This window comes from Butyrivibrio sp. INlla14 (assembly GCF_900102515.1).
Taxonomy (GTDB): Bacteria; Bacillota; Clostridia; order Lachnospirales; family Lachnospiraceae; genus Butyrivibrio.
In genome coordinates this window covers 1-57671 of record NZ_FMVS01000021.1, presented here as the reverse complement: position 1 = coordinate 57671, position 57671 = coordinate 1, and the positions used below count along the sequence as shown (strand labels likewise).

The 57671-nt window shown below is 41.1% G+C and carries 48 protein-coding genes and 1 other RNA gene (1 of these 49 running past the window's edge); 6 read left to right on the top strand and 43 right to left on the bottom strand.

Features of this window, described 5'->3' with window-relative positions:
* The 7 genes from BLO53_RS13490 to BLO53_RS13460 all read right to left on the bottom strand — a co-directional run.
* Window positions 1–177: the start of a hypothetical protein gene (locus BLO53_RS13490; RefSeq protein ID WP_092062677.1), read on the bottom strand. The gene continues 504 nt to the left of window position 1, outside the view; 177 of the gene's 681 nt are visible here — the first part of the coding sequence; its start codon is at window positions 175–177; the stop codon falls past the left edge of the window.
* Window positions 178–314: 137 nt separating this feature from the next.
* The gene (locus BLO53_RS13485; RefSeq protein WP_092062674.1) at window positions 315–1937 is read right to left on the bottom strand and encodes a DUF5722 domain-containing protein; all 1623 of its coding nucleotides are present in this window, start codon (window positions 1935–1937) and stop codon (window positions 315–317) included.
* A 26-nt stretch (window positions 1938–1963) separates the two neighbouring features.
* Window positions 1964–2710, bottom strand: coding sequence for a tRNA pseudouridine(38-40) synthase TruA (truA, locus tag BLO53_RS13480; RefSeq protein ID WP_092062671.1), 747 nt, complete (start codon window positions 2708–2710; stop codon window positions 1964–1966).
* 132 nt (window positions 2711–2842) lie between these two features.
* Window positions 2843–4027 (bottom strand): NAD(P)-dependent oxidoreductase, encoded by a 1185-nt coding sequence (locus BLO53_RS13475; RefSeq protein ID WP_092062668.1) that lies wholly within the window; start codon window positions 4025–4027, stop codon window positions 2843–2845.
* 96 nt (window positions 4028–4123) lie between these two features.
* The gene (locus tag BLO53_RS13470; protein ID WP_092062665.1) at window positions 4124–4696 is read right to left on the bottom strand and encodes an ECF transporter S component; all 573 of its coding nucleotides are present in this window, start codon (window positions 4694–4696) and stop codon (window positions 4124–4126) included.
* A gap of 755 nt (window positions 4697–5451) precedes the next feature.
* Window positions 5452–6849: a 23S rRNA (uracil(1939)-C(5))-methyltransferase RlmD gene (gene rlmD / locus BLO53_RS13465; RefSeq protein ID WP_092062662.1), complete on the bottom strand. Its 1398-nt coding sequence runs from the start codon at window positions 6847–6849 to the stop codon at window positions 5452–5454.
* 108 nt (window positions 6850–6957) lie between these two features.
* Window positions 6958–7350, bottom strand: a complete 393-nt coding sequence (locus BLO53_RS13460) for a hypothetical protein (RefSeq protein ID WP_092062660.1) — start codon at window positions 7348–7350, stop codon at window positions 6958–6960.
* Window positions 7351–7548: 198 nt separating this feature from the next.
* Between BLO53_RS13460 and BLO53_RS13455 the strand changes: the two genes are divergently transcribed.
* Together BLO53_RS13455 and BLO53_RS13450 are read left to right on the top strand one after the other, a co-directional pair.
* Window positions 7549–9192 carry a hypothetical protein gene (locus tag BLO53_RS13455; RefSeq protein WP_092062657.1) on the top strand — a complete coding sequence of 548 codons (1644 nt, stop codon included), beginning with the start codon at window positions 7549–7551 and terminating at the stop codon, window positions 9190–9192.
* A gap of 152 nt (window positions 9193–9344) precedes the next feature.
* A complete protein-coding gene (locus tag BLO53_RS13450; protein ID WP_092062654.1) occupies window positions 9345–10922 on the top strand; it encodes a serine hydrolase domain-containing protein in 1578 nt (525 codons plus the stop codon).
* A gap of 43 nt (window positions 10923–10965) precedes the next feature.
* On the opposite strand, the gene BLO53_RS13445 is transcribed toward BLO53_RS13450, so the two are convergent.
* The 3 genes from BLO53_RS13445 to BLO53_RS13435 form a co-directional block, all read right to left on the bottom strand.
* On the bottom strand, window positions 10966–12387 hold the full coding sequence (locus BLO53_RS13445) for a DUF4153 domain-containing protein (RefSeq protein ID WP_092062651.1): 1422 nt from the start codon (window positions 12385–12387) through the stop codon (window positions 10966–10968).
* Window positions 12388–12468: 81 nt separating this feature from the next.
* The gene (locus tag BLO53_RS13440; protein ID WP_026488275.1) at window positions 12469–12681 is read right to left on the bottom strand and encodes a helix-turn-helix domain-containing protein; all 213 of its coding nucleotides are present in this window, start codon (window positions 12679–12681) and stop codon (window positions 12469–12471) included.
* 10 nt (window positions 12682–12691) lie between these two features.
* A complete protein-coding gene (locus BLO53_RS13435; RefSeq protein ID WP_176757285.1) occupies window positions 12692–13174 on the bottom strand; it encodes a DUF2975 domain-containing protein in 483 nt (160 codons plus the stop codon).
* 264 nt (window positions 13175–13438) lie between these two features.
* On the opposite strand from BLO53_RS13435, the gene BLO53_RS19280 reads away from it, so the two are divergent.
* Window positions 13439–13606 (top strand): hypothetical protein, encoded by a 168-nt coding sequence (locus tag BLO53_RS19280; protein ID WP_176757284.1) that lies wholly within the window; start codon window positions 13439–13441, stop codon window positions 13604–13606.
* 31 nt (window positions 13607–13637) lie between these two features.
* Here BLO53_RS19280 and BLO53_RS13430 read toward each other — a convergent pair whose 3' ends face one another.
* The 13 genes from BLO53_RS13430 to rnpB all read right to left on the bottom strand — a co-directional run bounded on the left by BLO53_RS13430 (window position 13638) and on the right by rnpB (window position 30244).
* Window positions 13638–15584 (bottom strand): asparagine synthase-related protein, encoded by a 1947-nt coding sequence (locus BLO53_RS13430; RefSeq protein ID WP_092062646.1) that lies wholly within the window; start codon window positions 15582–15584, stop codon window positions 13638–13640.
* Between the two features lie 12 nt (window positions 15585–15596).
* Window positions 15597–16493, bottom strand: coding sequence for a hypothetical protein (locus BLO53_RS13425; protein WP_092062644.1), 897 nt, complete (start codon window positions 16491–16493; stop codon window positions 15597–15599).
* 178 nt (window positions 16494–16671) lie between these two features.
* On the bottom strand, window positions 16672–18540 hold the full coding sequence (locus BLO53_RS13420) for a glycoside hydrolase family 35 protein (RefSeq protein ID WP_092062641.1): 1869 nt from the start codon (window positions 18538–18540) through the stop codon (window positions 16672–16674).
* A gap of 234 nt (window positions 18541–18774) precedes the next feature.
* Entirely contained in the window at window positions 18775–20409 is a 1635-nt protein-coding gene (locus BLO53_RS13415; RefSeq protein WP_092062638.1) for an ABC transporter substrate-binding protein, read from the bottom strand.
* 91 nt (window positions 20410–20500) lie between these two features.
* Window positions 20501–21421 (bottom strand): carbohydrate ABC transporter permease, encoded by a 921-nt coding sequence (locus BLO53_RS13410; RefSeq protein ID WP_092062635.1) that lies wholly within the window; start codon window positions 21419–21421, stop codon window positions 20501–20503.
* 20 nt (window positions 21422–21441) lie between these two features.
* A complete protein-coding gene (locus tag BLO53_RS13405) occupies window positions 21442–22398 on the bottom strand; it encodes an ABC transporter permease (RefSeq protein WP_092062632.1) in 957 nt (318 codons plus the stop codon).
* Between the two features lie 256 nt (window positions 22399–22654).
* On the bottom strand, window positions 22655–23710 hold the full coding sequence (locus tag BLO53_RS13400) for a LacI family DNA-binding transcriptional regulator (RefSeq protein ID WP_092062629.1): 1056 nt from the start codon (window positions 23708–23710) through the stop codon (window positions 22655–22657).
* Between the two features lie 69 nt (window positions 23711–23779).
* Window positions 23780–25075 carry an HD-GYP domain-containing protein gene (locus BLO53_RS13395; protein ID WP_092062626.1) on the bottom strand — a complete coding sequence of 432 codons (1296 nt, stop codon included), beginning with the start codon at window positions 25073–25075 and terminating at the stop codon, window positions 23780–23782.
* A gap of 228 nt (window positions 25076–25303) precedes the next feature.
* Window positions 25304–26329, bottom strand: a complete 1026-nt coding sequence (locus tag BLO53_RS13390; RefSeq protein WP_026488266.1) for a sugar kinase — start codon at window positions 26327–26329, stop codon at window positions 25304–25306.
* 210 nt (window positions 26330–26539) lie between these two features.
* Window positions 26540–27499, bottom strand: coding sequence for a bifunctional 4-hydroxy-2-oxoglutarate aldolase/2-dehydro-3-deoxy-phosphogluconate aldolase (locus BLO53_RS13385; protein ID WP_026488265.1), 960 nt, complete (start codon window positions 27497–27499; stop codon window positions 26540–26542).
* Between the two features lie 72 nt (window positions 27500–27571).
* On the bottom strand, window positions 27572–28426 hold the full coding sequence (locus tag BLO53_RS13380) for a gluconate 5-dehydrogenase (protein WP_092062623.1): 855 nt from the start codon (window positions 28424–28426) through the stop codon (window positions 27572–27574).
* 358 nt (window positions 28427–28784) lie between these two features.
* The gene (gene kduI / locus BLO53_RS13375) at window positions 28785–29648 is read right to left on the bottom strand and encodes a 5-dehydro-4-deoxy-D-glucuronate isomerase (RefSeq protein ID WP_026488263.1); all 864 of its coding nucleotides are present in this window, start codon (window positions 29646–29648) and stop codon (window positions 28785–28787) included.
* 247 nt (window positions 29649–29895) lie between these two features.
* Window positions 29896–30244, bottom strand: an RNA gene (rnpB, locus tag BLO53_RS13370) — RNase P RNA component class A.
* A 181-nt stretch (window positions 30245–30425) separates the two neighbouring features.
* Here rnpB and BLO53_RS13365 point away from each other — a divergent pair.
* Both BLO53_RS13365 and BLO53_RS13360 read left to right on the top strand, forming a co-directional pair.
* On the top strand, window positions 30426–30977 hold the full coding sequence (locus tag BLO53_RS13365) for a QueT transporter family protein (protein ID WP_092062620.1): 552 nt from the start codon (window positions 30426–30428) through the stop codon (window positions 30975–30977).
* A 159-nt stretch (window positions 30978–31136) separates the two neighbouring features.
* On the top strand, window positions 31137–32588 hold the full coding sequence (locus BLO53_RS13360; protein ID WP_176757283.1) for a cell wall hydrolase: 1452 nt from the start codon (window positions 31137–31139) through the stop codon (window positions 32586–32588).
* A gap of 784 nt (window positions 32589–33372) precedes the next feature.
* Here BLO53_RS13360 and BLO53_RS13355 read toward each other — a convergent pair.
* The 20 genes from BLO53_RS13355 to BLO53_RS13260 form a co-directional block, all read right to left on the bottom strand.
* Complete coding sequence (locus BLO53_RS13355; protein WP_143003250.1) at window positions 33373–33717, bottom strand: hypothetical protein; 345 nt, start codon at window positions 33715–33717, stop codon at window positions 33373–33375.
* Between the two features lie 16 nt (window positions 33718–33733).
* Window positions 33734–34174 (bottom strand): hypothetical protein, encoded by a 441-nt coding sequence (locus BLO53_RS13350; RefSeq protein WP_092062610.1) that lies wholly within the window; start codon window positions 34172–34174, stop codon window positions 33734–33736.
* Between the two features lie 746 nt (window positions 34175–34920).
* On the bottom strand, window positions 34921–35847 hold the full coding sequence (locus tag BLO53_RS13345; protein ID WP_143003249.1) for a hypothetical protein: 927 nt from the start codon (window positions 35845–35847) through the stop codon (window positions 34921–34923).
* Window positions 35840–36337, bottom strand: a complete 498-nt coding sequence (locus tag BLO53_RS13340) for an RNA polymerase sigma factor (RefSeq protein ID WP_092062603.1) — start codon at window positions 36335–36337, stop codon at window positions 35840–35842. The genes BLO53_RS13345 and BLO53_RS13340 overlap by 8 nt, the downstream gene beginning before the upstream one ends.
* Before the next feature lie 138 nt (window positions 36338–36475).
* The gene (locus BLO53_RS13335) at window positions 36476–38146 is read right to left on the bottom strand and encodes a vWA domain-containing protein (RefSeq protein ID WP_242875378.1); all 1671 of its coding nucleotides are present in this window, start codon (window positions 38144–38146) and stop codon (window positions 36476–36478) included.
* 209 nt (window positions 38147–38355) lie between these two features.
* On the bottom strand, window positions 38356–40014 hold the full coding sequence (locus tag BLO53_RS13330) for a nucleoside kinase (RefSeq protein WP_092062596.1): 1659 nt from the start codon (window positions 40012–40014) through the stop codon (window positions 38356–38358).
* 66 nt (window positions 40015–40080) lie between these two features.
* Window positions 40081–40998 (bottom strand): class I SAM-dependent methyltransferase, encoded by a 918-nt coding sequence (locus tag BLO53_RS13325; RefSeq protein ID WP_092062593.1) that lies wholly within the window; start codon window positions 40996–40998, stop codon window positions 40081–40083.
* Between the two features lie 2 nt (window positions 40999–41000).
* Window positions 41001–42215 (bottom strand): RNA polymerase sigma factor RpoD, encoded by a 1215-nt coding sequence (rpoD, locus tag BLO53_RS13320; protein WP_176757286.1) that lies wholly within the window; start codon window positions 42213–42215, stop codon window positions 41001–41003.
* 439 nt (window positions 42216–42654) lie between these two features.
* Entirely contained in the window at window positions 42655–44433 is a 1779-nt protein-coding gene (gene dnaG, locus BLO53_RS13315; RefSeq protein ID WP_092062590.1) for a DNA primase, read from the bottom strand.
* Between the two features lie 3 nt (window positions 44434–44436).
* Window positions 44437–45444, bottom strand: coding sequence for a deoxyguanosinetriphosphate triphosphohydrolase (locus tag BLO53_RS13310; protein ID WP_092062586.1), 1008 nt, complete (start codon window positions 45442–45444; stop codon window positions 44437–44439).
* A 159-nt stretch (window positions 45445–45603) separates the two neighbouring features.
* Window positions 45604–45909 carry a hypothetical protein gene (locus BLO53_RS13305; RefSeq protein ID WP_092062583.1) on the bottom strand — a complete coding sequence of 102 codons (306 nt, stop codon included), beginning with the start codon at window positions 45907–45909 and terminating at the stop codon, window positions 45604–45606.
* Between the two features lie 2 nt (window positions 45910–45911).
* Entirely contained in the window at window positions 45912–46370 is a 459-nt protein-coding gene (locus BLO53_RS13300) for a DUF6465 family protein (RefSeq protein ID WP_092062580.1), read from the bottom strand.
* A 28-nt stretch (window positions 46371–46398) separates the two neighbouring features.
* On the bottom strand, window positions 46399–50262 hold the full coding sequence (locus tag BLO53_RS13295; RefSeq protein WP_092062577.1) for a SpaA isopeptide-forming pilin-related protein: 3864 nt from the start codon (window positions 50260–50262) through the stop codon (window positions 46399–46401).
* Window positions 50263–50291: 29 nt separating this feature from the next.
* Window positions 50292–50735 carry a hypothetical protein gene (locus BLO53_RS13290; RefSeq protein ID WP_092062574.1) on the bottom strand — a complete coding sequence of 148 codons (444 nt, stop codon included), beginning with the start codon at window positions 50733–50735 and terminating at the stop codon, window positions 50292–50294.
* A 226-nt stretch (window positions 50736–50961) separates the two neighbouring features.
* Window positions 50962–52659 (bottom strand): RsiV family protein, encoded by a 1698-nt coding sequence (locus BLO53_RS13285; RefSeq protein ID WP_092062571.1) that lies wholly within the window; start codon window positions 52657–52659, stop codon window positions 50962–50964.
* Window positions 52660–52777: 118 nt separating this feature from the next.
* Complete coding sequence (locus BLO53_RS13280) at window positions 52778–53437, bottom strand: flavin reductase family protein (protein ID WP_092062568.1); 660 nt, start codon at window positions 53435–53437, stop codon at window positions 52778–52780.
* A gap of 9 nt (window positions 53438–53446) precedes the next feature.
* Entirely contained in the window at window positions 53447–53662 is a 216-nt protein-coding gene (locus BLO53_RS19670) for a hypothetical protein (RefSeq protein WP_242875377.1), read from the bottom strand.
* A complete protein-coding gene (locus BLO53_RS13270) occupies window positions 53649–54533 on the bottom strand; it encodes a S66 family peptidase (protein ID WP_092062565.1) in 885 nt (294 codons plus the stop codon). Before BLO53_RS13270 ends, BLO53_RS19670 begins: the two co-directional genes overlap by 14 nt.
* Before the next feature lie 29 nt (window positions 54534–54562).
* Window positions 54563–55438, bottom strand: coding sequence for an NAD-dependent epimerase/dehydratase family protein (locus BLO53_RS13265; protein WP_176757282.1), 876 nt, complete (start codon window positions 55436–55438; stop codon window positions 54563–54565).
* A gap of 48 nt (window positions 55439–55486) precedes the next feature.
* On the bottom strand, window positions 55487–55954 hold the full coding sequence (locus tag BLO53_RS13260) for a hypothetical protein (RefSeq protein ID WP_092062559.1): 468 nt from the start codon (window positions 55952–55954) through the stop codon (window positions 55487–55489).
* A gap of 244 nt (window positions 55955–56198) precedes the next feature.
* Between BLO53_RS13260 and BLO53_RS13255 the strand changes: the two genes are divergently transcribed.
* Window positions 56199–57638, top strand: coding sequence for an IS5 family transposase (locus BLO53_RS13255; RefSeq protein WP_092062556.1), 1440 nt, complete (start codon window positions 56199–56201; stop codon window positions 57636–57638).
* The last annotated feature ends 33 nt before the right edge of the window (window positions 57639–57671 follow it).

The following is a 57671-nucleotide window of genomic DNA, read 5'->3' as shown; positions in this document are numbered from 1 at the left end:
ATAAGTACACCATCCAAGATCATCCGGAATCACATATTCGCTATCGATAAGAATCTGGCCGCCAGATTGCTCACTTGCGTATACTGTGAGCTGTCCTATTTCCAGTATGCAGTTTAAAAAAAGGAAAATAACTGACATTCCCACAGAAATTAAGCAAGAAAAAGCGCGTTTTTTCATGTATCAAGATCCTCCAACCAGATTTTTTTGATAATTCAATTATGCGTTTTTCAAGTAAATTAATCGATGGTAGCAATAGTTATTTAATCCTTTTTTTAGCTTTATAAAAAAACTATAAATCCCGCACCAGTACTGGCTTAGCGGGCATTCATCGCAGCATTCCAATCAGCTATTCCCATGTACCCGGCCGCCTGATTTATATACGCTCCAGAATTACCTCCATTCATCTGCTTAAAGTATTCGTAAGCTAGTTTCCTCCTGCCATCAAGGGCTGTGAGCCCAACAGAAAGCCCATCTCTGACTTCAATAGGATAATCCGTCTGGCGATTGAATATGATCATTCTGATATATCTGTTGGTCATTACCCTCTGATAGGCATAAACCATAGCAAAAGCCTGAGCCTCATCACCCTGAGTTGAGGAATATCCTATTTCCGTCAAAAGAATTGGTCTCACCTGCCACTTGGTTCCTAGCATATGTGGCAGGCACATATAGTCTGTAAGCTGTTCAATATTCTCCATTGAAAGATAAGGCGTATCAATCGAATGCTGGATCATAGAGGCGCTGAAAGGATTCTTGGGTGTCCAAAAGCTTGTCCAGGTCATAGGATAATTATAGGGGTGTTCAGCAAGTCCCCAGTCAAAGTTGCCCTGAGCACAAACCACTGCATTTATAGCCTCAAGCATACTCCTTGCAGAATAGTAAGAAGCCGGATTATGCACCTTTGTCCAGTTCTGATCAAGGCTGATGCATACTGTGGCATTTGCATTTCTACTTTTTATAGCGTTATAGCAGACTCTAAGAGAATCTGCATACAACTGGGCATAGGTAAGTTCATCAGAAACATTTGAATAGTTCCATACGTTTTTGGCATTCACCTCATTGCCAATAACCCAGTTATCCACCTGTCCCAAACCATTACGTCCGTTATATCTAAAGGCCAGGAAGGAAACTGTAGCTTCAAGCCACTCAAGGCCCGCCTGCTCTGAGGTGTTCATCATGTAGTAGTTAGATCTACCTGCTCCTCCTCTGGATGTGGGAGAAATCATAAATTCCTCTCCAGGCACATAGGGATTTAAAAGAACCATGGTAAGCCCAATCCCCTGGCTAGAGGTGGTCCTGACGCAGTGATCGTACTGACTTACGTATCCAGAATCAAAAGCATAAACCTTGCCATTATATTCATACTGGATAACGCCATTTCCACCAATGACATCTTCAAGGTTTATATTATAAGCGCCCTGCTGGACTCCAAGGTCTATAACCTCAGTATTTCCATTGCCAATCTTGGCTCCATCAAGTATAAGACCTTTTTTACCATTATTTTTTGGTGAAAGAGATACAGACGCCAGCACTTCAGGATTTGTTATATAGTGAGCGTTGGATACAGGAACTACAACGCCGCCCTGAAGCACCGCAACTTGAAACTTGTCGTATAAATGGCATTCTGTAGTGTTTAAGTTAAGTGGAATCTGATAAGAAACAGATGCCCCCATAGGCTTTGCCGCAACTGGTGCGCCTTCTGGGCCATTTTGATATACCTTTTCGGCATAAAGATAAAATACGCCATCATCACTATCAGGCAAGTCCTGCGCTGATACAGTGATATTCACATTTCCTCCATGTATTCTGGCAGAAGAAATGGACACTGCCCCTATTCCAGCTGCCTTTGCGCATATTGGAGCAGATAAAAAAACGAATGTTACTACAAAAAGACTGACAAATGCTAGCAATAGGTTTCTAGTAATTTTTTTGTTCATATACCCCCCGTACATAAGAAAAATTATTAGTAATCTACTTTCATCATGCAAAGCCCTTCTGGTCTGGCTGTAGGGCCTGCCTTACTTCTATCGCACGCTTCCAATATATCTTTTACGCTATCTGGTGATATTGTCCCGAAGCCGACCTCTAAAAGAGTGCCAGTCAGGATTCTCACCATGTTCTGTAAAAAGCCATTACCATGAAAATAAAACCTTATATAATTTCCACTCTTTTCAATGTTGATAGTATCAAGTGTACGCACCGTGGACTTTTTAAATTTCTTATTGCCACAAAAGCTCTTGAAATCATGAGTCCCGACTAAATGCATCGCAGCAAGCTTCATCTTATCTATGTCTGGCTCCTTGTCCAATACTGCAACATACTTTCTGTCAAAAACCGGCTTGGAAGTCCCATACCAGCAGGTATATCTATAAGTCTTGCCTATAGCATTGTACCTGGCATGGAATCTGTCAGAACAGGCCTTTACCTCGTTAACGCTTATATCTTCTGGAAGATACGCATTCATATATTCCTGTATTTGATTTTCATTAAGATCAGTATTTAGTATAACATTTGCTGTCATAGCTCTTGCATGGACCCCGGCATCAGTACGGCCTGCACCTATAAGCTCTACAGGGTCAGAAGAATCACCTGTCATTTTATTAAGCACATTCTCCAGTTTTCCTTGGATAGTGTCAACTCCCTGCTTCTTCTCCCAGCCATGATACCTTGTTCCATCGTAGCTGATCACAAATTTATAGTTCTGTTTCATCGAGCCCAAGTTCTCCAGTCTTTATCAGAATTTAGCATCTGTATCTATACTACCATAATATCAATCATCTTTTCACTAAAGAAAAAATGTAGGTGACAAATATATTTTGTACACCTACATCCTATTTTAACTTCAACACTGCTGCATGAACTTGTGCATATCCTCTGCAATCTGCTTGGATACTGCAACTGCTGCAACAACAGTCTTTGCTCCTGTAACCACATCTCCTGATGCAAAAACACCTGGTATTGATGTCTCCCCTAGTTCATTAGTGAATAAATTACCCTTTTCATTAAGCTTTAGGTCTTTTTCCTTACTGATTATCCTATCCTGAGGGATCTGTGAAATAGCGATTATCACGCTATCAGCCGGGATAAGCTTTTCTCCATTCTCTTCTTTAAAGACAGGGCCTTCGTCCTCAATCCTGACAATCGATCTTTGGTATTCAAACTTGACGCCGTCTACTTTAGCATACTCAAACTCAGTCTTAGAAGCTGATACCTCCTGACCTCTAACGTATACAGTCACTTCTCTTGAGCCATGTCTGATAGCCGTTCTTGCTACATCCATAGCTGCATTACCAGCTCCAATTATGGCAACCTTATCGCCAAGCTCGTACACATCAGGATTATTGAGGTAGTTTATTGCATAAAAAACATTTCCAAAGGTCTCACCTGGAATACCAAGTTTTCTGGGTCTCCAGGCTCCGGTCCCGATAAACACGCTCTTGTAGCCATCATTTAAAAGATCCTGAATGTTAGTAGAACCACCAATTGAGAAATTGGGTCTGAACTTAATGCCAAGTTCTCTCATCTTCTTGTAATACCTGTCCAGAATAGACTTGGGCAGACGAAACTCAGGAATACCATAACGCAGAATACCGCCAATCTTGTCATGAGTTTCAAACACAGTTATTGAATAGCCCTTAAGAGCCAATATAATTGCAATTGTTATTCCCGCAGGTCCAGCGCCTATAACAGCTGCTTTTATCCCATTTGATGGTGCCTTTTTTAGCTCAAGTCTCTCAAAGCAGGAGTCAGAAATATAGTTCTCGATTGAGGAAATATGCACAGGTTCTCCCTTTATTCCCCTGACACAGTTTCCCTCGCACTGATTCTCATGATTGCAGACAAGTGAACAGATCATGGAAAGCGGGTTATTATCAAACAGCATCTGTGCTGCTTCCATCATCTTATTTGCCTTAAAAAGCCTTATCATCTCTGGAATATTAGTGTGAATAGGGCAACCATTTTCCCTACATCTTGGATTAGGGCACCCAAGACAACGATTTGCTTCATCAATGACGTGTACAGACATAGAATAATCCTCCCTTAGTTTTAGGATTATTCTATATGAAAGCGCTTACAAAAAATACCTAAAATCGTGCAAAAATTCTTGATAAAACTGAAATGATCACATTTCTTTTTTCAAAAATTTCCTGAGTGCAGCCCAGATAATAAAGGCATAAGCAAAACCTATTGCTGCTGTTATAGCCTGATAAATTGAAAAATTAGTCTGAAATACAGAGAGCTTACCATATAATTTACTATCTGCCGGGATGAATGTAGGCAGTAACCACAAAGATATGGTAAGTCCCATAAAAGTTCCCTTTAATACTGCACAAATAACAGCTTTTATATAATTGAGTGGAGATTTAAGGCCATTTGCTGTAGACATACTCTTTTTTAGCAAAAGAGCTGTAGATATTGCAAGGACAATATTTCCAAGCATTATAAATGGAATTATAAGTGGAACCATGTTCATAACAGGAGATGCTGCAATAAGATATGCAGTAACAGGTGTTATAATGCACAAAAGAATGGCACATGGAAGATTAACTGACAACACAGCAATGATAATACAAGTGTTTATGATTGGACCGGTTATAAAAATGCTAACATTTTTAAATATCTGACTTATCACGCAGATAGCCAGAAGTGCCGCTGTAATCGCTATTTCTTTTACCCCAAAATACTTCTTGTTCATGATTTTCCCCCTATTATGCGTAAAATTATGACTTATTGCGGGTAAAAGCAGAATATCCCCACAAGAATTCATCTCTTATTGTACCATTTTTCGTTTAACAATTCATTACTATGATAATTCTTAGTTTCTGCTTTATTTTTCCTGAGTATTATTCGTCACCTCGTATTTGACTCATTACTTTCTTACTTCTTTTCTTGCTTCTTTTCTTGCTTCTTTTTCTTGCTTCTTTTTCTTGCGTTTTTGGGGCTCATTACATCTTTTTCTTGATTATGTCAAATACGGACACGTTAATTTTTTATCAATACGTTCAATTTTTCAAATTACATTTTCTAGTTGTAACAATTGACTTCAAAAACAGAATATCCCTTTTTACCTACTAGTCTCTTTACTGCCATTATCATATTTATTTCATAATAGCCGTAAATCCGACCAATATAATTGATAGCAATTTAATAAAACAGCCTGCTTCATACATCTTTTTATTCAATTGTGCCCTTACAGATGTAATCGAAAATTTTGCATTCATCCTTTTCTACAAATATCATTTTATAGATGTAAACTCATCAATTAGAATAACTTCCTCAGGCCAAAAGAGAAAATGCCCACAAGAATCTATCACTTCCTGTGAGCAAAATCGGTATATGCCCACAAGAATCTATCACTTCTTGTGAGCAAAATAGGTATCATTGATAATAGACCGGTCTCCTGTTGCCTGTTTTGGCCATCAGTGTTTGGACAGGCACATCATTTTACTATCAGTGTTTGGACAGGCACACCACAGTCTCTATAGATCTGGTGAATGGGAACATGTCCACAGGCACAGCCTTTTTAACCTTGTAACCGTCCTTGGTTATAAGCTCAAGATCTCTTGCAAGGGAATCTGGACTGCAGGAAATGTACACTACCTTCTCAGGGTTAAGGGCAATCATAGATGAGATAAACTCTGGTGTTGAGCCGGCTCTTGGTGGATCCATGAACACAAGATCAACCTTATCACCTGAATCAGCCATCTGCTGCATGAATCTTGTGGCGTCATTCTCGTAGAATGTAATGTTTTCCACATTGTTGATCTTGGCATTAAGCTTGGCATCCTTAACTGCATCTGGATTTAGCTCAACAGAAATCACCTCTTTAACATGAGGACTTGCAATAATACCAATAGTACCTACGCCTGAGTAGCAGTCAAGAGCTACCTCAGTGCCCTTAAGATCTGCAAGTTCAATAGCTTTATTGTACAGAACCTCCTGCTGGATAGGATTTACCTGGTAGAAGGACTTTGGACTAATCTTGAATCTCATGCCGCAGCACTCATCATAGATAAAGCCAGGTCCATACATAGGCTTTTCCTTGTCTCCCAGTATCATGCTGGTCTGCTTGTCATTAACATTAAGTACAATAGTTGTGATCTCAGGGTGTTCCTTCAAAAGAGCTTTCACAAAGTTATTCTTGGACGGGAAAATAGGTGATACTGTCACAAGAACCACCATGATCTCGCCAGTTTTTTTACCGATTCTAATAAGAACATGACGAAGAAGCCCATAACCATTGTCCTCGTCATAGGTCTTTATCTTAAAGGATTTGAGCATTCCACGGATTGAAGCGATGATAGCATCTGCCTTCTGGTCCTCCAATAGACATGAATCAATAGGAACTACGTCGTGGGTGCCTTCTCTATAGATTCCAGACACAGGATTTCCCTTTTTGTCATGGGTAAAGACTGCGTGGACCTTACAGCGGTAGTGCTCAGGCTCTTCCATGCCAACAAAGGCTGCAACCCTTGTATATGGCTCAAGTAGTTCGGCAACATGAGCATGCTTCTGGCGAAGCTGCTTGTCATATGGAGTATCTATCATCTGGCAGGCGCCGCACTTTTTAAAGTAAGGGCAACGGCTTTTCTTTTTATCAACTGCCATTTCCATATCTTTCTGTGTATTTCTGTCGCCAGGCCTGCCTACAGTATTTCTGCCAGCAGGCTTTTTCCCAAATGCCCCTGTTTCTTCATATTGAAAATCATGGCTCTTTATCTGTTTTTTCGCTTTAGCCTTATCCTGTGCCTTATCATCTGCCTTGCCTAAAGCCTTGGCTTTATCCTTGCCACCGCTCATCTTCTGATTTATCTTTTCAAATTTTCTCATTCTCTCGTTGTATGACATATTAATCTCCTAAACCCGGAAAATGCCTAGCTATCCTACATCAACCTGCATTTCCCATAAAAAACTTTGTAAAACAAAAGTAGGGGCGTTTAATCCCCTACTCTATTATCATTCCTCTTCGTAATCATCAGGACTATTCTCAAATTTCAGCTCTGGCATTTCCATTCCGTCACTTGTTTCCTTGACTGCCTCGCTCCTCCTGCGGATGCGCTCGGTGTTCTTGATCTCTCCGTAGTCTTTAAACTTGATTCCCTCAATGCCTGTAGCAAGTTCTCTTGCCCTCTGGAGCTCGCCCTTGTTGATTCTGAAGGTGCAAACAATCTTGCTGCCCTTTCTGTCAAACAAGCGCTGTATAAAATTCTTGTCCTGCCATTCTATAAAATATGAAATCCTGTGCGCAAGGAATCTCTCTTCGAGCTGCTTCTTGCTCTCTACGCTGTAGACCCTGCAGAATGGGACCTCATTATTAAATACCTGGTTGTTCTGGATAATTGAAGACATAACTACCTCTCATAACTACTTATTAAAAATCCAAAAATGATTATAGCATACTGAAAAAAAATTTTAAAAATTTTTAATCGACCTGCAACATCATTTTAAAAGATATTGTTATTAGTATTGTAACACGAACTTCACTAAGAGACCACATATGATGGGGAGAAAAACAAACGGAAGTTCAAAATATGGAGGAATGAAAAAATGTACAAAAAGACACTAATCAACTTAACAGCAATCACAATGGCTATGTCAATTGCCTTTGCGCCAACAGTAACAGCATTTGCTGCAGAACCAGCTACAGAAACTGAGATTCAATCTGTAATCGAGCCTAACGTTCCAGCAAGTGGCGGCCAGGAAGGTGAGGACGTTGGAGAAGTGATTGAAATTGGTGAAGGTGAAAGAGTTGAAGTAAACGAAGGAACAGTCACAGTAAAAGGAAACCCTGTTGGTTCAGAAAGCGAAAGTGCTGTTGAAGCTTCAAATGGTTCAATTGTTTTTGTAGAGGGCTCTTCTATCACCTCTGAAGGCACTGCAATAGAGGCAGACGGAGCAACTGTTGTAGCTTCTGGGGATTATGATACATATGATAAAAAAGATAACGTATCCGGAGATAAAGCAGGCATCAAGGCAACAAACGGTTCAACTGTTGCTGTAAATGGTGACGTTACAGGCGCAGATGCGATCATAAGCGATGGCACAGGCCTTATTGTAGTTGAAGGTGACGTACATGGCACAAGCGGTGCCGGATTTGTAGTAGAGTCAGCTCCTGGCAAGGCCGGCGGAATCGTGATCGTAGATGGTAATATTAAGTCTGATGAGCCAATGTCTAACCCAGGTAAGATCATCCTTATCACTGGAAATAACTATGGTTCCTACACTGATTACAGCAGTGCAGGCAAAAAAGAGACAACAGATGAAAACGGCAATACAAAGGTAGAATATGATTACGAGGCAATTGCCAAGGCTATCATTGATTCTTTTCCAACTTTCTATGCCAGTGAATACAATGGAGTTTCAATCCAGCAAAACTATAGCATAGCTGAAAGCGGAATGGATACTAGCACTTTCTATGAAAATTATCTTAGATCACAGTATAATGACAAAACAAACTTCATTATAGGAGTAGATACTTCCGACAGTAGTAACTACCAGATCCTGGGAGGCTATGACGAGAACATGTTCAAGGAATATGGACTCTATACCATTTCTGGAAAATCAGGACTCAAAATAAGCGCCAAGGACGGATACACTATTACAGGTGGCGAAAACGCAACTGTAATCGATAACGGAGACAATACTTATACAGTTAAAATCAAAGGCTGGCATGGCGGAATCAACATTACAGCTGTACTTAAGCCAGCTACAATCGCTGTTGCTGCAAACAATGGTTCTGAAGCACAGTATGTTGCATCTGAGTCTCAGGAACCTGAAATTGTAAATGTTCCAGTTCTTTTTGCTACTCTTTCAATTGAAAACTCAAGTGAACTTCCAGAAGTTCTTGGTGCTTCTCTTGAAGATGGCGTTGTAACTTCAAACAAGCCAGTAGTTACAGTTAAGGCTAATGGTAACCTCACAGCACTCCAGTACAAGAGAGCCTTCATCGATACAGTTAAGAACGCTCCACAGGGTGCTATCGTAAGACTTGAGACATCAGCTTCATACTGCATCGACAAGATGATGATGGAAGCCCTTGCTGCTCGTGCAGACCTTACACTTGAAGTTACATTCCCAGTTAACCATGAGAAAACTACAGTTGTGGTTCCTGCTGGTTACGACCATATGAGTCTTCTTGATGAGAACGGATATTGCGGATTCCTTTATCTTGCATCTGTTTTCAACAAGTAATAAAGCCAACCCCCGCTATATTTTCATAGCTTTAAACCTTTCCGACGTACTGACTATTAGTTTGGAGTAGATCAGTGCACCACCCCTTCGGTCCCCAGCCGAAGGGGTTTTTGTGTTAGAATGAATATAATTTAAAGCACAAGGAGCCTCATATGTTTGAATTTGAAAGATGTTTGCCAGAAGAAGCAGGTGTTTCATCAAACGCAATAAAAGGATTATTGCAGTACCTGGATAAAAAAGACATACCCATGCACTCTCTTCTTGTCATGAGAAATGATAAGCTCATTTTTGAAAAATACTATGCACCATGCACAGAAAATACCCTTCACAGGATGTTTTCTATAAGTAAGAGTATTACTGCCCTTGCCATATCTCTTTTGGCTGACGAGGGCCGTATTGATCTTGATGAATCGATCGCGACTTATTTCCCGGAATATACTAGCGAAAATACTCATAAGTGGATCAAGGATACCACCATCAGAAACATGCTGATGATGCGCACCTGCCACGCTTCCACAACCTACAAGGTGGACATGAAATCTGACTGGGTAGAGAGCTTTTTTACCGTAGTTCCAACCCACAAGCCAGGCACAGTTTTCCACTACGACACTTCTGCTGCCCATGTGCTCTGCGCTTTGGTGGAAAAAGAGACAAAGATGCCCATGCTTGATTATTTAAAAGAAAAAGTATTAAACCACTTGGACTTTAGTAAAGATTCTTACATGGTAAAGGATCCCTTTGGGGTATCCATTGGCGGAAGCGGTCTTGTGGCAAAGCCTATGGATATCCTGAAGGTTTTATATCTTTTGGATAAAAAAGGAACTGTAACCTGCAGCGATGGTATAAAGCGTACTCTCCTAAACCCTGAATTTATCGAGCTTGCAACTTCTAATCTTAGCCCCAGCATAATGACAGGCCCGATTCCCAGTGAATCTATGGGCTATGGCATGCAGATATGGCAGAATGAAAAGGGCGGCTTTGTCTTGTACGGCATGGGTGGTCAGCTTGCTATCAGCATTCCTGACTACAAGCTCCTTATCATGACAACAGCTGATACTCAGGGCATCGCCGGAGGCAACCAGGTAATTTATGATGGAATCTACAATCTCCTGCTGCCAGCTATCAAAAATACTAATGTTGGTACTACCTCTGATTCAAATTCCATAAGTACTGACAGTCACCAAGATGGCGTTACAGCTGAAAATGGATCTGGCAGGACCAGCCCATACAGCGAGCTTGTCAAGTACGCTGACTCCCTTAGAGTTTCCCGCCCGCGGATTCCTGGAAAGCCTAATGAAAATCTGACAATCTGCAGCAGTGTCATCCAAAACAAACTTGGCAACCAGGCTAACAGCAAATCAATCCGCCTAAGCTACAAATTAACCGAGAATCCTCAGAAGTTTAAAGAGCTTTCTCTTGAGCTTAACGAGACCGGGAAATCAAGCCTTATCCTGATAGCCTCCGACGACTCTGATACCATGACCATCGACTTTTCTTTATCTGACATGGCAGAAGGAAATATAAAAAAATATGACGCCTACTACACAGCAGGCGCCACATGGCTTAAAGATAACGACCTCTACATTCGAGTTCACTTAATCGGCGAATGCGTCGGTTCTATAAGGTTTGAACTCTTCTTTGGCGATAAGGACATAACCGTCTTTATGCGTAAGGTTGAGGAAACCTATTTCAACGAATTTAATGGGCATCTATACGGAGAACTCAGATAATATCCTCATTAACTATAGGTTTCTGTTTTTAGCTCTTTTAACATTAGAACTTGAACATATCAATAACAGAGAATGATACTGCCGCGAGGATGATACCTATCTGAGCGGCAGGTATTTTTTTATAAAAACGAATGATCAAAAGGATGCACCATGCTATCACATTCATTACAACCCATGAAGATAAGATTCTTCTAGGTGTCCAGCCGTAGTAGCCCACATATACGCCCATCAGGTTAAAGGCCGCCATAATTGCAAATCCAAGGGCAAAAATAAAAAGAACTGTCGCAAGAATCCTGGTTCCCTTTTCTTCCCAGAGGGCTTTCTTTGAAAAGATGCAGGAGCAGGCGATCACAGCAAAGTTCATAAGAACTACTCTTATAAGGCTCCAGAAGCTACTCAGAGCTCTTTGGCAGGCCTCAGGTGCTGACTCAGCAAAAAGTCCCTTGTGAGCGATAAAATCATTGATGGATGCGCCTAAAAACAGGGCATATACAAAGCATACGCTGCCAATCACTATATAAGCCGAGTACGAAGGAAGCAGATGGTAACTTCTGGTATCCTCCTCAAAGTCCTTAATCCTGTAGTAAGGCTTGTCGCGGAAAAGAGATCCTCCAACAAGTCCAAAGAGATACGCTCCTACAGGGATAGACACGATCAGCATCACGAAATTTTCCCAGATATAATCCCAGAACTTCTGCTTGAGAAAATAATCAAGGTAATTAAAGAACTTATCCCCCAAAACTGCAAAAGTCTCAGAAGCAGATGTAAGCTCAGCGACTGCGTACAGACAAACAATAGCTGCAATCGCAAGACTGACTATAATAGTGATCACTGTTGCCTTGTTTATCTTCTTGGCTGGATGCTCGCTTTCATACAGTTCATCATCCATTTCGCCCTTTTTAAATATGGCATTTATTCTCAAAAAGAGATTTGCAAAAGGAACTGTAATAAATCCCTGGAAGCTGTCTATTATAAACATCAGTCCACTTCTGCCAGCAGCAAGTGTGCCTGTTCTTGCAAGAACGTAGTAGACAAAAGAAAAATGCCATAGCACAAACTGATAAAATGCCCAGTCTTCATGAGTTCCCCACAGGGTATAAGCAAGTGACTGTAGAACAATACACATAGCATATATGGCCGGCTCAATAAAGGATTTCTTCTTCTCTTTAAGGCTTTCGTAGGTAACGCCAATCTTATATGCAAAAACCTCTGTGCATGCAACGAAAACTATAGCAAAAATGAGTCTTCCCAAATAAGGGAATCCTGATACTATTCCACTATTCTCTATACCGTACTTAACATAGATAAATCCAACTATATAGCTAATTACTGCTGCCCATTTGAAAACATCCTTCTGAGCATTACTAAGAATCCTCCCAACCTTTTGTGCATTTGCAGGCGCAGCAGCCGCTTGTGGCGTAACCTGTACATACTGAATCTGCTGATTATTAGTGTTTGCTTCCATGTCTCCTCCTTTAGAGTCTATTGTCTTGTCTGAATAGTAAAACACTCGACCTGATCTCTTTCTTCACTCATCTTTCTTCATTCATCCTTCATCATCCGGAACATATTCCAGAATATCCCCTGGCTGACAGCCAAGCTCTTTACAAATGGCATTCAAGGTTGAAAACCTTATTGCCTTGGCCTTGTTATTTTTTAGAATAGACAGATTGGCTGGAGTTATATCAACTCTCTCTGCCAAATCTCCTGCGCCAACCTTACGCATGGCCATTACAACATCCAAATTTACTCTGATCATGGTCTCCTCCTCATACAGTAAGATCAAGTTCATCCTTCATGGCAACAGCTCTTGCAAAGGCATATCTAATGACACTTATTATTGGTGTCATAAAAGCTGCAGCCACAGTAATGACAAAAATCATGTATGTGCAGGTGATTCCAATCACAAATGTGATAAGGCAGGCAAGAAATACCAGATTACTAAGAAGTCCAAGCGCTCTCACGTTTTGCATAACGAAGACTTCTCCCAGCTCTATTCTGCAAACAAGCTTATACATTAGATACAAAAAGACAAAAAGAATAGTTGCAAGAATATAGCCTCCAATCAGCATTATCCAGTATCTATATGCATCTGGCACAAGGGGTGATGTCTTGGTCATAATAATATCCACAAGTTTCGGCCCTAATACACACATAACAACTGCCCCAAGGGTCAGAACAACTATAAATGCCTTGGTAGCTCCGACGCTAACAGCCTCTCCCACATTTAATGCCTTCTCATCTTTGTTCATAATACAAGCCTCCATACAACATTTTTTCTTTAGTTTTCTTTATTGTACGTACATCTTTATACTCCATAATATAACCCTGCTCAAATCGAAAGTCAATATATTTTTATTGTTATTCGATATATTTTTGTTGTTTATCAGCTTTGCATGTGCAAAAAGACTCAATTTATAACATTTTTGAAAGAATTGTTTACACAATTTAATTTTGCTGATATTATTTCATATATAAAACTTATATTATTAAGTTAATCTTTAAGGAGGGGAAATATGAAAGCGTGGAGTACACCTGTTATCGAAAGTCTTGAACTGGATCAGACTCAGAGTGGCGGACATGTAAGTCCAAGACATGACAATCATTGGATTACTATTAATGGTGAGCGTTATGAAGGTACATGGCCTGCAAGCGGTGAGCCAGTTGGTCCTGATGTAGACTAAAAAAATGAAGTATCAAAAAGAGAGCTGGTTTTTATACCAGGCTCTCTCTTTTTTTGCGCACGTTCTTCATAAAAATGCTGCAAGCCAGAATTTTTACCTTTCTGCGAATATTGTCTTCTGTAGTTTCTTCCTGCATTATAGCCCTTGCCTTATCAATATCAAAATATCTTGCAATATCCTTATCGATAAGGTTATCTTCTTTTTCTCCACCTGGAAGTCCAAAGCTCTTATATCTAAGGAGCGCATCGCCACTCTGCCTTCCTCTATGACGGCTGACAAGACGAATCTCATCAGGAATATAATCCTTCATGTATTCTCTTACAAGTCTCCTATCTTGCCCATCCCAGGCAAAACGCTCATAGGGAAGTTTTAAACATAGTTCCAGAATTCTCTTATCCCTTGTGGGGTCTCGCACAAGAACCCCTGTATCCAGGCTATCTTTTGTCTCATATAGTCCCATAAGCTGTAAAACAAATGTGGACACTACACTATTTTCAAACTGCTTTCTTGTAGAAATGCCATTTCCTTCTCGCTTCATAAGATCTTCCCAGGCTTTTCTAACTCCGTACTTATCAAGCAGTTCTTTTCTATAAGACTGATCCGTAACAATCTCATCAATAGTGATCATTCTTCTATCATCCTGAACTGCCTGGAAAAATCTCTTCAAATGACCCTTTCTGCTTATCTTTTTACGTTTGGCGTCAAGACAGACCTGGTTAAATGAAGTTACTATCCTGCCCTCGCTAAAGGCCCTGTAGGCGCTATTAAAGATGCTTCCATGTGAAATAGTATAGTTACCATGATTTCCGCATAAAAGTATCTTGCATCCATCAGCCCTGGCCTTTTCATAGGCCTCATACATCCAGACATGGTTAATAAGCGCCTTTCCAGGAAATTCCATGTAAGCAACATACTTTTTTATATTAGACAGCACGCTCTTTCCTTCGCAATCCATGAAAGTAGGCTTTATATTGTCATATCTTTTACAGAGAATCTTCACAAGACCTGACTCGTCATCAGTCCAGTAATTTCTGGGATTATCATAGTTCTTATCAAAGACCTTAAGAGGAATCGAAGTATAACTATAGAGCAGGCTATCGCCCCTATCCTTAAGTATTGTTGCTGCCATGCTGGCAACTGTCGTGGAATCAAGGCCACTACTAAGTAGCACTCCCACTTCTCCATCAGTTCTAAGTGTCCCCGCTACAGCCTTTTTAAAGGTTTCAATAAACATCTCTTTTGCCTGAGCATCAGTTATACTCTTATCTTCATGGATTTCAGAAATAGGATCGTAATACCTTATCCTTGTAGCCTTGGCCTTTCCTTGAGAAAGCTTAGCCTTCACACCGCAGCCATAGGGCAGTATAAAGACATTCTCAAAGGGGCTTAGACCCTCAAACAGATTAAGCACTGGGAAATCCATTGCCATGCAAGCACTCATCCACTTATCGCACACATCAATTTCAGGGCAGACATCGGTTATGCAGCTAGTCAATGTTCCAAAAAATATCTTATCCCCAGAAGCATAGTAGTGAACGCTCCTTGAAGAGATGTGGTCTGTAAAAAGATAAAACTCATTAGTATCTTTGTTGTAATTGGCAAAAGAAAAAGCGCCCAGAACATGGTCTCCAAACTTTTCGCCCCAGATCTTAAAGGCCAGATATAGAAGTCTTCCATCAGGGGTATCTTCTGACAGCCTCTCACCTGGCAGTTCTTTTCCAATCTCAGAGATAAGTTCTTCTCTGTTGTCCAGATAACAATCTGCTGTAAAAAAGTCAGGGCCCTCGCTAATGGGCAGCTTCTCTGCTCTATCCTGTTTAGTAATATACTGAAGGCCACAGCCCATATAGACATTGCCCTCAGAAAGCTCCATAACTTTATCAATTCTGTAGTTCTCAAGGCATTTGCTCATTCTAGAAGAAAGCGCCTTGTCTATCTCTTTTCCTGAAAGATCAACAACTCCCCAAATCGCTGACATAAATCCCCCAAACTATGCTATCTGCGTCTCAATATAATTTACAATCTCATTAAGTGTGTCTTTTTGTCTGTTTCGTGTTATCTGATGTATCCTGATATCCTTGGCAAATTCTATACACCGCAGTATATCCTCTGCCTCAAGCTTAAAAGCCTCGTTAAAAAACCAGTTTATAAATATAGCCTTGATGACAGCCTGTACCTTGCCTGCACCATCTATGTCCTTCATCTCTACTCTGTCCACCTGGCCAAGATCGATCCAAAACATGTGATCCACCTTACTTGGAGCGTCATAGAAAATGTCATTTCTTGGAATTTCGTACTTATTAAGGTCATACTTGACCTGATTAAGCCCTTCTGTGCAGATTCCATTCTTCTCTACCTGGTCTGCGCATAGCTTTTGCCCTGGGAAAGCCGGATATACATAGTACTGGCCGTTTTCCTTTTTGATCCCGGTAACATCATCTGCTATCAAAAGAGCTCCCCTCTTTATCAGCTCTGTAGATGTCGAAGATTTTCCGCTTCCGCTTCCTCCCGCCACGATAATTGTCTTGTCCTTTAGCCTAAGGCAGGCGCCGTGAAGCATTATCATTCCATGCAGCCATAAATAAATCGATAGGCACAGCCCTGATATGTACTGGGCCGCATCATCTATAGTTCCCCCATTATAGCCTTCAAAAGAAATATATTTATCATGGATCCAAAAGAGGCCAACACCTGTGTTAAACCACATTTCTTTTTCTCTGAAGCCGAACCTTTTGCCTTCATCAGCCAGCTTTTTTATGTCTCCTGTGATATGTCCGATTTGGACAACGATATCCGGATCAGATGTTTCATCTGCAGATAGAAACTGCGGAAACTCATAGTCCGAAACAAGAGTAAATCCGTATATTCTATAGTAGTATCTTCTCAAATCCCCCGTCCCCCACTATTTACGTATGTTTCACCACTTCAATATATCGTTTTTTCAAGGCTTTTACAAGAAAAAAGTCACAATAATTCAAATAAATAAACAGAAAGGTCAAGGAAACTAAACGCTTCCCTGACCTAAAAATGTCATTATACGATATGCGGTTATCATTTTACATTATTTAGCCGATATCTGGCTCATCCTTGAGCTCAATTGTATCTTTTACCTTGCCATCTGTCTCAAAGATGATGATCTCGTTCTCTCCATCCTTAAGAAGAGGTGCTGGAATATAAAGTCTCTTCTGAGGTCCGATTTCCCAGAATCTACCAATATTAAAGCCGTTGATAAATATAACACCCTTGCCCCATCCCTCAAAATCAAGGAATGTATCGCCCTTTTCAGTCACGTCAAAGGTAAAGCGGTAAAAGGCTGGAGTTCCCTCTTTGTAATCCTTGCTAAAATCAACCTTATCCACATTATCAAGAGGAAGTGTGTAGATATCCCAGTCATTGTGCATGTGGCCATTTACCTGTACGCAGCGGCCAATACCCTTTCTCTGAGTCTCCATTCTTGGTCCAAAGTTAACTCTTCCCATGTTCTCAACAAGGATATCAAATTTCTCGTTAAGACCTGTGAGGCATCCAGTAGAAAGACCTGCCTCGCCGATAGCTGCAGCTGCAGTCTCAGGAGTAAGACCTCTTTCCATCATAAACTTGCCGGCCAGCATCTGAGCTGGCTGTGAGCAGGCAAGGAACTTCTCCATAGGAATGTTGTGCTCCTGATCCAGTTCGTGGTCGTAAAGAGTGATAAGAGGATTCTCATCAACAAATACATTGGCTCTGTCTGCTGTCTCCCATAGCTTTAACTTGGCAATTCCTGCCTCAGAATGAAGCCTAGATCTGTACAGAATATATCCGTAGCTCTGATCAAGCTCCTCCATGTTAACTGTATATGGAAGGTGCACTGGTGTGCTCAGATCATCAACTACAGAGAAAAGAGATACCTTTTCCTTGCAGGAAAGTGTTCCGTAGCTCTTTCTCTTGATATCCATAGAAAACTTAACTTCAGGAATATCAACGTACTTGCTGATCACCTCTTTATACTTGTTGTATTTCTCTGTGATCTGACCATCCTCTGTCAGGATTCCGTCGTAATCATAACTTGTAACATCAGGTGTAAGCTCATCGTAGTAGTTTGAACCGTTCATGAATCCAAAGTTTGTACCACCCTGGAACATATAAATGCTGACATTTCCAAGTTCAAGCATCTTATCAAGATCAGCAGTACTCTGAACAAGATTTCCCTTCATATGGCCGCCATTTCCCCAGTGGTCAAACCAACCTACCCAGAACTCAGCACACATCAAAGGTCCGTTATTTGCATACTCTTTTATTACATTAAATCTATCTTCTGTCTTGGAACCAAAGTTACCTGTAGGATGAGCGCCCTCAGCAAATCCGCCTCTGTAACTCTCATGATATGGTCCATCAGATGTTATAAGCGGAACTGTTACGCCATATTTTACCATCAGGTCTCTCATAGCCTTCATGTACTCATGGTCGTTAGCATAGTATCCGTACTCATTTTCCACCTGCATAAGGATTATATTTCCGCCATTATCAATCTGATAAGGAGTGATCCTGGGCATAAGAACCTTATAATAGTCCTCTACTGCATCAAGGAATGGCTTGTAGCTTACTCTAAGGCGCATATTCCTATCTTTTAACAGCCATGCTGGAAGTCCGCCAAATTCCCACTCTGCACAGATATAAGGTGATGGTCTTATGATGATATAAAGGCCAAGCTCTGTGGCAGTCTTAATGAACTTCTCTATATCGCACATGCCTTCAAAGTTGAACTCACCCTTTTTAGGTTCTGTGAGATTCCATGGAATATAAGTCTCAACAGTATTGCAGCCAAGTGCCTTTAATTTCTCAAGTCTGTCTGTCCAATACTCCGGAACAGTCCTGAAATAATGAAAAGAACCAGAGATAACCTTAAATGGCTCTCCATTCAAATAAAAGGTATCCTTGATCTCAAATTTTCCCATTTCTTAAATTCTCCCTCTATTTAACCGAAACAAAGTGTTTTCTTTTGTTCTTATATAATATTTTTTTAACGGTAAAAAACATTATATAAAAACAGAAGACATTTGAAAACTATTTTTTAAAAATCCGTTTCCTATTCTAACTAGTAAAAGGGAATACTGCAAAGTCTCACAGTATTCCCTTTTTTCTAGTAGTTATGAACCACAAGGTTCATTGACTTCTCTTTTACCCACAGATTATTTGTAGAGTTCGTCGAACTGTCTCTGGAGCTCAGCTGTTACATCATTGATACCAGCCTTCTCAAGAGCTGCCTGATACTCAGCAACGATATCCTCAGCTGATCCCTGGTACTTACCAAATGCGATCTGCTTCATGTATGTTGTATGGATGTCGTTGATGTTCTCAATCTTGGACTGGATATCATCAACGTTAGGAACGAACTGTCCATATGGATAGTCGATCTTGATCTTGTCATACTCATCATAAAGAGCATTGATTGCATCCCAGTTAAGTGTTGAATCCTTGAGCTCGAGGTCGTCGTTACGTCCCCACCAATAGTTTGTTGTGATGCCGTCTCTGTTTCCGTCATAGCCTTCTGGGTTCTTTCTCATTCCATCAGCTGTAACTTCGTATGAAACGCCTTCTACACCGTAGTTGATAAGTCTGTAGCAATCAGGATCATTTCTAAGAAGATCATAAACCATAAGTGCTCTCTCAGGGTTCTTAGAAGCTGCAGATACAGCCATAGCACCGTGTGTGATTGAAAGAGCTACAAGGTTCTTTGTCTCTTCACCAAAGTAGAAGAAGCCTGACTCAGCCTTAGGATCATCATAGATTGTGTAGCCATCCTTGTGTGAGCAAAGGTCTGTCCATGTCTGTGTGTGGTGCTGCTCAGCTGCAACACGTCCGATCTTATAGTCTTCTCTGTTATCTGAAGCTGTGTTGTTGAGAACGTCTGTCTTCCAAACACCGATCTCATCCCACTCCTTCATCATCTTAGCAAATTCAACAAGTGAATCTGTATCTGTCATGTAAGGTGAATATACTGTGTAAAGGTCATCCTTTGTACCACCCCACATAGCGCCTGAGTTGATACCATCGATTGGCACATAGTTAGAATGTGATGTGATCCATCCGCCAACCATTGTAGCGTACTGTGTACCGTCTGAATCCCAAGGAATAACATCAGGATATGTCTCTTTTACATACTTAAAGTATGTTGTAAGGTCTTCCCAGCTGTGAACACCGTTTGCAAGACCAGCTTCCTTAGCCCAGTCAAGGCGGTATGTAAAGCCGTGGTTTGTCCACTGTGCGTAGTTATCTTCTGGCATAAGATAGATCTGTCCGTCGTATTTGCAAAGATCCCAGTGCTCAGGAGAAACTGATTCCCATGTCTTAGGTGCATATGTCTTGAGCATTTCCTCTGAAAGTGGAAGGAAAGCTCCGTTCTTGGCATTTGGCCATGCATCAAGCCAGTCAGATGCTGTACCAACAAGGTCTACAGTACCATCCATACGAGCAAGTGTTAAGTTGTAGTTTGAAAGATAATCTGTCCAGTCGATGTAGTAGATTTCAAGCTCAGCATTAACCTTCTCTGTAAGAATCTTGTTAAGCTGCTCAAGCATTTCATCTGTCTGGTTTCCTTCTGGAGCGCCACCAGTTGTCATGTAAGTGATCTTTACGTGCTCTGATGTGTCAATTGCAGGAGCTTCAGCTGTCTCTGTTCCAGCTGCCTCTGATGTCTCTGTCTCTGTCTTTGTCTCTGTTGCAGGTGCATCTGTGCCTGCTGGAGCGCTTGTAGATGAGCCACATGCTGCAAGTCCCATTACCATGCTTGCGCTAAGTAATGCTGCTAATACCTTTTTTTTCATTTTTATCCTCCTTTTTGATAAGAAAATGAATATTTGAACCCCTCCTCGGGATTGCTTACATATATGTTTTTTGCCGGTTTTTCTGGGATTCTCAGCCCTTTACGGCGCCGACTGTAATACCACCAATGAAATACTTCTGAACGAATGGGTACAGGAATACGATAGGGCCTGTAGCCATTACTGCTGTTGCCATTTTAAGTGACTCTGTAGGAACATCTGTAAGTGTGATGTACTGACCAGCGATTGAGTTCTTAAGTGACTGAACCTCGTTAACTACCTTATAAAGCTGGAACTGAAGTGGCTTAACAGCGATACGTGAACTCAGGAAAAGAGATGACTGATACCACTCATTCCAGTAACCAAGTGCAAGGAAAAGACCTATTGTAGCCAGCGCTGGCTTCAGCATTGGTAGGATGAGTCTTGTAAAGATCACCATATCTCCAGCTCCGTCAATCTTACCTGATTCAGTGATCTCATGAGGAATAGCCTTTACAAAGTTCTTCATAAGAATAATGAGCCAAGGTGACATAAGAAGTGGGAAAAATACTGCCAGGTAGCTGTCATTAAGTTTGTAAGTCTGTGTCATCAGAAGGTAGTATGGAGCAAGACCTGCTGAAAACAGTGATGTAAAGTAAATGTAGAAGGAAATTGCATTTCTAAGAGGGAAATCTTTTCTCTGAAGTGCATAACCTGTCATGGCAATGATCAAAAGTCCTACTACTGTTCCGCAAAGAGTAAGAGTAATTGTAAGTCCATAGCTCTTCCAGATCATTCCACCTCTCATGACCATCTCATAAGCTTTGGTAGTAAACTCCTTAGGAAAAAGCTGAACACCCTCAGCTCTGATAACTGATTCACTTGTAAAAGATGTACCTATAATGATCAAAAATGGAAATATGCAGGCAAGTGCATAAAGGGTGATCAGTATATATCCAAAAGTTCTGATAATAATATCAGATGCGCCAAGCTTGACCTTAACGCCTGTCATTTCAAAATTGTTATCTCTAGACATGTTCTCTGACCTCTCTTCTATTAGAATAATGAATAGTCTGGGTCAATCTTCTTAACAATGAAGTTGACTATCATGACCATAGCAAAACCAATGATTGACTGATACAATCCAACTGCAGAAGCGGTTGAGAAGTTGAAGTCTGTAATAGTTGCTCTATATACGTAAGTCTCAATAATATCCGTTGTAGGATAAAGAAGAGAGTTAGTACCGATAATGTTGTAGAACAGACCAAAGTTACCTTTTACGATTCCACCAAGTGCAAACAAAAGAAGAATTACGATTGTTGGCTTAAGTCCTGGAAGAATGATGTATCTGATCTTCTGGAAAGCATTAGCTCCATCAACCTTGGCTGCCTCAATGATTTCTGCATCGATACCACAGATAGCTGCAAAGTAAACAACTGAGTTGTAACCTGTCTGCTGCCATAAGTGAACAATTACCAGGATTACCGGCCAAACTGAAGGATCTGAATATGGTCCCCATTTCTCTCTGCCAAGAGATGAAAGAATCTCGTTAACAAAACCATAGTCATAGTTTAAAAGGTTATAAACAAGAATTCCTACAAGAACCTGTGAAATGAAGTATGGCAGGAACATCATTGTCTGTGAAACCTTTTTGAACATCTTGCTCTGCATCTCGTTAAGGAGAATAGCAACTAATATAGCAAGGAAATTACCTAAAAGGATAAATGCTATGTTATAAAGGATTGTATTTCTTGTGAGATCCCAAAGCTTACCTGACTCAGCAATAAACTGGAAATTCTTAAGTCCAACAAAAGGGCTTCCAAAAATACCCTTACCATAATTGTACTTAACAAATGCTACATATATGCCAGGCATTGGCATATAACTGAACATAAAGAAAAAGATTACTGCAGGTAAGCACATAAGCTCAAGTACTCTGTATCTCCACAGAGTTTCTAAAACTCCACGCTTTTTAACTACCTGAGTAGAAGATGATTTAGAAACTTTACTCATTGGAACCTCCCTAGTTACTCGCGATTGCTTTTAATTCTAAACACAGTCCCCGTATTGTGCATATTAACAACTTGCAACCGATTTCATACTATTATTTAATCATTAATGACCAACATACGTCAATGTCTTTTTTGAAACCGATTGCAGTTTTGTAGATAGTTAACAAAAAAGAGGATGTATTTATAGGTACATCCTCTTATATTTGTGAATAATGACAAATATTGTATACAAAGATACGATTTAACGATTTATAGTTTCAAAATGTTTCATTGATTCTACCTGTACTGTCTCTTATGACCAGCACCGGTTCAACCATCTGAAGGTCTTCTATCTCCTGGCCATTAGAAACTGCAACTGCAGTATCTATCAGCTTTTGACCGTATTTGTCGTAGTTATAATCAATGCTAGTAAGTTTAGGCGACATAAGATCAGCTATATATGTATTATCAAAGCTGACTACAGAAATATCCTCTGGAACCCGGAGGCCTTTTTCTCTTACACTTCTAAGAACACCGCTGGCAGCAAAATCGTTTATTGCAATTATTGCTGTGGGCCTGTCCTCCAGGGCAAGAATCTTATTAGTGGCATTATATCCCGTTTCAGGATCATACGAGCCATTAACTACGTAATCTCCATTCACCTTAATACCGTGATGTGCAAGATTTTCCTGGTATCTCTGGTATTTATAGAAAGTCGAAGCAACTCTCATTTCTCCGCCAACAAGAGCAATCTTCTTATGTCCAAGACCTATCAAATGATCCATAACAAGGTTCATGCCTTCTGCCTCATCGATTACAACTCTGTGAACAGGGGCTTTATCAAGCTTGCCAGTCACTATTACCGGAGTAGTATTGCAGACTTCTCTTACTTTTTTGGCATAAGCATCATCTGTTATAAGATCATCTACTCTTCCGCCCATCTGTATTATTGCATCCACCTTCTGCTGCATCAAAAGATCCAGCTGGGACTGCTCTCTTTCTTTTACCCCAAGGGAATTGGCAAGGCCTACACTATACCCAGCCTTCTCAGCCGCTATCTCGCAGGCCACAAAAAGCGCAGAATAATAAGGGTTCCTGACATCTGCTGCTATGATGCCAATAGTCTTGGTGGCAGTGTCTGAAAGCCCCTTGGCCAGCGCATTAGGCTTGAAATTATACTTATCAATTATACTCTGGATTCTGTCCTTCTTCTCCTTGCGGACGGAAGCACTTCCGTTTAGGACACGAGAAACAGTAGAAGCAGAAACTCCCGCTTCCTCTGCAATATCATAGATTGTAATAGTCTTACCGGCGTTCAGTCTATCGTTTTCCATAAAAAACTCCGTCTTGGGGACTGTCTGAAACCGATTTCAATTTCATATTACGAAATTTCATACATCATGTCAATACCCCATATATACTCCCGGGATATCATCTTCAGTAATGTGGAAACCAGCCTTTCCTTCATCGTTGTCTGCCGTTTCCATCTTAACCACATTAACATAGCCATCATTTATCATATCAACCATGTATTTGACTATATCCGGGTCAAACTGAGAGCCTGCGCCCTGTTGGATTTCTTCAATTATCTCGTCCTTATTAAGATGCCTTCTGTAGACACGGTTACTGGACATGGCATCGTAGGAGTCTGCAACACCAACGATCCTTGCATAAAGCGGAATGCTCTCTCCCTTAAGCCCTTCAGGATAACCGGTTCCATCATACCTTTCATGGTGATAAAGAGCGGTCTCTCTGATGCCACGGATAGACGATAGTTCTTTTAACATCTTGCCACCAGCAACGGTGTGATTCTGTATAAGGGCCCTCTCCTCATCAGATAGCTTTCCCGGCTTATTAAGGACTGCATCTGGTATGCTGATCTTTCCAGAATCGTGCAAAAGACCTGCATAGTAAATATTCTGCACCTCATCCTCCGAAAGACCCATTCTTTTTGCAATTTCAGCCGCATACATTGCAACTCTCTTAGAATGGCCTCTTGTATATGGATCCTTGGCATCTATGAAACTTATGAAGGTATTCATTGACTGCAAAATTATCCTTATATCATTCTGCTGCTTTTCCTTATAGTTTCTAAGATTGTACCTTGTGACCCAGTAGCCAACAAAGACTACAGCCCACACCATGACTGCAAGGATTATGATCATGCCCGTCATATTGCCACTGGCATCAATAACTTCATAGCCTATAAAGGTAAGAAAAGTGGGATTAAAGATTTCTTTTGTCTTTAGAGTAATATAAAAAACAATGAATTCACCAGGGTATAGCTCAAGATTATAAAACTCTGGAGATATCACAACATCATTACTTCCGATAGACTTGGCAGCGCCTACTTCTGCGCATCCAAGAACCATTGTCTTATCTGGAACAGGAAGTATCATCTTCCAATTAGCAACAGTATTATCACTCATGTTATAAAACTTAAACTCAAACTCTGTCTCATAGCCCCCGAGATTTTCCACCTCTGATATTTTAGTCATAGTTGTATAAACCTTCTCAGAAAGTTTGGATCCTGTAAGGCTCATCTCAGTTACATATTCAGTTCGTACATTATTACGTATGGCGATATTATTTACATAGTAGGCAGTTAGCAGCATTGTAAGCACCGCCAGAAACATCAATAATGCATTAATAGTCTTGTCGATTCTCATATTAGCATTTTTATTATTCCTATTAGGCACATTTCCACTTCTACATTATAGTTCATGCTAATATGGTAAATCAGTTATTAATCTATGATATTTTAATAAATAATTTGAGTAAGACTGATTGCAGAGAGTATTTTCAAAAATATTAGTTTCGTGCAGTAAAAAGAGCTAAAGAAATCCCATAGGGAAATCCTTAGCTCTTTATGCTCTAATTTTTTCTAAGTCGCAGATACAAGTCATACCTGCTATGCTGAAATCAAATTATCTCTGGATACGTCCTGATCCATCGCCACCAGCAAGCTTGTTAACTTCGTCAACAGTTACAAGGTTGAAGTCGCCTTCAATAGAGTGCTTGAGTGCAGATGCAGCAACAGCAAACTCGATTGTTGCCTGAGGATCAAAGTTGTTTACGCAGCTGTAGATAAGACCGCCTCCGAAGGAATCTCCGCCGCCAACACGGTCAACGATGTGAAGTGCATACTTCTTGGAGAAGTAAGCCTGTCCATCAGTGTAGAGCATAGCGCTCCAGTTGTTGTCATTTGCTGAGATAGACTCACGAAGTGTGATAGCAACCTTCTTGAATCCAAATCTCTCTGTAAGCTTCTGAGCAACTTCGATGTAGCCCTCTCTATTAAGCTTACCTGTTGTAACGTCTGTAGAAGAAGCTGCAATTCCGAATACATCAGAAGCGTCCTCTTCGTTAGCGATACATACATCAACATACTGACAAAGCTCAGCCATAACCTTTCCAGCCTTCTCCTTGCTCCAGAGTTTACCTCTGTAGTTAAGGTCGCAAGAAACTGTAAGACCGTGCTCTTTAGCCTTCTTACAAGCCTCAAGAGTGATAGCTGCAAGGTTGTCACTTACAGCTGGAGTAATTCCTGTGAAGTGGAACCACTCAGCGCCATCAAAGATCTCATCCCAGTCAAAATCAGCTGGAACAGCCTCAGCGATAGCTGAATGTGCTCTATCATAGATGCACTTTGAACCTCTCTGTGAAGCACCCTTCTCGTTGTAGTAGATACCTACACGATCGCCGCCTCTTGTGATCTTAGATGTATCAACACCATACTTTCTAAGAGAGTTAACAGCAGCCTGTCCAATCTCGTGCTTAGGAAGCTTTGTAACATATACAGAATCAAGACCATAGTTTGCAAGAGAAACAGATACGTTAGCCTCTCCGCCACCAAATGTAGCCTCAAGATGATCAACCTGAACGAATCTAAGGTAGTTATCAGGCTGAAGACGAAGCATAATTTCACCAAATGTAACAACTTTCTTTGACATAATAAAATCCTCTTTCTTATTCTTTCTAATAATATTCAATATGAGTGATATACGGATTGCTCCGTTCCACTCTCGCAATCCTACATACATTCGGAAATCGATATGTTCATTCCATTCACATATCTTTTTTCCTCATGTATGTTCGCATCCCGAGGTCATACATACATTTGTGTAAACACATGTATGTATGACTTCTGTCTGCTATATCACTCAATTCTTTACAAGATGAACAGCAAAACCGCCGAATTCATCTGCAAGGTAAGCAACCTTAAGATGGTTATCAGCATCATAGCTAAATGAAGTCTCATCAAACTTAACGCCCTGCTTGCCAAGGTGATATACTGCTCTGTCAACGTTATTTGTTCCGATAGCAATATGTCCATGTGTTCCACGTCCCTGTGACTTCATAACTTCTACAACAGAACCAGCAAATACGGATGAGTTACCAACCTTCTTGCCAAATCCAAAGAGATCAAACATCTCAGCTGTCTTCTCAGCAGCTGCTGCATCTGTCTCATTGATTCCTACGTGCTTCATTGTGAAGCCAAGCATAGCATTAACTGCGTCTCTAGTCATAGCTTCAATCTCATCAAACTTTCCAGCAGAAATGAGATCCTTCTTGACCATCCAGCTACCGCCGCAGCAGAATACCTTGTTGAATCCAAGGTAATCATTTAAGTTGTTCTTGTTAACGCCACCTGTAGGCATGAAGTGCATCTTGGTATAAGGTGCTGCCATAGCCTTGATCTTGGCAATACCACCATTCTGCTCAGCTGGGAAAAACTTAACGCAGTCAAGACCAAGCTCGATAGCCTGCTCAACTTCTCCAGGAGTAGCTGTACCAGGAACTACTGGTACTCCGATTGACTGGATGTACTCAACATTTGATCTGTTGAAGCCAGGGCTTACGATAAACTTAGCTCCAGCTGCCTTAGCACGATCAGCCTGTTCCTTATTAAGTACGGTACCAGCACCAACGATCATCTCAGGGAACTTCTCAGAAATAATTCTGATTGCTTCCTCTGCAGCAGCTGTACGGAATGTAACCTCAGCAGCTGGAAGTCCACCGTTAATAAGAGCCTGTGCAAGTGGCTCTGCATCCTTGGCATCGTCAATAGCGATAACTGGAACAATACCAATCTTATAAAGTTCTTCACAAATCTTATCCATTTTATTGCCTTTCTATGTATCTACATATATGTTTTGTTTCTAATATTCCTAAAAAATTTTATGCCTTAATTATTACTGAGCTGTGCTCTCATCTACATCAGCAAACTTTGAAGGATCAAGGTTGTTAGGATCCTGTCCGATGTAAGCTGAAATACCACCATCAATGTATACAACCTGTCCATTGATGAAATCAGAAGCAGGAGAAGCAAGGAATACTGCAAGTCCCATAAGGTCTTCTGTCTTGCCCCATCTCTGAGCTGGAGTCTTGGAACGGATGAATCTGTCGAAAGGATGCATCTCACCGTTAGGTCCTTTCTCACGAAGAGGAGCTGTCTGAGGTGTTGCGATGTAGCCAGGTCCAATAGCATTACACTGAATGTTGTACTGACCATACTCTGAGCAGATGTTTCTTGTAAGCATCTTAAGACCGCCCTTAGCAGCTGCATAAGCAGATACTGTCTCACGTCCAAACTCAGACATCATTGAACATGCGTTGATGATCTTACCTGATCCCTTTTTGATCATAGCTGGAAGAACAGCCTTAGAGCAGATGAATGGGCCTGTAAGGTCAACATCGATAACCTGCTGCCACTGATCAACTGACATCTCGATCATAGGGATTCTCTTGATGATACCTGCGTTGTTAACAAGGATATCGATTGTACCAACGTTAGCCTCAACATCAGCAACAAACTTCTGAACCTGATCTTCCTTAGTAACGTCGCAAACTGCGCCAAACGCATCAATACCAAGCTTCTTGTACTCAGCAAGTCCCTTGTCTACAAGTTCCTGGTTGATATCGTTGAAAACAACCTTAGCTCCGCTCTCAGCAAAAGCTACTGCATAAGCAAGTCCAAGTCCGTAAGAAGCACCTGTAACCCATGCAATCTTACCTTCAAGTGAAAAGTTCTTTAAAAAATCCTGCATTGTAATACCCTCCTAATTATCTCTTTGATATGTTAAATAATTATTCACACTACTTATACATTGATGTACGGATTGCTCCACACTTCGTGTTCTCTCAATCCTACATCCATCACTCTGTGTCTGTTCGCATCCTGAGGTCATGAATCCACAGGTGCAAGCACCTGTATTCATGACTTCCGTCTGCTATATCTTTCGTGATATACGCATGGCTCCACTTCGTTCTCGCCATGCTACATCCATTCGGAAATCGATATGCTCTTTTCATTCGCATATCTTTTTTCCTCATGTCTGTTCGCATCCTGAGGTCATGAATACAGGTGCAAGCACCTGTATTCATGACTTCCGTCTGCTATATCACTCACAATAAGTCTTGCATTGCGCAGTCATCCATGTCGTCGAAGTCCTGATTCTCTCCAACCATGCCCCAGATGAATGTGTAAGCCTGTGTGCCGCATCCTGAGTGAATTGACCAGCTAGGGCTGATAACAGCCTGTTCATTTCTCATGATGATGTGGCGTGTCTCCTGTGGCTCTCCCATGAAGTGCATAACGAATGCATCCTCAGGAATATCAAAGTAAAGATAAACTTCCATTCTGCGATCATGTGTATGGCATGGCATTGTATTCCATACGCTGCCTGGCTTAAGCTCAGTCATACCCATCTCGAGCTGACAAGTCTCTACCTGACCAGGAAGAATGTACTTGTTGATAACTCTGTGGTTTGCACCCTCAAGACTTCCAAGCTCCTTCTTGTTCTCGTCCTTGATGATAACGACACCCTCTTCTGGTGTGCCCTCTCTCTTGATAAGAACTGTAGGATATGTCTTGTGTGCTGGAGCACTGTTTATGTAGAACTTGGCAGGCTTACTGGAATCTACACTTGCAAAAGAGATATCTTTTGCTCCCATTCCAATGTACATACCCTGCTTGTACTCTACCTGATACTTCTTGCCATCAATAGTAATGACGCCAGCGCCTCCGATGTTGATAACTCCCATCTCTCTTCTCTGAAGGAAGTATTCTGCTCTAAGCTCATCTCCAGCTGTGAGCACAAGCTCTTTGTTAACAGGAACTGCAGAACCAGTTATGATTCTGTCGATGTGGCTGTAAACTAGCTTGATATCATCTGGCTGAAAAAGATCATCGATGAGAAACTCTTCTCTAAGTCTCTTAGTATCGTAGTACTTCTCATCTCTAGGTGAACATGCTGTTCTAAGTTCCATAGCCCTTCTCCTTTATATTTTAAAAAATTCATTTTCATTTCGCGCGAGTGCGCATCCATAGCAGAGCGCTTTTATATCATAGGAAATCCGAAGGAGTAACTTATGATACGAAAAAAACAAGAGCCAAATGAAATATTTCATTCGACTCTTGTATCATATCGTATTATATATTCTTTGTCAGTTCATTTTTGTAAAAAAATATTGCAAATCTTGTCTTTTTGTAAGTGCTTTCAATTTTTTTACATTTTTAATGAGTAGGACTGTAAGCCGGGTTATGTCGTGGATGATCATCTATCTAGGACTGCCGTCGCCGACAGCCTCAAGCGACCCACCTGAAAGCGAGCCGGGCCGACTCATAGCTTTCTATTCGGTCTTGCTTCGGATGGGGTTTACATGGCTACTGATGTTACCACCAGCACGGTAGTCTCTTACACTGCCTTTCCACCCTTACCTGATTAAATCAGGCGGTATCTCTCTGTTGCACTATCCTGGGAGTCACCTCCACCAGACGTTATCTGGCATCCTGCCCTATGAAGCCCGGACTTTCCTCTCCCATGCCCTTTCGTTTGCATGGCAGCGATCACCTGTCCTACTCATGTGTTCATTATAATAAGAACTAACCAAAATTACCACACATCAGAAAACTTTGCAATGATTAATTAGACAAAAAATTCGGGTCGTGCTATTATTTTTTGGTTGCTCAAATGGCAACACGCAAAAGAAACATGTCAGTTCGAAACCTTCCTGACACAAAACAAAACTAAAGGAGAATAAAATATGCGTAACAAAAAGGTACTATTCATCACTCAGTCTGCGGCTATCGCAGCTCTTTATGTAGTTCTTACACTACTTGCTAATGCCCTTGGTCTTGCCAACTATGCAATCCAGGTGCGTTTTTCCGAGGCACTTACTATTCTGCCTTACTTCACACCATCAGCAATTCCGGGATTATTTGTAGGTTGTATCGTTAGTAATATTCTAACAGGTTGTCACCCAATCGATACTGTTTTCGGTTCCCTGGCAACACTTGTTGGAGCTATCATAACTTACCTTGTCGCTCATGGCTTTAAAATGCCAGGCTCAGAGGGTTACAGATGCAAGAGCACTCTCAGAAAGTGGCTCTGCCCAATCCCACCAATCGTAGCCAACATAATAGTTGTTCCTCAGGTTATCAGATACTGCTATGGCTCTGAAGATTCAGTTTCATTTCTCATGCTCACTGTTGGAGCAGGTGAAATCATTTCCTGCATGATCCTGGGAATGATTCTTCTATATGCCCTTGAATCCAGAAATGTGGGCAACAAGATTTTTGGAACCTCAAACAATTAAGCTTATTCACAGACCATCTCCTCGGAGGTGGTCTTATTTTATAAAATATTGTAAGATATAGTTGTTAGTGTGCAGATGTCATATATTTAAGGGGAGCCTATGATAAAGAGGGGATTATCGGGGATCTTAATATTTGTGTTATGTTTCGAGGCCTTGTTTATGAATGTAAGGGCTGAGGAACTTGATGAAACACTTTCGACCATGCAACAGCAGGAAGCTGAAACCAAGGCCGCTATTTCTGACCTTGAAAAGCAGACCAAGGAAACAAAAGACGCTATCACCCAGCTCCAGGGCCAGCAACAGCAGACACAGCAAAACGTATCTGCACTTCAAAATCAAAGTTCTTCTCTTCAGAGTACCATCAATGGCTATACCAGCAAACTCACCACCTTAGATCAGGAAATATCAGAAGCAGAATCAGCAATGGCACAGGTTTCTTCAGAAATCGTCCAACTTGAAAAAGAGCTTCAGACTGCCAAAGCCCAGGAGAAAGACAGATACGAGCTTCTAAAGAAAAGGCTTCAGTCAACCTATGAAAATGGCGGTTCAAAAGGTCTTTTGCAGATTCTTCTAGTGTCAGGAACTTTAGAAGAATTCCTGACTAAATTTGAATACCTTGATGCCATAATTAGATATGATAAGCGCAAGATTGCGGAATATAAGGCTCTTCAGGATGCTATTTCTACAAAAAAGGCTGCCGTTGAGAAAAAAGAAGCCGAGCTTGACAAATACCAGGCTCAGCTCGACGAAAAGCATGATGAACTCGCTACTCTTACTGACAATGTAAAAAGTCAGTTAAGTTCAACAAATTCAAATCTAAACTCCGAAAAGAACAAGCTTGCTAATTTTGATCAGCAGTTAAAAGACCTGGATGCAAAAATGAAATCTCTTGAATCCCAGACTGCTGCAGCCCAGGCCAAACTTGCTCAGCAAATTGCAGAAAGGCTTGCTCTCACAAGAGAAGATACCTCTGGATCCTACGATGCCAGCGATGAAGAACTTGTGTGGCTTGCCGCCACTATCCAGGCGGAAGCTGGCGGTGAATCCTATACAGGAAAACTTGCTGTGGGATCAGTTATCATGAACAGAGTAAAAAGCTCTGCCTTTCCTAACACTATCGTTGCAGTTATCACCCAGAATCTTCAGTTTGCTTCCTATAGATCAGGAAAAGTGGATCTCATAATGTCAAATGGTCCAAACTCTACCTGTGTAAATGCAGCCAGAGAAGTCCTTGCCGGCGCTCGTGTTGGTGACTATCTCTTTTTTATGACTAAATACTGGGCAGATTACTATTGTATCAGTGAATATACAATGATCGGCAATCATGCTTTCTTTTACCGCTGGGTTACAACGCCCAAGCCTGCACCTGCTCCAGTTTCAGAAGAAGCTCCTGCAGATCAGTCAACTGAAGAGGCTACTTCCCCGGAAGAAACTCCTCAGCCAGCAGAGCCTGCTACTCCTGAGCCTCAACCTACTACTCCTGATGAAACTCCTGCACCAGAGCCCACTCCCACCCCAGAAGAAACTCCTCAGGATGAGCAGACTACACCTGAAGAAAGCCCTCAGCCAGAGGAGCCTGATCCTACTCCAGAAGATAATCCTCAGCCATAGGAAACTGATTCTACTCCTAAGGATATTTCTCAACCGCAGAAAACTCATCCTGCTCCCGAAGTAATCCTCAACCATGGCAAGAAGAAGCTCCACCGCACCTTTTCTTGACAATTTGTAAGGAGACGCTGCTTTTGAAACTCTAGCGCTAGGCGTAGCTTCTATTCCCAACAAATCCTTATCGCGAGATATACAGAATACATGGCATATTACTTACAAGCCTAATGAAATACCTTCTGCAGCAAGCGGTTAGATCATGCCTGTAATTGCTAATAGACACATAAATTGTTTCCACATTACATCTTTATTATAGTTTTTCTAAATCGGGATACGTTAAATTTTTGTCAATACGGTTATATTTTTAATTTAGAATTTCTAGTTGTAACAGTTAACATCAAAAGATCATTCTTCCACTTTATCTGAAGACTTTTTTACATCTGTTTTCCTATTATTTTAATAACAGTTGTAAAATCAATCACATTTTTTATTGCAAATCTATAAAACAACTTTTTTCATACATCTTTTATTGCAATTATAATTTTGTAGATGTAATCAAAAAAATCCGCTTCATCTTTTTTGATAAAAGAAGAAATATAGATGTAAATTCTACTATAAGCCTACCAATAAAGTGAGATTTGCAATTCTGCTGCTCACCTATCAGTAAAATGAGTTTTACGATTATTCTGTACGCCTATTAATATATTGAAATTAGCTATTCTTCTGTATACATGTTTTTCTGAAAAAAATTGTGATAATTGCCCACGCCTGCAGGAATCAGTAACTAACTCTACAATAAAAAATCTTTCACTTTCTTTTTTACTATTTTCATATCAAGTGGTCTCTCTAGCGTTTCCATCGTTATAACAAGTGAGTCTCCTAAAACTAATCCTACTTCTTCATAATCTAATAATTTATTAAAATTTACGGTTGCATAATCATCTTTATCCACAAGTCCAAGATGTTCCCAATATACGGTTCTATTCTTTCTGATATTTAATGCCACAAAATCCGGGCACACAGTTCTTCCATCCATAAGAAGTACTTCTGGCTCGTAGGTATATGGAATTTGATTTGCAAATAAGTAATCTGCAATCATTTTTTCCGATTTAGATCGAACCGCTTCGCCTTTCATAGTCAGAAACTCATGCTTATTTTTCATATGTATTTTTATTTCCCGGATGCAATCTAAGCCATTCCTCAACTGTTATTTCCACAGTAGGTACTACAGGATTGATCAGTTTTTTTCTTCCGATTGGAAGATTATCATATAAAGCAGACAACTTCCCAATATCATATTTCTTATTAAACTTGTCCAGTCGATTTATCATATCTAAAAGCTCCCTATGAATTTTCTCATCATAATCACGTTGAACAAGCTTTTGTATTTTACTGATTTCGTACTTTGGAATATATCTTTCTATATCTTCGCCTTCTTTCTTAAAATGATACTGGGCCGAGCCATGGCACATGCAAACTCTTATATTTCCCTTTTCCACACCCTTGTAGTCTTTTAACCTGCTAGAAATCTTCTTTTCAAGAGCAGTCAGTTCTTTTAACTGCGCCTCTAATTCTGTTTTGTAATTTATCATAATTATCCTTTCAATCTTTTATGTGTATTCTGCTTAATCTGAACAAGATATCTTATGCCTCTCTTTTACTTTGTGTCTCTTTTGTTATGAACAAATGGCTGTTCATCTCTTTTATTTTCTATCTCCTTTGTTCTGAACAAAATGGCTGTTCATCTCTTTTATTTTCTATCTCCTTTGTTCTGAACAAAATGGCTGTTCATCTCTTTTATTTTGTATCTCTTTTTTTCTGAATATAATTAGCTTTTTACATCTTTTATAGCGCTTTCAGAAATCAGGACACGTCAATTTTTTTGCAATACATCCCACTTTCTCTTTTGGGATTTCTGGTTGTAACATCACAACCATTTTGGGTTTTAACAGTCAATTACCATCTTGGTTTTTACAGCTTTTATTTACTTTCTTAAACAATAGATGTATGGCGCCATAAATAAAAAGCAAGTTATTCAGTTTTTCATCATACGTCTTACAACTTTTTAACAAATATTGGAATTCTAGATGTAGCCAAAGATTTTGGCTTCATCTCTTTTGAAAAAAATAGATATTCAGATGTAATTTCTAAATTATTCCACAAACAACAGACTAAATATTAACTCTTCAGTCCCAAAATGTAAATAGTAATGATCAGCCGTCGCTTCGAAAAGCAAATAGTAATAATCAGAATCAGCCGTCGCTCTAAATAAAAACAAGTGCAATAAAATCCCTCCATTACAATTTCCTAGTAATGAAGGGATTTCTTTCACTTATCATCAAAATGCAAGTATATTGTTCATAAGTTCTGTCATTTCATCAAGATTGATCTTCTCTGCGCTATCAAGAGAATAATCTATTCCATCTACTGTCCAGAAGGCTCTATTATAGCCATCTTCTGTGCCGCTTACCTTAATTTCCACATTGCCAGCTGTGATAGTGTCAACAACTGCTCTATCAGAGCCGTCCTTTTTACTGTCACTTTCAGCCTGTGCACTACCTGCAATAGATTGGGGCTCAGAAGTCTGTGGTGCCGCTTCAATTGCTATATTGGGTTTTGAAGTTTCTTTTGCTGTCCCACTCACAGCCTCTGATTCTGCAACATTTCCGTCTGGCGCCTGAGTTTCAGCAGTACCTGCATCTTCGCCAACAGATTTTTTCTGAGTTATTGTAATAGCATTACCAGAAACATCATATACAATAGTAGCATCTGTGCCATTATCAAGGTAGTAATCAACCTCTGATGACACACTGCTCAAATACTCGATTTCTGTGAAGTCAGTACCTGTTGCCTCAGCCATTTTCTCTACTGACTCGTACTTGACCCAGCTGTTCTTGATAAATTCAGATTCCTTGTTGTGCAGATCCGCGGCAGCCTCATGTGTCAACTCCTGAGCTTTCTCAGATAAGCTGCTCCCTGTTTGCTTGCCGATAGTCTCACTTTTATCAAATACAGCAGCTGCTCCTATAAAAAGAACTACTGCAGCCGCAGCAACTCCAATATATCTGGTAAAAGAGTATACTGATTTCTTCCTGTTCTCTGCCCTCTTCGAAAATTCAATAGGGGTCTCTACCTTGTTCTCCAAGGTATCTTCATCAGTAGTATTGTCCTCTGAAAATTCATTCGCAATATTCTGAAGAATTCTGCTGCGCATTTCTTCAGTAACTTCTATTTTGTCCATTACTTCATTATATTTATTACTCAAAGTCATACGCCTCCTTCAAAATAGCCCTAAGTTTGTCTCGCCCTCGTTTGAGGTCTGATCGTACTGTCGATTCATTTCTGCCTAATATCTCCGCAATTTCCTTGGTTGCATATCCTTCCTGATAAAAAAGATGCACTACTTCGCGATACTTCTCAGGCAACTGCTTGACCGCTTCCCAAACATAAGCCAGATCCTCTTTGCCAGCTTCTGATACAAGCTCCTCCGACAATTCATCAGTCTGCCTGCGCTTTAAATAAAGTATCTTGTTCTTACTAAGATTAGAAGCAACTGTTATAAGCCACGCTTTCTCATGAGAGTCATTGGCAAAGGTCGGATCATTTCTCAAAAACTGAATAAGTGTGTCCTGCAAAATATCCTCCGCATCCTCCATATTATGTAAGTAAGAGTACGCAACTCGTAATATCATATTTCCATATTTATCCATTAACACTGCTGCCCGATCAGCAGCAGAGACTTTCTCTGTTCCCATATTTCCTCCGTAAAGCGCTTATATTACACGCATATTTTTCCAAAATAACACATGTAGTATACCATGCCTTACGGAGTTTTGAAATAAGGAAAGTTTCTTACATATCGTGCAAGCTAATTCAACTTTAGCCGCTTGAAATTATCCATTCTCATTTAATGTATCAACAAGAGCATAGAACTCATCCTGATATTCATCAGTTTCCTCAAGTTCCTCATATACTTCGAGAATATCCTCAAGGCTTGCTGAGCCCTTGTTCTCTGAATCTGTGAGGATAAGGGCAAATTCTGCTACTGAACTTGCAAACCTGAAATTCTCAGAAGGATTACTTGTAACTGACTCATTTCCAACTACAACACTAACAAGCTCTGACTTATCTGCGTCGATTTCCTTGTAACGAACACTAACTGTTGCAAGTTCATCAGAGTAATCACTCTCTTTCTTCTGCTCGCCGCCCTGATACTTAAGGCTAATAGCCTTTGCAGAATCTGTAGGGATGATTTCGTAAAGAGCAACTACCTCATGACCTGCGCCAATCTCGCCGCCGTCTTTGGAATCATCGTTGAAATCCACATCCGCCATTACTCTGTTCTCATAACCTATCAGTTTATAAGCATTTACATTCTCAGGATTAAACTCAACCTGAAGCTTAACGTCCTTAGCTACTGTGTAGAGAGTTGATGTCATCTCGTCAACTAAAACCTTCTTGCCCTCTGAAAGAGAATCAATATAGGAATAGTTACCATTTCCGCAGTCAGCAAGTTTTTCCATCTTGTCGTCTTTATAATTGCCATTTCCAAAGCCAAGAACTGAGAGGAAAACGCCATCATCTTTTTTCTCTGTAATAAATGCTTCAAGATCTTCAAGACTAGAAATACCAACGTTAAGGTCTCCGTCAGTAGCCATGATCACTCTGTTGTTTCCGCCCTCTATAAAATTCTCAAGTGCAATTTCATAAGCCTTCTGCATACCTGCCTGACCATTTGTTGAGCCATGGGCTGAGAGCTTTTTGATTTCTCTCTTGATCTTCTTTTTATTCTTCATGCTCTCTCCAGAGAGAATGACCTTTTCCTCACCCGAATATGTTACTACTGAAATAGTACCCTCATCAGGAAGTGCATCCACAAGCTCTGTCATAGACTTTTTAAGAAGTGGAAGCTTATTCTCGCTATTCATTGAGCCAGATACATCGATAAGAAATACCAAATTGCTGACAGGCACTTCGTTTTTGTCTATTTCTGCTGTCTTCATTCCAACGAACATCAGCTGATTATCTTCATTCCATGGGCATGTAGAAACTTCTGTAGTAAAAGCAAATTTCTCGCCATCCTCAGGGTATTCAAGATCATAGTTAAAATAGTTTATGAATTCCTCTGGCCTTACAGCATCAGGATTTATGTCGCTGACACTGTAACCATCCTGGATCATTCTGCGGACATTTGAATAGGAAGCTGTGTCCACATCTGCCGCAAAAGTTGAAAGCGGCTGAGTCTGCACAAGACAAAAGCCGTTTTCTTCAGGCTTAGTGTAGGACTCATTTTCATTTCCAATTGTTGGATCACTCCACTTCTCCTCATTGGTAGTTGTTGTCTCAGTCTTTGAATTAGACTGAGAACTACTTTTTTTATCTCCCTTTGAGGAAGATGCTGGAGCTGCGTCATATGAAGCACTTGATTCTGTAGCTTCATAAGTGGTTGTTGTGGTAGTAGTTGTCGTAGTTTCAGTGTAATGACCACCTCCACAACCTGTCAGGGTCCCCGCAAGGAGCGATGAACCAATTAGTAGTGACAAACTTCTTGCTTTCTTTTTCATAATTTTTCCCTCCAAAGTGTACCAGCAAGTTGCTGGTTTTCATTCACCTTCTACTAGGGAAACATAAGAAAAAAAATATATGTTGCAAAAACGGCAAAAAAAATTCGCCAGATTTTTTATTCTGGCGAATTTCCTATTATGTCACTTATTTTTTCCTGCAACTTAAATGGTCTAAATAATAGTAAGCACTGTTTCTTGCAAGAAAAAGCTTATACCTTAAAGCAGCTTCCACCAACAAACTCCCTGCATATAGAATTTCTTGGAAGGAATGAGCTGTCTACGCTCACAAAGTAGTCAAGGAACTTAAGAAGCCTTTTGGCCTCATAGTACTCAGGCTCATCTTTGCCTATATTGAAAAGCAGCGGCTCGGCAAAAGGCTTTATAACCGCAAGCTCATAAATCTGTGCTGAGTTAAACATCTCATCTGCCTCTTCCTGGAATGGGAAGATATTGGCTTCTTCTCCTGCCCTTACTGATCCCCACATACTGATAGTTCTCTTGGCAGAAGCCCCTCTGGTCCTGGCATCTCTTACAATTCTTCTAAGGAGACGACCATCTGTTGTAGGAATTCTGTTGTGGTTATCAATGCTAAGAGTTGTCAGAGCACTGATATAAATCTTAAACTTGGACTCAGCAGGAAGAGCATAGCTCATTTTCTCATTAAGTCCGTGAATACCCTCGATAACAAGAATGTCGTTCTTGCCAAGCTGCAGATACTCTCCATTCATTTCTCTTTTACCAGTAATAAAGTTGAACTCTGGCATTTCGACTCTCTCACCGTTAAGAAGTCTTGTCATGTCCTTGTTGAACTGCTCAACGTCAAGAGCCTCAAGGCATTCAAAGTTATAACTTCCATCAGGATTAAGAGGAGTCTTCTCTCTGTCAACAAAATAGTTATCAAGGCTTATAGGATGTGGGACAAGTCCAAAAGCCCTCAGCTGTATGGATAATCTGTTTGCAAAACTGGTCTTGCCAGAAGAGCTTGGGCCAGCGATCATAACGAATTTAACATCAATTCTCTTAAAGATTTTCCTTGCTATATCTGCGATACGGCTCTCCTGAAGTGCCTCCTGAACCAGCATCATCTCATTGATCCTGCCCTCGCAGATCATGTTGTTAAGATCTCCAACATTATCAATGCCCATCATGCTGCCCCAATCTGCAGAAAGCATCATGGTCTCAAAGAGCTTCTCTCTTGGCTCAGAGACAATGACCTTCTTGGGCTCCGCCTTGGTAGGAAGGGTAAAGAGAAGTCCTCCATGATAGCAGTCAACCTGGAAATTCTCAATATATGAGGTGTTTGGAAGCATGTAACCATAGAAGTAGTCGTACAGATCATCAAGCTTGTAAATATTGATCTCAGAACTTCTTCTATATTTTAAAAGAGCTACCTTATCATCCATGCCCTGCTTGGCAAAAAGCTCCACAGCATCGTCAAGTGGATAAACCTTTTTAGTAATAGGAATCTTGGCATCAATAAGTTCCTGGATCCTGTCTGAAACCTTCTTGGCAAAGGCCTCATCAACCTTGTCATCGCCCATTCCCTTTAAGGTGCAGTAATAGCCATTTCCCACAGTAAATTCAACTCGTGTCTTAAGCTTTTTGTCACCACCCACATCGCGAACAGCCTTGATCAGCATCATGACTGCCGTTCTGCGCATAGTCTTGTAACCTATAGTATCAGCAAAGGTGATAAAAGAAAGCTCGCCGTCTTTTTTGACAGTCTTCATAAGCTCTCTTATCTTGCCATTAAAAAGAACTGCCGCAATCCTGTACTCATATTCTCCCTGATGTTCCCTTGCTATATCTTCAAATGTAACGCCCTTATCATATTCTTTTGTAATACCATTAATAGTAATCTTTGCCATAAGGATTTCCCCTTTTCGCATATATTATTTATGACGCTTTGCAAGAAACCTGTATTCTGAAAAATCTCATCGATACAGCAAAAGCGCACTTTCTATCTCAAGAAGGTCCTTTTTTAGTTCCTCTGCCCTCTCTAAATGTCCCTTATCTTCTAAGGTCTTCAAGATGGACTCAGATACCTCTTTTCCGTGCTCGAGATAGTTTTTTAAGATTTCATCCTTTTTTAGGATATTTATTTCTCCAAATCTGTCACAGATGTGTCTTGCCACGGTCTCATCGCAGGAAGTCTTATCCACAAGAAGAGTCATAGCTTCATGAAGATAGTCATGTATTCTTCCATGCCTGTCTGCGGCAAGGCTCTCATCGCCAAATACAACCCTCATCGGGAAGTAGAACTTACCATCATCCAAAAGAACTTTCTCATCGGCAATGATATATCCTTTATCCCTAAGGTATGCCCTGAACTCATCAAGATCTGACTGCGGCTGGAGGATTCCCTGGCTGATACCAAGCATCCCAGGATCTCCTTCCTCCAAAATACGCATCATGAGCTTGCCGCCCATTCCAGCGACTATAAGGGCATTGGCTTCGCCGCTGGATAATTCTTTTAACCCATCTGAGAGTCTGGTCTTTATCAAGTCCTCAAGTCCATATTCCCTGATGTTATCATAAGCTCCAGTTAGAGGCCCTTTCCTGACATCCATAGCTATGGCACCCTTTGCGATGCCGCTCTGCAAAAGATATATTGACACATATCCATGATCACAGCCAACGTCAGCAACCACAAGACCCTTCTCTGCACAAGAATCGCCTTTATCAAAATCGCCAGTAACAGAATCTCCTGTATCCAAACCGGCAGTAACAGAATTTCCTGCCTCAACGCCTCTAAGCATCTCAGCTATAGTGATAAGCCTCTTTGACATTTTGCCAGCAACGCTTATCTGTGTCATATTCTCGCCTATGTTCTCAGTGTTATTTCTTTTCATGATCAATCAAGATAATCCTTGAGCTTGCGGCTGCGGCTAGGGTGACGAAGCTTTCTAAGAGCCTTAGCTTCGATCTGACGGATACGCTCACGGGTTACGTTAAATTCCTTACCTACTTCTTCCAGAGTTCTTGCTCTTCCATCATCAAGACCAAAACGGAGTCTTAGAACCTTCTGCTCACGCTCTGTAAGAGTTCCAAGAACCTCTACCAGCTGTTCCTTTAACAGTGTGAATGCTGCAGCATCAGCTGGTACAGGAACGTTATCATCCTGAATGAAATCACCAAGATGGCTATCTTCCTCTTCACCGATAGGTGTCTCAAGTGATACTGGTTCCTGAGAAATCTTGAGGATCTCACGAACACGCTCTACAGGCATATTCATCTCTTTTGCAACCTCTTCTGGAAGTGGCTCACGGCCAAGCTCCTGGAGAAGCTGACGGCTCACGCGGATGAGCTTGTTGATGGTCTCAACCATATGTACAGGAATACGGATAGTTCTGGCCTGGTCAGCAATAGCTCTTGTGATAGCCTGTCTGATCCACCATGTAGCGTATGTAGAGAACTTGAAGCCCTTACGGAAATCAAACTTCTCAACTGCCTTGATAAGACCAAGGTTACCTTCCTGGATAAGATCAAGGAAGAGCATTCCTCTACCAACATATCTCTTTGCAATACTTACAACAAGACGAAGGTTAGCTTCTGCAAGGCGCTTCTTGGCCTCTTCGCCTTCATAAATGATTGCATTGAGTTCTTTCTTTCTGGCATCTGAAAGCTTGTTCTTGCCCTCGTCCTCAGCCAGCTCTTTTTCTGCATCGATTCCAGCTTCCATTGCCTTGGCAAGGTCAATTTCCTGATCAGCTGTAAGAAGAGGCACCTTACCTATTTCCTTGAGGTACATTCTGACAGGATCTTCAATGCTGATTCCATCTGGCACTGAAAGATCGATGTTCTCCATATCTACTTCTTCGTCATCATCTCCAAGAAGCATGTCCTCATCTTCTGGAAGGTCATCAATATCTTCCTCAGATACTCTAAGAACATCAATTCCGGAATTCTCAAGAACCTCAAGAACATTGTCAAACTGATCCTCGTTGAGGTTGAGTTCTGCAAAGAAATCGCTTATCTCTGCATACTCAAGAACGTTTTTCTTCTTCTTGGCAAGTGCAAGGATATCCTTGACCTTCTGAGCAAAGAGCTCTTTTGTGGCCTCATCGATCTCACCATCATCAGAAGATGGTGTTTCCTCTGCCTTGGCTGCCTTCTTGGTAGTCTTCTTGGCCTTTACTTCTTCCTTGGGAGCTTCGGCCTCTGCTGCCTTCTTGCCTCTCTTTGCAGTCTTCTTTTCTACTACAGCCTCTTCTACTACTTCTTCCTCAGCTGCCTTCTTGGTCTTTTTAGCCTTAGTGGGCTCATCTGTTACGATCACTACCTTCTTGGTAGTTTTCTTTGCAGTCTTTTTCTCTGGCTCTGCCTTCTCAGTTTCCTTCTTGGCAGTTTCCTTCTTGGTTGTAGCCTTCTTGGCTGTCTCCTTGGATTCTGCCTCCTTGGCAGTTGTCTTCTTAGTAGTAGCCTTTACAGTCTTCTTAGTCTCTGTTTCCTTGCTTGCAACTTCCTTCTTTGCCATTTTATTCTATCTTCCTTTTCTATTAGTTTACTTAATCATCTGGAGAAATATTGGCATGAGCCAGTTTCTCCAACTCTTTTTTGCCCTGGATGGTCTTGGTTAAAAACTCCGGATCATCAGGCTTTAGTTCTCTCTTTTGCCTGTCATATCCTGCCTGCCTTACGCCCAGGATAATGTCTCTAAAGGCCTTGCGCCTCTGATCCTTGGTTTCAATATCCACCAGGTTTGTGTTAAACATCTCTGCCACCTGACTATACTGTTCCTCCTCTGTAAAGTGGTCCAGTATTGCCGCCGGTGAAAAATTGCCATTTTCCATTCCGGAAAAGACCTCTTTTGCTACTTCTCTGTACAGATCATCAGCGAAGTCCTGCGGTTTAACATATGCCTTGACTTTCGGAAATATCGAGGGCTCATCCGATAGCCATGTAAGGAGAAGTCTCTGGTTCTTTCTGGCTCCGTCCTCTGGCCCCGTTTTCTTTTGTATCCCTGATTCCGGTCGTCTGGCTGGCCTTACCATTCCCGCCTTGGCCGCAAAAGATGCTACCAGTTGCTTTAAATCTGCTACAGCTATGTTGTACCTTGCTGCCACAGCCTCTATGTAATTGTCCCTTTCAAGAGCTTCCTCAAACTCGCATAATTTCTGGGCCACTTCCTTGTAAAACTCGGTTTTGTCCTCAGGATCAGCCATGTTATGACGGCTCTCCATTATCCGGACCTCGAAAAAGAAAGTGTTCTCAGCTCTTCTGATTCGCTCCTCAAAGGCTTCCCTGCCTTCATTCTTGATAAATTCATCAGGATCCTTGTGGGGCCTAAGGTCTAAGACCTTGCCCTTAAGTCCTGCCTCCTTGAGAATGCCTATTCCCCTGAGGGCTGCCTTGGTTCCCGCTTCATCACTATCATAGGACAGTATCACCTCATCGGTGTACCTCTTAAGTATCATGGCCTGTCCCGGTGTAAACGCCGTTCCAAGAGAAGCCACGGCCATATTAAAACCTGCCTGATGCATAGCTATAACATCCATGTAACCTTCACAGATTATCATGTAGCCTGCCCTTGCGTTCTTGGCATAGTTAAGGCCAAAGAGGTTTCTGCTCTTATCAAAGATAGGTGTTTCCGGCGAGTTAAGGTACTTGGGCTTGCCATCTCCCAAAACTCTTCCTCCAAAGCCTATGACCTTGTTGGAGGCATCCTGAATCGGAAACATTACTCTGTTCCAGAATTTATCATGTGTTCCATACTTCTCATCGTAGGAAGCAAGTCCTGCCTCGATTATCTGGCTGTCCTGGTATCCCAGTTTCTTTAAATGTTTGACCAGATCATCGCTTGTTACATTGGCATATCCAAGTCCAAAATGCTGCATGGTTTCATCAGTAAGTTCTCTCTTTTTGAAATATTCCATGCCCTTTTGACCGTTCTTGCCTCTTAGCTGATAGTAATAATACTTGGCAGCCTCTTTGTTGATATCAAGTAGGATCTGCCTCTTATCGCGCATGGCCTTGGCCTGCGGTGAATCGTCTTCGTCGGGAAGCTTGATGCCGGCTCTGTCTGCCAGTTGTTTAACTGCTTCCTGAAATGTTAAGTTGTCATATTTCATCAAAAAAGTTATGACATTGCCCCCGGCTCCGCAGCCAAAGCAGTAATACATCTGCTTGTGACCTGAAACGCAAAACGAACCGGATTTCTCATTGTGGAAAGGACACAGGCCAAAATGATTGGCGCCTTTTTTCTGAAGGTGGACATACTGCCCTATCACATCAACAATGTCATTCCTGCTGCGGACTTCTTCGATGATCTCGTCCGAATATCGCATAAATTATAAAACTCCCCATGCCCTTGGTATGTATATTTCTTCAAATACCGCCACTGCATATCTGTCAGTCATGGAGCTGACATAATCACATACAAGGCGCTCCTTGGTAGCTCCCTTGTCCATCATATCCTTGAGATATCCAGGAAGCTTATCAATATGATCAAGGTAGTAATGATAAAGAATCTTGATCATATCCTCAACCTTGCCCTCCTGCCCCTTGGCTATCGGGTTGGTATAAACTCTTTCAAACATAAATTTGCGAAGTCTGTGGAAAGCATTGTAAACCTCCTCAGACATTCTGATATCATCAGTATCCATGCTGACTGAGATAATATCATGGATAAATGTGTCTATCCACTCCCTGTTGGAATTACCGATTACCTTGGCAAGATCCCGTGGAACATCACTCTCCACCAGGATTCCGCCTCTTATGGCATCGTCCATATCGTGGTGCATATAGGCAATCTTGTCAGAGAGCCTTACTACTCTTCCCTCCAAAGTTGCAGGGCGAAGATCCATTTCATGGTTAAGAATTCCGTCTCTTACCTCCCAGGTAAGATTAAGACCCTGTCCGTAATTCTCCAAAACTTCTACAATACGAAGGCTCTGTTCATTGTGTTTAAATCCAAAGGGGCAAACCTCGTTAAGTGCTCTCTCTCCGGCATGTCCAAAAGGAGTATGTCCAAGGTCATGTCCAAGAGCTATTGCCTCTGCCAGATCCTCATTGAGTCTAAGGGCCTTGGCTATTGTTCTGGCGTTCTGAGATACCTCCAGTGTATGTGTCATACGGGTTCTGTAGTGATCACCATCTGGAGATAAAAAGACCTGTGTCTTATCTTTAAGTCTTCTAAAGGATTTAGAGTAGAGAATCCTGTCTCTGTCCCTCTGGAAACAAGGCCTGATATCACAAGGCTTCTCGTCCTTCTCTCTGCCCTTTGTTTCTGTGCTAAGAGTAGCATGCTTACTTAGTATCTGCTTCTCTCTTTCCTCGAGCTGTTCTCTTATTTTCATTAGCAAGTCCTCTTTATGAAACTTCCGCTATTAAGTGCCCCCACAATGTCTTGTATTTGTTCCCTGTAAAAAAGAAAACCCCACATCTACTAATATTCGACGTGGGATTCTCATTTCCTTTTTTAATTGTAAAAATTTTTTGAAAAGTTTTGTCAATTCTTATTTAGGCCAGTCTCCAGCCTCGTGCTGCTCATTAAACCATTTCACAGCCGCCTCAAGGCCTTCCTCTGAAAACTCAAAATCCTCTGATTTCATAAGGGCCGTATCTGTATGGCCATAGGCATAGGGCTCTGGCCATATAGTCGCACGAAGAGTTGCCGGTCCTCTTTTATCAACAGGTACAAAGAAGACATTTTCCAGAGGCTCTCTTGCCAGTCTGTAACGCATACCCTCGTAGCTTCCATAAAATGCCTCACCATATAGATAGTGATTAAAGTTAAAAAATGTGTGTTTATCTATTGCCATGATCAAAACTCAATTCTGCCAGTCTCTTTGTGATTGACCACATAGTAAGCGGCATTGTCAGAAGGCTTGATATAAATCTGAATCTGGTCTATATCTCCAGGCTTGTTGCCACGGCTGTAGAAATCAGCCTTAGCCCTCTCAACAAGATCAGTTGTCCTGATCTCATGATCACTGTACTGGATAAATACTTCTTCATTGCAGGCAAGACGTGCGGCCTGTCTTGTAATATTTTCTTTGGCATTCTGAGCCACCTTGGAAGCCTTCATGGCAACGGGAGTAGCTTTTTCTTTTACCATGTCGATAACTGGTTCTGCCTTGCTGATAATATCCTCAACATAGGGCTGTGCCTTGCTCTTAACATCCTCTACTACTGGCTGTGCCTTCTCAATATATGGCGCAGCTGCATCTGAAACTTCTCTTGCGATCTCTCTGATTCTTTCCTCTGGTGTCTTCTTAGCCACTGTGGTCCCTCCTAAAGAAATTTAGTAGTTATAGTTTACCCACTTTATTTCTTTTAGTCAAAATAAGTCCAAGACAAATTACTGCAACTATGATAACCACTACAGAACCTGCCATGCTCCTGTCACCTGTAGCGCTTCTTCTTGCGCCAAGTACTGCTGGAATATTGCCGTTTCCAGGAGTTCTTCTGGCACCAAGAACCTGTGGAATATCAGTTGATGGAATAGTTGTGGTGATTGTTTCTGTAACAACTGTGTTACCTGTAGGTGGCTCTGGTGTAGGATCATCTGGGACATCAGGAATCAGATCATTTTCTACGACAGCGCCATAGGTTGATCCTGTCTCTGATGTATTTATGTCATACTCCACAAGTCCGCTTATTCCATTTGCTGAAAGATATGCCTTAATAGAATCGGCATTCTCACTATATTTTTCACCCTTAAATACTATGTAGTGCTTGGTATCGTCAAGCTTGTATCCATTAGGAGCTGATGTTTCCTGGTAATAATACAGGTTGTCAAAAATAAGAGAATCATATTTTCCATCTTTTTCAAACTTAACAACACCGTTTGAATCAGAAGCTGCTGTTGCTACCACTTCCTCTTTTCCATTGGAAACATCAATTCTAACTAGTCTAAATACTGCACCCTGAAGTCCCACAAGGCTGTTACCTGTGGAAACCTTGGTGATCTTGATAACGCCCTTATCACTTGTAATGTCAGCTTGAGCATTTTCTATGATGTAAGACTCCTTAACGCCTGTAGAAATTGTGCCCTCGCCGATGAGAGTAGCTGTGTTACCAACTGTAACCTGCTTCTTGCCATCTCCTACATCAACAGCATCCTTGGAATCTGGAATTACTGTGTACTTTACAACAAAGGCCTTGTTGTCTGGAATTGTAATAGCAAAAGATCTGCTATCATCCGAAACCTCTATCTTGCTAATATCAAGCTGATACTCAGCACCAATCTTGTCCTCTTTAGAAGGATCATAGTTGTAAATCTTAAGAGTGCCCGCTTCGTAAACGCCGCCTTCAAGCTTATCTGTAAGCTTAATCTCTTCTCTGTCTGAGAAGATATCTGTTCCAAGCTCATTTACAACAACTGAATACTCAACGTGGCCCGTCTCTTCATTAAGATTAGCCTTTTTCTCAAGAAGTGTAATGGTATCCTGACTTCCTCCGTTTGCCATTCCACTTGCATTGCCTACCTGCCCAAAAGCTTCATTGTCAAAAGATAAAGTGATCTTGCCACTACCGCCCTTCTTGATAAGGCTCTTTATATATGTGTCTGCAACTTTAGTCTTAAATGAAACAGTGTAGTACTCTGCTTCCCAGTCAAAGTTCCAGGTAAGTGTTTCCCTGTTATCTTCCCTGGTAACTGTTGGCTCCAAGGAAATACCATCTGCTGCATCAGCCTTTGTTATAAGAGCTGAACCCTCTACGTACTCAAGTCCCTCTGGAAGCTTATCTGTTACTGTTGCCTTGCTGCCAGAAACAAGTGTGGTGCTCTGTCCAAGGTCGTTCTTGTTGACCTTTATATTCCAAGGAATAAGATAATTGCCAGATGCAGTGTCGTAGCTTCCTGGCATAGCTGTTTTATCCATTGGAAGGCCATCTGTTGAAAATTCGTATGCTTTTGGTTCGGCATCCATCACAGTCTTATCGATCTTAAGTGACGCATTATTTGTAAAGCGAATTGTGCTTCCGCTTGGGAAAGAATGGCCATCCTTATTACCATAATAGTCCTGAGTGCTATAGTAGATAACATACATACCTGCTGGAAGTTTATCTGCTGTTAATGTGTATGAGCTGCCATCTTCACTAAATGTTACCTTAAAGCCTGTTACTTCTGTCTTGGTTGTACTATCACTGCCAAGTCTGTATAACTTGATGCTGTCCTCAATCATGTAGGCGCCAACTGTCTTGCCGCCAATAAGAGCCACCTCAGGACTTATTGTATCTGTAATAACAACATTATTTGAGTCTCTGCCTTCAGTAGTAAAGACAGTTTCCCAGTTAACAAGGCCTGCATCTGAACGCTCGCCAAGCATATCCTTGTAAATTGAGGCAAAGAATACGCCAAAATAGTCATTTGAAGCCTCCGCACCAGCTATGAACTCATCTCCTCTATAGATAGATGCCTTATTGTTGTACTTGGTCTTCTCTTTTGTTGGATAGTCCTTCTTGTCACCTTTAATCTTTGTATTGTAGAAAATTCTGTAATAGGCAACTGGAATATCTTTTGTAAACTTGATAGTGAACTTATTACCATCAAATACAATAAGGTTTCTAAGTTCCGGGCAGTCTGCCCATGTCATCTGGTCATAAGAAATCTTTACTTCAAAAGATTCCTTAATATACTCCATTCTGTCGTCAACTTCATCAACGAAAGTATAACCAGAAAGATTGTGTGGTACAGAGCCTCCGTTAATATATATCTGCCACTGGGCAATACCATCAGGAGTTACTCCACCAGGATTTGATCTGTTTGTACCAAACTTTGAAAGCCATTTGCTCTCACTCTGTGTAGCATAGCTATCTACAGAATGAGTATTAGAACCCTGCCAGCTCCAACTAGCCTTATTGCTGTTCTTATGCTCAGCTATGATCTGTTCTGCAGTCTTGCCGGAAGTATTGTAGTCGTCAATAGCTCTTACCTGATAGTAGAGAGTATATTTACCCGCTGGCACATCTCCTGCATGAACAACTAACTTATGAGGTGATTGTTTTTCAAACTGGATGTGAGCAAGAACTGTGGATTCATTATTGAGGTTCCATCTTCCTGTAAACTCAAGGTTATCTCCAAGTTCATCTGTGATCACAAAATCTTTTACATCACTACTTACTGTGAACTTTACGCTAAACCAGGCTGTACCATTCTTTATGGCAACAGGCTTTTTGTAAGCTGTAATAACAGGATTCTCGATATTAACCTCTATCTCATCTCCATTGGAGAACACAACCTTGATAGGTGTCTTGTCTTCAATAGTCTCAGCATCAAACTTGCAGCTAAGGCTAACGCTTCCCTTAAGCCCGTTTGGCTTATTAACTACGTTTTCCGGAGCAATGCTAAATCTCATAACGTTGTCAGAACCAACAACTGCTGTTCCTATATTCCTGCCATCCTCATATACAGGAATCTCACTACCTGCTGCCTTTGAAAAATCAAGGCTTGCTGGAAGAGTATATACAAACTTTCCATCAGGAATAAGTTCTGGCTTAAAGATTTCAAAATCAAATCCAATAGAAAACTCTTTGCTGATATCAGTAATTGTTCCTGGCAGGTGATTAGTTACTTTGGCAAAAGAACTATCGCTTAAGTCAGGAGTAGTCTCTGGTGCAGGAGTTTGAGCCAGCATAGTTCCTAAAAGCTCTGCCTTCTCCTCATCTGTCAGATTATCTAAATTCTCTTGGTCTGACAGATCAAGCTCTGTAAGCTCGTCTGAGCTGGCTTCTGAAGCAGCCTCTGATGACTCCTTAGAAGTTTCCTCTGCTGCATCTTCTGTATCAGCCTTCTGGCCTTTCTCTACAGCTTCTGAAGTTCCAGACTGGGCATCTGCTTCCTCTATTGTTGAGCCTGTGGCAGCTGAACTTGCATTGGTTTCTGTGCCTGCGCCAATCTCTGTATCTGTTCCCTGTTCGCCGGAGTCGCCCCCAACTTCTGTCTCATCCAGTGAGACAGTTTCTGCATTCTGGTTCAGACTCGCTATCATACTCTCAGTTAAGGGCTCAAAAATAGAAGCTTCCTGAGAAGCTTCTAAAGATTCAGTACTAACTGAGTATACAGCTTCCTCCCCATCTGCAGCAGTAGCCACCGCTGTTCCAATACTAGAAAAAGCTGTTGTAAACACAATAAGGCCTACCAGCAATTTCCTTCCCCAAAACTTTTTCATTATCTCTTTCCTCCCTTAAATTATCCCTCTTAATTGGATTTGCCAAAAAGCTTGGCTAAAGGACCTACGGCGCTTTGAAGATCCGTGATTGCCTTGTTAAGTCCTTCGAAATCTATCTCTGATATTGACTTTATTGATGATGTAAGCTTCTCGCTGTTGTCATTTAAGAGTTTGTCAAAATTACCAGCAGAATTAGATACGCTCGTAGCCATGGTATTCACATTTTCAAGTGATGTCTCGGCCTTTGTGGCCACAGTATTTATGTGAGTGAGCGTAGTAGAAACCCTGGGGATCATGACAGCAACAGCAATTATCAAAACTACCAGCATCCCCGCAATGCAACTAGTAGCAACCTTCTGATAAAAGAGCTGTTTCTTGCCAATTTTGATCAGCTCAGACAACTGATCATCAGACACTTTTTTAACTTCTGTAGTTTCAATTATGTCTTTTTCGTCTTTAAAATTTTCCTTCATAATTACCCCCTGGAATCAGAATAAAATTTCAAATGTACTTTAACATAATTTTGTCTCTCATTCAATTGCCATTATTACTAATTCTGCGCATTTTAGCTCTTTTTAGAAAACAAAAAGTGCCTTAATTGAACACACAATTAAGACACCTCTACAATGTATCAGATAAAATATTTATTTTTACATCAATGACTTAAAATAATTGGATTTTTATCCCAAGAAAGTGCCATCAAAAATCTCCGTAAACCAGATCCTCAAAGGTTTCACTCATCTTCTGGCCATTCACCTTCTGGTCATCGTCAACTTCTACTCTTACAATCCTGCAATCATCAATCCTGCAATCTGCCGTGCTTGCGTCGTTGGCCCTTATAAGATCAAACGTTGTTCCTGCTGGAATCAGCTCTTTTTCCGAAGTAAGATTTCCCTCCCCATCAACAATAGCAAATTCCATGTCTATAAGCAGCTTGGCCTTGTGTGAGCCAAAGCCTATAGCTCCCATCTCAGAAATCTGCTGTGGCATACCATCCTGACCAATCCTGCACTCAGGAAAATATCCGTAGCTTCCAAAGCCATATCCCGGCAAGCCGATCATAAATCTGTCTGGATATGTAAAGCATGGATATCCAGCAAAATCTTTATCCTGATCATCCTTATAATCAAGAGCTCCTTGTACTGTAAAGAAATTGCCCTGGCAGCTTAATTTTCCGTCAGTAACATCAAATACTGCCCATGGATTTCCCGCAGTAAAATATGGCAGTTCAACATAAATATACTCTTTGCCGGTTTCTGTCACTGCGCGGTAGCTCTTTATACCGTAACAATTGATCCAAAGCTCTGCATCAGAAGTAGCACTCTTATCGCCAAACTCAAGTGTGACTTTTGTTCCATACTCACCATCTTCTGTATCATAGGTAAGCTTATAATTCTCATCCTTACCGGCAAAAGTGATGTCACCTACTTCCACGTTGGCACAGGTAACATAGCTTGTTGGAAGGTCAGAAATATACTTGTTTTCAAAGATATCCGCATATTTGTCGTAGGAAATATCAGCCGTAAATATGCCTTCAGCGTATGAGCCTATCTCATAAGGCGCAAAGACCACCTTAAGCCCCTCGTAGTCCATGTACCAATTATATGAATAATCTGACGGACTATCTGTTGCCATTTTATAGTTTTTAAGAGCATCATCAAGAGGAATGAGCCAGTAATAGTCATACTCCATGCTATCTTCAAGTGCCTCTTTGACCACCTCTCTAAACTTGTCATCATCGCAGACAACAATGTCTGGCAGTGAAAGCTCTTTTCCTGTCTTGACATCATAGGTTTCTCCGCCCTGAGCATACTGTCCGTGGGCTCCCATCATATCCAGATAGTCAAGTTCCATCACGCTGAGAATATTGGAATCTGCTCGAGCCACAGTCAGATACCTTGCATCCTGGAAGGAACGAAATTCATCAAAGTAGCCATTATCGAGACAATTCTCAAACTCTTCTAGGGCCTCAGCTTTCTGCCTGCCGTAATCATCTTCGTAGTGACTCTGATGCTCTTTTGCCTTGTCCATGAGTGTTGTGTAAAGCTCAGGATATTCATCCTTGTATTCTTCTGTCACAAGAATTTCTTCGTTGTGCATGGAAAATATCTGATAAGGCAGTGCACCGTTATAATCCTCAGGAAGACTCTTTTCCCCATGATATCCGCTGGTTCTCTGATAAGAATAAACCTTGTAGATTGGGAGATTTCCTGAAGCTCCGACAGTATCTGCAAGCTCTTGTGTAGAAGATGCTGTAGTTTCTGCTGTCGCTTCCGCCACTTGCTCTGAATTCCCATCTGAGCCTGAATTTGCAGTTGAATCTATTCCATAATTCTTTCCTGCGCACCCTGATAATGTCAGAACTAAAATCCCCGATACAATAATAGCTTTTTTCATATTCTTTTCTCTTATACTCTTGTTTTTTCAGAATCTCACAAACCCAGTAAGAAAGGAGGTTCTGACGCCGTCCCCCTGCAAGGGAACCCCTAGGGACCCCCTCGCAATAGGAAATTTCTTAATACTCCATAACATCAATTTTCTTTTGCAGTACTCCGGCGTAATCATGTGCGGTTTTGCCTACATTTTCGGGATTGACCTGATAGTGGATGTTATATAGGATCCCGCTTTCTCCGGTTCTGTCAGGTAAATGGTTTTCATCGATATGAAGGCCGATCACCTCAAGGCAAAGCATTGCATGGTCATCACCGGAAACTATTTCCTTTTCCCATTTGAGCTTACATTCAAGATTCATGAAGCATTCCTGTACCAGTGGTGCATTAACCCAAGATGCCTTTTCTACAGTAAGCCCGGATGCTGTGATCTCGTCTTCCTCATACTGATTGTTCTTGATGGTGCTCATACAAGCGGCATGATATTCTGCCGACATGAAATTGATAACGGCTTCTTTGGTTTCAGAGATACTCGTGTATAAGTGGCCGTTTTTATTGACACTGGCAAGGATAGCATAAAACCCATTACCATGATCTGCGCTTGTAAATGTAGCCCAGGACTGCATGCAGGCATTAGGCTGACCGTTTGCCTTATATGTTGTTACAAGAAATAACGGAGATGGTACTGTAACAACAAATTCTTTCCACGAAAATCCGAAGTTACGGGAAAAATCCCCAAATGTTCCTTTCATCTGTTCCGGCATTTCTTTGTATGAATATTTCATCTTCGTACCTCACTCATCTAACATCAGTTTGCAGGCTTTAGCTTTTTTCTGAAGCCGTTCCATTTGTTCCTTTTCAATTTGCTGAATACTTATCTCCGGTGTTGGCAAATCTTCGGGCATAGTTCCACCAATCTTTTCTCGTGGAGCTACACCGCCTACTACCAAATTCCCGAACTCGGGAATTTGGTTTATAACACTGTGCCCACTGTTTTCATAGGCAATCATGGCTCGAGAAATAGTCTTCTGAAAATTCTCCCATTTGGCATAATCTAATAATTCCGCCAATAACAATAGCCTTTGAATCTCCCCCATGTCCAATTTCTGAAGTTTTAGCCACCGGCAATGTTTTTGGAATATGCTCTTTTAGCAGGTCAAATACACTTTGCGTTGCCCCCGACTTCTCATATGCAGTAAATGTTCCCAGTATGATTCCGGCTACCTGTTTATACACTCCCATCTGTTCAAGTTGTGTAAACAGAGTCGCTATTTGGCTAATTTCACCACCATATGCCTCCAATAAAAGTATTTTACCGTTCATATCAGGCCAGTACTCTGTTCCCGCAAGCTTTAGCAGACATCTGATATTTCCGCCTACAACAACTCCTTCCATCTGCTTACCCTGAAGGAAAGTATATTTAACATCAAACAATTCATTATTTTTCTTTGAAACAAACTCGGCAAATCGCTTTCTTTGGAGCTTGCCATCAGCATAAACCAGGTTCTTAATTTGATACAAAACTGAAGTTTTTCCGGTCTTTGTAAATATTGCATTGATTATAGTTGTAAGGTCACTGTATCCCCAAAAGGTTTTATTGGCAGCTGCAATCACATTCCAATCCAAGTATGTTAAAACACCATTTGCTAAATCTCCACCAGATATATCGTATATGGCATTAACAGAATCATCTTGATAAAATCGCATCAAATCCTCTGCACGTTCCTTATCTGTTCCGCTATAGCCATCTTTCTTTGCGTAGATATGCTTCGCGAACGTAGCTTCTATCCCCTGTTCATAAAGGATAGTTTCTAATTCCTCGTTCTGTTTTTCCCATTCTTTCAATTGCCCATCCGAGCATGCAGATATTCCAACTTTCATACATTACCTTCACTTTACTAATGCTATCGTTATTTTACTTTCTCTAAGCTCTTTATACGAAGATCGATTAACGGATACAGCCACTCCTTCAGCTCACGAAATCTATAACCGATTGCTTCCGCCTTTTCAGTATTAAAACTACGTGTATCTTCAAGACCATTAAAAGGAGCATTATCCCCTTGCCGGTTCATAATGGCTTTCTTACCGAGGTGTTTTTCTATGTACTCAACTATACTTGATATTTTAACTGCTTCTTTTGAACAGCCGTTTATGGGGCCAGGCACAAAATGATCAGCGAGATATGCGATAAAATCACCGGCATCTTTCTCATATATGAATGCCATCTCCTTATCAAAATCATCCACGTTCATGGCCTTTTGATCTCTAATATGTTCTATATAGAAATCCAGTCTACCGGTATAATCATTCTCGCCCATAACGACCGGGTATCTGACAAAAGAAATATTGGCAGGGCTCATGAACTCAAATACCGCTCTTTCAGCCTGCCTCTTGGTCTCCTGATAGTTCTGTATCCTGTCTATCCAGTGAAGTTCGTATTCTTCAGGTCGGAACTCATCCTCTGTGATACCAGCATGTTCTTTTGGGTAAACAGAGCATGTAGACATCTGTATATATTTGTCACATCCTACATTTTCCAAAAGTGCCTTAACATCATTGGAACTGTAAGCGATCTTATCGATTATCAGATCAAAATGCCGACCGCCCAAAGCCTCATTAACACTTGCAGAATCCATCCTATCCAAGGATACATAGTCAACAGCGCCCTCGAATTCAGGCTTGGAATTGCCTCTCGTGGCAATCGTGATTTCATGTCCATTTCTGAGCAAGGTATTAACCATAGGTATTCCAAAATATCTTGTCCCACCAACAACCAGAATTTTCATGGTCATTCTCCATTTTGAGGTTCCAAATTGGAACTTCAATACCTTTCCTTATTCAATATTGTTAAGTCCATCATATAGGTCGTTGAAGGATTTCATTGTCTTGCATCGGCCATAAGACAGTTCTTTGTTATCTCCAAACTCGAACAAAAAGCATTTCGCCATCTCCTCTACCGTCTGTTCTAATGCATTGAAGAACTGATTATAGGCAAAGTTCCATGCAGGTGTCCCCTCTTCAAAATTGCTGGTAATCAAAGATTCTGTTACCTGATCCAAGGGATACATCTTAATGTGCATTAGCTCGTGTATAATCACTTCCTCAAGATTTACCTGCTTGGGGTTTTCAATGTTTAACAGCAAAATGGCCTTCTTGTCGTCACAGTCAATCTTAAAATCTCCGGTTTTACGCCATGTTTTATCTTCCACAAATTCTAGGCTTATATCCCAATTTGGCGTGATACGAAGTTTTTTAATATATTTGTCGAATAGTGCTGATAATTGCTCTTTAGTGTATTTCATAAAAATACTTCCTTTCCATCCTGCTAATAAGTGTCATCCGTCCGAATAGTGCAATAACACCGCTGCCCTTAAATAGACAGAGATACAACTATTCTATATCCAAATTGAATAGTAATAAATAGTGCGTGCTCAACAATTAATAACCATTGATATTTACTGACTTTGCGGACAATCCGTGAGATAATAGATGCAAGGAAATCATTACTTTTGCTTCAAAAACCTTGCACTTTTCGCGGAGAATCCCATGTACAAAAAGAATCAAAATCGTCAAATAACCCTCAAGGATTTCAACCAGCCGCTTGGCTTGAAACTGAATCCTGAGAATAAATGGATAAAGAAAGCTGCCATGATCCCATGGGAAGCTATCGAAAAAGAATACGCTGACCTGTTTCCATCAGGTTGTGGAATGCCTGCAAAACCTCTGAGGATGGCTCTTGGTGCTCTTCTCATTCAGAAGAAATATGATTATTCCGACAGAGAGCTTGTAGAACAAATCCAGGAGAATCCGTATTATCAGTACTTCATCGGTCTCCCGGGATTCCAGCTAGAACAGCCATTTGCGCCATCACTGCTGGTTGAGTTTCGCAAACGCCTTACGGATGAAAAGCTTGCCGAGATCAATGAAATGATCATCAAGAACAATAAACATGACGATGGCAACACTCCATCTGATAGTAATGGAGATAACTCTGATAATCATGGCGATGCAGGCAATGATAATGATGGAACACTCATCATTGATGCCAGCTGTGCACCTCAGAATATAGCTTTTCCTCAGGATGTTAATCTCCTGAACGAAGCAAGAGAAAATCTTGAAGAGATCATCGAATCTATCTGCTATGTGTACAACCTCAAACAGCCACGGATGTACAAGAAAAATGCCAGAAAGGACTATCTTGCTCTTGCAAAGAGCAAGAAGAGGTCTTCAAAGAAGATCCGTAAGGCAATAAAGAAGCAGCTCCAGTACATACGCCGAGACAGGAATTACATCGACTGGCTTGCAAGCTATGGATACTGTCCTGATGAAAAACAGCTGGATCGCCTTGAAGTACTGGATAAGCTTGTTGAACAGCAACAGTACATGTATGACAACAAAACTCATACAGTAGAGAACAGGATTGTCAGTATATCTCAGCCATACATCAGACCTATTGTCAGAGGAAAGAGCAAGGCGCCTGTTGAGTTTGGCGCAAAGCTTGACCTAAGTGTAGAGAATGGTCTTGGCAGGATAGAAAAGATATCCTTTGAAGCTTACAACGAAAGCGAAGTACTAATTCCAGCAATAGAAAACTACTACAAGCGTAATGGACATTATCCCGAAAGAGTTCTTGCAGATAAGATTTACAGAAACAGAATCAATCTTGCGTACTGCAAGGAGCATGGAATAAGGCTTGCTGGTCCAGCTCTTGGAAGGCCTGGCAAGGATACAGTCATCGATAAGCGTACAGAGTACATTGATAGCGTAGACAGGATCGAAGTTGAGCGTAAATTTGGATTATCAAAGCACAGTCATGGACTGGGCTTGATCATGACAAAGCGCGAGGATACTACACGCAGCTCAATAGTGCTGTCGATCATCTCAATGAACCTTGATAGCCTACTAAGGCTTTCTTTGTTCCAAAAATTGATTTTGATATTTTCAAGGTACAATTGTTGTTATATTTTATGCGAAAACATCGGCTGAAAAATCAGCCGGTTGTTGAGCATACACTAAATA

Excerpts from the sequence above, each read along its gene's own strand:
- BLO53_RS13485 (WP_092062674.1), bottom strand. The coding sequence starts at position 1,937 with ATGAACAAAAAAATTACTAGAAACCTATTGCTAGCATTTGTCAGTCTT.
- truA (WP_092062671.1), bottom strand. The coding sequence starts at position 2,710 with ATGAAACAGAACTATAAATTTGTGATCAGCTACGATGGAACAAGGTAT.
- BLO53_RS13475 (WP_092062668.1), bottom strand. The coding sequence starts at position 4,027 with ATGTCTGTACACGTCATTGATGAAGCAAATCGTTGTCTTGGGTGCCCT.
- BLO53_RS13470 (WP_092062665.1), bottom strand. The coding sequence starts at position 4,696 with ATGAACAAGAAGTATTTTGGGGTAAAAGAAATAGCGATTACAGCGGCA.
- rlmD (WP_092062662.1), bottom strand. The coding sequence starts at position 6,849 with ATGTCATACAACGAGAGAATGAGAAAATTTGAAAAGATAAATCAGAAG.
- BLO53_RS13460 (WP_092062660.1), bottom strand. The coding sequence starts at position 7,350 with ATGTCTTCAATTATCCAGAACAACCAGGTATTTAATAATGAGGTCCCA.
- BLO53_RS13455 (WP_092062657.1), top strand. The coding sequence starts at position 7,549 with ATGTACAAAAAGACACTAATCAACTTAACAGCAATCACAATGGCTATG.
- BLO53_RS13450 (WP_092062654.1), top strand. The coding sequence starts at position 9,345 with ATGTTTGAATTTGAAAGATGTTTGCCAGAAGAAGCAGGTGTTTCATCA.
- BLO53_RS13445 (WP_092062651.1), bottom strand. The coding sequence starts at position 12,387 with ATGGAAGCAAACACTAATAATCAGCAGATTCAGTATGTACAGGTTACG.
- BLO53_RS13440 (WP_026488275.1), bottom strand. The coding sequence starts at position 12,681 with ATGATCAGAGTAAATTTGGATGTTGTAATGGCCATGCGTAAGGTTGGC.
- BLO53_RS13435 (WP_176757285.1), bottom strand. The coding sequence starts at position 13,174 with ATGAACAAAGATGAGAAGGCATTAAATGTGGGAGAGGCTGTTAGCGTC.
- BLO53_RS19280 (WP_176757284.1), top strand. The coding sequence starts at position 13,439 with ATGAAAGCGTGGAGTACACCTGTTATCGAAAGTCTTGAACTGGATCAG.
- BLO53_RS13430 (WP_092062646.1), bottom strand. The coding sequence starts at position 15,584 with ATGTCAGCGATTTGGGGAGTTGTTGATCTTTCAGGAAAAGAGATAGAC.
- BLO53_RS13420 (WP_092062641.1), bottom strand. The coding sequence starts at position 18,540 with ATGGGAAAATTTGAGATCAAGGATACCTTTTATTTGAATGGAGAGCCA.
- BLO53_RS13415 (WP_092062638.1), bottom strand. The coding sequence starts at position 20,409 with ATGAAAAAAAAGGTATTAGCAGCATTACTTAGCGCAAGCATGGTAATG.
- BLO53_RS13410 (WP_092062635.1), bottom strand. The coding sequence starts at position 21,421 with ATGTCTAGAGATAACAATTTTGAAATGACAGGCGTTAAGGTCAAGCTT.
- BLO53_RS13405 (WP_092062632.1), bottom strand. The coding sequence starts at position 22,398 with ATGAGTAAAGTTTCTAAATCATCTTCTACTCAGGTAGTTAAAAAGCGT.
- BLO53_RS13400 (WP_092062629.1), bottom strand. The coding sequence starts at position 23,710 with ATGGAAAACGATAGACTGAACGCCGGTAAGACTATTACAATCTATGAT.
- BLO53_RS13390 (WP_026488266.1), bottom strand. The coding sequence starts at position 26,329 with ATGTCAAAGAAAGTTGTTACATTTGGTGAAATTATGCTTCGTCTTCAG.
- BLO53_RS13385 (WP_026488265.1), bottom strand. The coding sequence starts at position 27,499 with ATGGATAAGATTTGTGAAGAACTTTATAAGATTGGTATTGTTCCAGTT.
- BLO53_RS13380 (WP_092062623.1), bottom strand. The coding sequence starts at position 28,426 with ATGCAGGATTTTTTAAAGAACTTTTCACTTGAAGGTAAGATTGCATGG.
- kduI (WP_026488263.1), bottom strand. The coding sequence starts at position 29,648 with ATGGAACTTAGAACAGCATGTTCACCTAGAGATGAGAAGTACTACGAT.
- BLO53_RS13365 (WP_092062620.1), top strand. The coding sequence starts at position 30,426 with ATGCGTAACAAAAAGGTACTATTCATCACTCAGTCTGCGGCTATCGCA.
- BLO53_RS13360 (WP_176757283.1), top strand. The coding sequence starts at position 31,137 with ATGAATGTAAGGGCTGAGGAACTTGATGAAACACTTTCGACCATGCAA.
- BLO53_RS13355 (WP_143003250.1), bottom strand. The coding sequence starts at position 33,717 with ATGAAAGGCGAAGCGGTTCGATCTAAATCGGAAAAAATGATTGCAGAT.
- BLO53_RS13350 (WP_092062610.1), bottom strand. The coding sequence starts at position 34,174 with ATGATAAATTACAAAACAGAATTAGAGGCGCAGTTAAAAGAACTGACT.
- BLO53_RS13340 (WP_092062603.1), bottom strand. The coding sequence starts at position 36,337 with ATGGGAACAGAGAAAGTCTCTGCTGCTGATCGGGCAGCAGTGTTAATG.
- BLO53_RS13335 (WP_242875378.1), bottom strand. The coding sequence starts at position 38,146 with ATGAAAAAGAAAGCAAGAAGTTTGTCACTACTAATTGGTTCATCGCTC.
- BLO53_RS13330 (WP_092062596.1), bottom strand. The coding sequence starts at position 40,014 with ATGGCAAAGATTACTATTAATGGTATTACAAAAGAATATGATAAGGGC.
- BLO53_RS13325 (WP_092062593.1), bottom strand. The coding sequence starts at position 40,998 with ATGAAAAGAAATAACACTGAGAACATAGGCGAGAATATGACACAGATA.
- dnaG (WP_092062590.1), bottom strand. The coding sequence starts at position 44,433 with ATGCGATATTCGGACGAGATCATCGAAGAAGTCCGCAGCAGGAATGAC.
- BLO53_RS13310 (WP_092062586.1), bottom strand. The coding sequence starts at position 45,444 with ATGAAAATAAGAGAACAGCTCGAGGAAAGAGAGAAGCAGATACTAAGT.
- BLO53_RS13305 (WP_092062583.1), bottom strand. The coding sequence starts at position 45,909 with ATGGCAATAGATAAACACACATTTTTTAACTTTAATCACTATCTATAT.
- BLO53_RS13295 (WP_092062577.1), bottom strand. The coding sequence starts at position 50,262 with ATGAAAAAGTTTTGGGGAAGGAAATTGCTGGTAGGCCTTATTGTGTTT.
- BLO53_RS13290 (WP_092062574.1), bottom strand. The coding sequence starts at position 50,735 with ATGAAGGAAAATTTTAAAGACGAAAAAGACATAATTGAAACTACAGAA.
- BLO53_RS13285 (WP_092062571.1), bottom strand. The coding sequence starts at position 52,659 with ATGAAAAAAGCTATTATTGTATCGGGGATTTTAGTTCTGACATTATCA.
- BLO53_RS13280 (WP_092062568.1), bottom strand. The coding sequence starts at position 53,437 with ATGAAATATTCATACAAAGAAATGCCGGAACAGATGAAAGGAACATTT.
- BLO53_RS19670 (WP_242875377.1), bottom strand. The coding sequence starts at position 53,662 with ATGATTGCCTATGAAAACAGTGGGCACAGTGTTATAAACCAAATTCCC.
- BLO53_RS13270 (WP_092062565.1), bottom strand. The coding sequence starts at position 54,533 with ATGAAAGTTGGAATATCTGCATGCTCGGATGGGCAATTGAAAGAATGG.
- BLO53_RS13265 (WP_176757282.1), bottom strand. The coding sequence starts at position 55,438 with ATGAAAATTCTGGTTGTTGGTGGGACAAGATATTTTGGAATACCTATG.
- BLO53_RS13260 (WP_092062559.1), bottom strand. The coding sequence starts at position 55,954 with ATGAAATACACTAAAGAGCAATTATCAGCACTATTCGACAAATATATT.
- BLO53_RS13255 (WP_092062556.1), top strand. The coding sequence starts at position 56,199 with ATGTACAAAAAGAATCAAAATCGTCAAATAACCCTCAAGGATTTCAAC.